The sequence below is a fragment of the Anabaena sp. FACHB-83 genome (genome assembly GCF_014697485.1).
Classification (GTDB): Bacteria; Cyanobacteriota; Cyanobacteriia; order Cyanobacteriales; family Nostocaceae; genus Nostoc_B.
In genome coordinates this window covers 1-57,671 of sequence record NZ_JACJRY010000015.1, presented here as the reverse complement: position 1 = coordinate 57,671, position 57,671 = coordinate 1, and the positions used below count along the sequence as shown (strand labels likewise).

Below are 57,671 nucleotides of genomic sequence, written 5' to 3'. Positions count from 1 at the left end.
AGTCTTATTTCTGTTTAACACTGTTAAACCACTCAACAATTCCCTCGCTTAAAGCTTTGGCTAATTTTTGCTGTTCTTGAGAATTTGTCACCCATTCAAATTCATTGGGATTACTCATAAAACCTAATTCCATGAGTATTGATGGTGCGGCGGCTGGTCGAGTTAAGGCCAAGTTGTTCCAAAAAACTCCGTAAGAAGGTCTATTGAGTTTTTTAACTAGATAGTTGTGCATGAATACTGCTAAGTTATGAGCTTGGGGATGATACCAAAACATCCCAACTCCTTTGGTATTTTCCGCATCGCCGTCATCGGGTAAAGAATTGTAATGAATAGAAAGTGCGATCGCAGGTTTTTCTTGCGTGATAATTGCTTGACGCGCTGGTAAAGACACATCTTTGTCAACATCTCTTGTCATCACCACTGTTGCACCAAGTTCGACCAAATTCCCGCGCAGCAACTTCGCCACTGCCAAATTCACATCTTTTTCTAAATATCCAGTCGGGCCAGCTGCACCAGATTCTTTACCACCATGCCCCGGATCAAGTAGAATCTTCATACCAGATAAAGGCTTACTTCGCCGATTTTCCAGGGCAGGCGGATGGCGTAAAGCTAAAACCAGGGTAGTTCCTTCATATCTCAGTTGATATCCCCACTGTTGCGATTGTTTGAGGTTAAAGGTGTACTGCACCTGTCCCGGAATCAGCTGCTGCCAATCAAGGCGAGAAATTACAGGGTCATCATCCAAACGAATAATATCTGTTTGGGCAGTGGTATTGTAAAGTATCAGAGTCAAAGTCTGATCACTTTGCTGCACACTCACAGGTACAGGAAATTGTAAGGGAAAAACTATCTCTGTAGCATCCATCAGCCTGCGATATCCGACACTCCGAATAATTGTGCGTGGCGGAATTGCCCCCGGTAAAATGCGAGTCTCCTTGCTATTAATCCAAGCACCGTAGTCCAAGCGCAACCACTCACCTTCTTTCCCTGTGACTGTAGCTTGTGTTCCTTTCGGTAGTGGTGTCAGCCGGGAATAATCGGTGCTGGGGCCAGTGCGGGCTACACCTGCATCTACTATCACTTCAGCAACAGGTAACTGCGTTGGGGAGAAAATTGCTATTTTGCCAGTTCCTGGTTGAGTAATTGTCTGACCATTCAACGTCAGTTTAAACTGAGGTTGACCTAAATCTATCTCTTGATTAGCATCTGGGACAATAGCAGCAGAAATGATGTTGTTACCGTAAAGTAGGCTTAAAGATTCAGAGTCAGGTTTCTGCACCGTTGTGCAACCCGCATACTTGCCAGCAATTGGCTGAGAAGTAGGTTGGTTTCTGCCCGTCAGGGCTGCCAAATTACTAGGTAGTTGTACTTGTTGGGGTTGTGGTGCTAGGGCAACAGTTTGATTAGCGAGGTTTACAGAGACGTTAGCATTAAATGGGGCGATCGCACTGAAACAAATTAGTTCCCCTGGTAGTCTAGCAATATCCCCTGCTGGAGTCAGAGAACCTGGAGCAAATTCTAAGCCTTGTGGGACAACAGGCGCAGTTGCCTGCCTTGTCACTTTAATCTGAACAGTTTGATTTTTGTGACGGACTGTAAAAAGATTTTCTCCCAATTGTAACGGGAAACTCGGAGCAAAATGCCCGGATTGACTGCGGTTAACGACCTTACCATTAATTAGTACTTGTCCATTATTTGGGGCTGTACCCAAAAAAAATATTTTTTCCGTACTGGTTTGGTGGTTAGGTGGTGGAAAAACAACAATAAGAGATGAATCTGCTAATGCAACAGAGGAGGTAGCAATTAAGCCGAATAAGACTAGTGCGAGAAATTTTTTCACAACAAATCACAGAAGATTTCATGACAGTGCCTATGGCACAATTACGGGATGTATTTTGAGAAGGCGCAAGAGAGAAATACAAAATTACTATGACTAAATTTATCTTCGTAACTGGAGGTGTAGTTTCCAGTATCGGCAAGGGAATTGTAGCAGCAAGTCTAGGACGTTTGCTCAAATCACGGGATTATTCGGTGTCAATTTTAAAATTAGACCCCTATATTAATATCGATCCCGGTACAATGAGTCCTTTTCAGCATGGGGAAGTTTTTGTTACCCAAGATGGGGCGGAAACCGATTTAGATTTGGGTCATTACGAACGCTTCACTGATACCTTAATGTCACGTTTTAACAGTGTGACGACAGGTTCAATTTACCAAGCTGTGATTAACAGAGAACGGCGCGGTGACTACAATGGCGGCACAGTCCAGGTAATTCCCCATATTACCAACGAAATTAAAGACAGAATTACTTTGGTTGCTAAAGACACCAACCCTGATGTATTAATTACGGAAATTGGTGGTACGGTAGGAGATATTGAATCTCTGCCGTTTATGGAAGCAATTCGCCAGTTGCGGAAGCAAGTGGGACGGCAGAATGTGTTGTATATGCACGTCACTTTATTGCCTTACATTGCTTCGGCTGGGGAAATGAAAACCAAGCCAACACAGCATTCTGTGAAGGAACTGAGATCCATTGGCATTCAACCAGATATTTTAGTTTGTCGGAGCGATCGCCCGATCCCCGCAGGATTAAAGCAAAAATTATCTGAATTCTGTGATGTACCCGAAAAATGTGTGATTACTTCTCAAGATGCCTTGAGTATCTATGAAGTACCACTGATTTTAGAACGGGAAGGCTTGGCAGAACAAGCACTAGCATTGCTGCAAATGGAACAACGCACACCTGATTTAACTCAGTGGCGCACAATGGTAGAACGGCTATACAGTCCGAAGCGGACTTTGGAAATTGCCATTGTCGGTAAATATGTGCGGTTAAGTGATGCTTATTTATCTGTGGTAGAAGCCTTACGCCATGCAGCCATCGCTACCCATGCTGATTTGCGCCTGCGATGGATCAACTCAGAAATCTTAGAAACAGAACCAGCCGAAAATTATTTAGAAGGCGTGGACGGTGTACTAGTGCCTGGTGGTTTTGGAACGCGGGGAGTAGATGGTAAAATTGCAGCTATCAAGTATGCCCGCGATCACCATATCCCATTTTTGGGTTTATGCTTAGGAATGCAATGTGCTGTCATTGAATGGGCTAGAAATATCGGCGGTTTTTCAGATGCTAACAGTGCTGAATTTGACCCTGATACGACTAATCCAGTCATTAACCTCTTGCCAGAACAGCAGGACGTAGTTGATTTAGGCGGGACAATGCGCTTGGGTTTATATCCTTGTCACATTCTGCCCAATACTTTAGCTGGGAAGCTTTATCAAGATGATGTGATTTATGAACGGCACCGACATAGATATGAATTCAACAATGCTTATCGTAAGCTATTGTTAGAATCTGGCTATGTGATTAGTGGTACTTCTCCCGATGGCCGCTTAGTGGAAATTGTCGAATTTCCCAATCATCCGTTCTTTATCGCTTGTCAATTTCACCCAGAGTTTCAATCGCGTCCTAGCAATCCTCATCCTTTATTTGAGGGATTTATGCAGGCTGCGATCGCTCTTAAATACCCAAAGACTAATCTACAAACACCTGTAGAAGTTTCTTAACCCACTCAAACTTGAGTTGTGAATTTACCCAAACCAACATTGACTTAGGACAGAGATATTTTGTTATACAGGGTTAGCATCATTTTTCCACATTGGACTTAAGGAGATGTTGTGCCGTACTGGATGAAAATCTTTTACGAGAGGAAAGAATATGTGATTAATTTTGACCGTGTAAATGCTTTTTGCTATGAACAGAACGGCCGAGTTACTTTTTGGTTGCCTGATAGCGCCATTCCAATTGTCATTAATCCTCAAAATAACTTAGAAGACTATCAAAAAGTTCTCAAATATCTCGAACAAGTCACCGATGTCGAAGTAGACAGTGGTCACTGGGTGAAAATTATCGACGGCAAAAATGAATATGTAGTTAACCTCCATTGCATTAGTTCTTTCTGTCAAGAACCCAATGGCAGGATAACTTTTTGGCTACCAGATGGCACTATCCCAATCGTGATCAACCCCTCCAATAATCCAGATTCTTATCTGAAAGTTTTGCAGTTTGTCAAAAATACCACAGGATATTCTTTGTCTTAATCCCAGAGTAATCGTCAGTATTCAGGATACAGCACTCATCCCAAATCGATATGAAGCAGCCAATAATTAGCCTGCGATCGCAGGCTTTGTTTGTATAGCCCCAGATTTCCAGTCTCTTGGGTTGATTATTTTGGTTTGTGTTGTGATGTCGTGGTAGCTTGATTACAGTTGCCCAGTAGTGTCAGTTTGCGGCTGACTACTACCGGGAAATCCTCCGTAATTGATAAGGCCAACTAAGGAGGCACAGCTGATCATGACAAATAATTACGAAGATTCACATCTCCAAGATGATGTAAAAAATGACCAATCTTTAGACGGTTTGCAAATTCTGGTAGTAGATGATAGTGAAGATAGTCTGCTGTTGACGAAGTTTATTCTAGAAACTTATGGTATGCAAATCACAACAGCAACATCAGCTTTAGAAGCACTGAAGTTAATCAAAAATTGCAAATTTGATGTTTTCATTTTTGATATTGCTATGCCAAAAGTAGATGGATATTCGTTAATTCGTAAAGCTAGACAAATGTTACTCTGGCAAAAACAGCATACACCTGCGATCGCTTTAACTTCTCTGACTGCGGAAGAAAGTTATCATCTGGCATTATTATCGGGTTTTCAAGGCTATGTTCATAAACCAGTGGAGACGGCTGTATTAATCACTGAAATTAAAAAAGTTTTAGGAATTTCGCCAGGAGAAAATGGTGAATAATTCCGAGCGATCGCTAAAATACATACAGACAACCCAGGTAAATCTAGCAGGCGATCGATGATAAACCCACTCCCAGACTATAATCCCAGTGGTGTCGGTGAAATTAACGGCAACCTCTTTGGTTTGCCCTTTGATTACGAGTCAGCCAACTTAATTGTCTTTGCTGTACCTTGGGAAGTCACCGTTTCCTATGGTGCAGGTACAGCCAACGGCCCCCAAAGAATCCTCGAAGCCTCAACACAACTAGATTTATTTGACTTTGACAACCCAGATGGCTGGAAACAGGGAATTTTCTTAGTGGAAATTCCTCAAGATATTTTAGAAAAAAATAATTACTACCGCACTCTAGCCGCCCAAATCATCGAAAGACTGGCACAAGCTAAACCCCTCACAGACACACCCGATTTAACTCCCATCCTCACAGAAATTAATCAGGCTTCCTTACAAGTAAATCACTGGTTATTTACCCAGTCTCAAGCAGCCATCAATCAAGGTAAGCAAGTTGCAGTTATTGGTGGAGATCATAGTTCTCCATTAGGTTATCTGCAAGCACTGGCAACTAAATATTCTAACTACGGCATTCTGCATATTGATGCACATGCAGACTTACGCGATGCCTATGAAGGATTTGAATTTTCTCATGCTTCCATCATGTTTAACGCTGTGAAACTACCGCAAATCTCTAAATTAGTCCAGGTAGGTTTACGTGATATCAGCCATGATGAAGTGCAAATGATTGATCAATCTCATAATCGCATTGTTGCCTATTATGACCCAGCCATCAAGCAAAAACTTTATGCTGGCATCACCTGGATAGAGATATGCCGCGAAATTATCAACCATTTGCCAGAATATGTCTACATTAGCTTTGATATCGATGGCTTAGATCCAAAACTTTGCCCCAATACAGGTACACCTGTGGCTGGCGGTTTGGAACTAGAACAAGCATTTTGTATACTTCGTGAACTAGTCAATAGCGGTAGAAAAATTATTGGCTTTGATGTTTGTGAAGTGGGTGATGCAGAGTGGGATGGCAACGTAGGTGCGAGAGTAGTCTATAAACTAGCCAATTTCATGGAATTATCTCAACGATAATGGATATTGCCATCAAACTTCAGCAAACATCATGATACTTTTGGTTGATACCACAGGGATAAATTCAACTGTGAGCAAAAGTAATTTCCCGCAACAATTTGCTGCTGATGGTCAACTATCCAATCATAAAGTTGTGCGGCTCTTGCTAGGGCGACCCGTTCAGAACGATACAGGCGTGGACTCGGACAGAAAACTTCGCCATTGATGTGTATCCCTGCAATCAACCAATAATCGCTGCATTCGCCCTCTGGTAAAATTTCTAGAAACCCGCTACTGTAAGGCTCGATTATTCCCATATTCATTTGCAAGCTTAACAAAAACCGTCCTATTTAATTTAGCGAGGGTTTCCCGAAATAAAAGTAGTGTAAGCTCTATTTGTTATGCTTCAGGTATTTGATCTATGATGAACCATATATGAAATATATCTAGTAGTGTAAATTCCATGACAGCTTGCAGAAAGTAACTTCTAAATTCACAAAACTAGGATGATTGCTGTCTAAGCCTAAATATCTAACTCATCTTAACTTTTATACCTATTCTCAAATTACGGCTCTAGTACTTTAGCTCCTTAAAATATCTTAACAAGAGGATAGATTAAATTGACAGTCAACACACTTCTCGGACGAATCAATCAACATCAATATCTGCGTGAATTGCGAAATAAATTACTCCATCTTCACCGGATGTTACTAGATACAGAACGCATCAACTATGAGCAAGTTCATGGCAGAGTATCGACTAATCAACTCTTTCGACTTGTAATTTCAGATGAGCAATTTGCTTGGCTACATAAAATTTCTGAATTAGTGGTGCAGATTGATGAAACTTTATCATCTGATCAACCCATATCTTTAGAAGATGTGCAGAATTTAATTGCCAATGCTCGCAGTTTAATTGTACCTTCTGAGGTTGGTAATGAGTTTGCGAGAAAATACTATGCTGCGCTTCAAAGTGAGCCGAGCGTTGTATTAGCACATGCAGTAGTCTCAGAACTTTTAGCTATTAAGTAAATAAAGTCAAGCAGAGGATATGTATAGTAAAGTAATTTTACGCTACATATCCTTTTTTATTGCTTATTTAAGATTATTGAAGATGTGAGTTAAATAACAACTTGATGATTAGTTGTGCTAAGACAGGAATGACCTAAAAATCGTCATTTCATGCAGCAGCAAAAAAATCAATTCAGTCATCTTACAGCCATAGAAAGAACATACCTGTCATTTCCAGCAAAATTTCTCTTAAATCAAAACCTACTGCGAGGTAAAATACTAGACTTTGGCTGTGGTTTTGGTAACGATGTGAAATTGTTACGCGAACAAGGTTTTGATATTACAGGATATGATCCTTATTATTTACCTGATTATCCTCATGGAAAATTTGATACAATAATTTGTTTTTATGTCTTAAATGTCTTGTTTGCGGAAGAACAAGCTAATGTGTTAATGGAAGTATCTCATCTGTTAAAACCAGGTGGTAAAGCTTATTATGTCGTCAGAAGAGATATTAAAAAACAAGGTTTTAGAGAACATTATGTTCATAAAAAACCAACTTATCAATGTATAGTTAAGCTACCGTTTCATTCTATTTATTTAGATGAAAGTCGAGAAATATATGAATATACTCACTATAACTACCAAAGAAATTCCTCGAATAATTGTATATTCTGCAATCCCTATAAAAATTTAAAGCTATTAACAGAATCAGCAACAGCTTATGCAATCTTCGATGGTTATCCTGTAAGCAAAGGTCATGTTTTAGTAATTCCTAAACGCCATGTAAGTAATTATTTTGAATTACCATTTAAAGAACAATCTGCTTGTTGGTGGATGGTGAATAAAGTTCAAGAGATGCTCAAAACAGAATTTACACCTGATGGTTTTAATGTAGGCATGAATATTAATCGAGAAGCTGGACAAAATATTATGCACGCCAGTATTCATATCATACCTCGTTATCAAGGTGATAATATGGGTGCTAAAAGTGGTATTAGGAATGTGATACCTAAAAAAAGTAATTTAAAATAGGTAATCTTGCCAAAATAGGCATTGTTTTTGTCGCATATTCAGGTTTTGTGAGAGTTGCATTAAATCTTGAGGTGGCAAAGTATTATTAATGTAAAATAGCTCTCGTTTTCTGCGAGAAGTGTAATCAAAGAATATTGTAAATCTGTCGGAAGTTTCTGGTGGCTTACCTCTATGGAAAATGCTACCTGTCCCTGCAAAAATGACTGTACCAGCACTTCCTATACAAGATTGGTAATTATCTGGTGAAATAATTTGTTGCATTGTTTGATTTGAAATATAGCCGTAGTTATATTTTAAAGATTGAACTATCTTTTCTGTAAAAGATAGAGGGATATATTGAAAAGGCCCCTGACTTTCAGAAACATCATTAACATAAATGATAATTTTTAATACTTTGCGGTCTTCGGGATCTAGATGCCAGCGTCGGGAACCTTGCTCTAATTTATTGGCGATATCTCGGCGAAAATATGTACCGTGATAGGCGACTGGTAAGCCAAGATAATGCTCAGTGATATTAAGTAAACGTTGTTCTAATCCCCATAAAAAAATTTCAGAATGTTGCATGATTTGTTGTGGACTGGCATGAATAACATATTGATTATGAATACTATTAATATCTGGTTCTATTTGAGAAGAAAGATGTTTGGCTGTTTGCAGGATTTGATTATTAGGTGTAATTCCTAAAGCATCTAAAGAAGTAATTGAAACCCCTTCATGATGAATTTTGTCAACTAGTTCTAAATCATCTTTTGAGATTGTAGGTAAATTGGGTTGATGTTGATTGACTGCCTCCTGATAAGCAACATCATTTTGATGTTTTATAAAAGGAAATTGATAAATTTTTTTAAAGATTCTTTTTTGGATTTTAGGTAATAGCAAGTGCATATATTTTCTAGTTAATTGATGGCATGACAATTACAGATAACTCATACCAATTCACGAAATTACTGATACAAATCACTTACTCTGCAACTCTGATTCCGGTCGCCGAGCGAAGTCGAGGCGCTGCTTTCATGTCTGTATCATTTTTAAAGTGAAATGGTATCAGATATAAGAATCAAATGTGATTGCTCAAAAATCTAATACGTAGGATGTGTTATCGGCGAGAGTACGACATCTACAGCAAAGTTTTCGGTGCGTTACGGCTTACGCCTAACACACCCTACACATACTAAAATTTTTTCAGAAATCAAATCGGATTGATATATATTCGAGATAAATACTGATTTTCCTGATAATACTTATCCTACACAAGCTCGAAAAATGTACAAATCTATAAAGTTATGATGATCTGAAATAAAGATATCTCAGAACCCAAAGCTGGATAAGACTCTTCATCAAGATATTTAATTAATGCTAAGAGGATGTATGACTTTAGTTATAAATAAGATGTAATCATGGACGAGACAGGTAAAATTAAATACATTATGGCTATTTAAGATGGTAAATAGCTAAATTTTAGATATATGCCGCTATACTAGCCCTGGAGAGTAGAATAACTAAAGATGGTGCGATTGTTTGTTGCAATGGTTTTGCTGGTGTTGTTAACGGCTTGTGGTACTATTGGACTGCTGCCTACAAGCGAGTTGGTAGAGAAAGCGATCGCACTTGAGCTAGAGCAAACCAAACAAGACCTCAGCCAGAAATTAGATATAGATTTTCAGGGATTTGAAATTAAGCAACTCAAAATTGCTGAAGAAAAGCCACTGACGATTAAAAATTTACCTGCTTTCCGCGTCAAAGGAAAATACGATTTAATTATCAACCTACCACAGCGACAGTTGAAGCAACTGCAACAGCCTTTTGAACTTTACTTGCAAATTCAACAAGAAGGTAAAACTTGGCGGTTACTGCTACCCGATAAAACCAGTAAAGAATCTAAACCCGTTTGGCGCAGTTATTTGATTAACTAGTACAAAAAACATGAAGTCTGAAGTGGATAAACCTTTATAATGAGAATTTATAATGGGTGCTTTATTTTCGCCGATTGTACTAGTTATGGTGTGCTGAAAAAGTATTTTGCTGGTAAAAACAGGGAACAGATTTGTTTGGCTCTCATTTGGGACTGCTATATAGAAGTTATATTTAATTAAAGAAATGCCATTAGAAAGAATTTAAGTTATTTTATGTTAAATCTGAGCAGAATTACATTTGACCGTAACATTATGGCCGGACAAGCTTGTATTCGTGGTATGCGGATTCCGGTTTCTCTTGTTGTTAATTTAGTAGCTAATGGCAAACCTTTAGAAGAAATCTTAGAAGAATACCCAGATTTAGAACCAGAGGATATCCGTGAATCTCTACTTTACGCAGCATGGTAGACTCAAGAGCAAGTTTATCCTTTCAAAAGTGCTTTTTATAGTATTGTGCGTTGAGGCGATCGCTTCTGAGCAATCCTTTCGCCTAAGCAATACTAAAATTCACTTTAACAATCACATCATTGAAATCTTGATCACCACCGTTTGGTAAGTCCTCAAAACCAAAGGTGTTATCTCCCAATAAACGAATGTGATCAAACCCGTCAGTGTTCGCACCCAAATAAGGGAAGTAAACCGCAGGATCATTACTTGTATTGCTATCCAGCAGAGCATCTGGTCTGCCATCTATGATAATAAAAGGTGCAAAGATCGCACCGCCTGATAATGTGCCAGTATAAGTTGCAGTTCCTTGGTTATTAACTGTTAAATCAATTCCCGCAACACGGTTTTGAATGGCGGCTTGAATATATCCAGCTTGTCCAGGGAGAATATCGGCAATACCATCACTGTTAGTATCAATACCGCCATTGGCGTTAGCGACTCTGTAGAAACCCACAAAGTTATCAAATGCTGCTTCCCGGTTGACTGTAAAATCGGCTCTGACATTAGCAGTGATATCGCGTAAATCAATGACTTCGCCTTGGGATTGTCCTTGTAAGCTTGTCCCCAAGGGTAAAGATTCATCAACGGCTTGAATCCTCACCACTAAATCTTGGAAGTTACTACTACTAGTATTTTGCCAAGCGAGGGTAAAGTCTTCTGCACCCAAGTTAGTAATTTGTTGGCTGGTGCTACTAGAGAAGATAATGTTGCTGGTGGAGATGCTTCCGGTGTTGAGTAAATCGGTGGAAGCGTTGCTCACGAGATAAAATCTCAGGTGACTGCTGCTGCTAAATTCTAGCAACCGCGATAAGCTGGCGGGATGAAAACCATTGGGATTGTTGGCGATCGCAGAAAAAATCACTCTTGCTCTCGCCAGTGCTTTGACTGTATACTCAGCAGAGCCAGGCGCAACACCATCAATTGTTCCTGCCGCATCATCAACAGTAAATACTCCCAACTCATTAACTTGCGAAGAATTACGTCCCGAAAGAGTAACTTTTAGTTGAGATTGGTTATTTCCAGTAATTTGAAAAACATCATCACCAACTAGGCTGAGTTGCACAGTTGATTCATCATCAGGTATAGATTGAATACCTGCACTCAAAGCCAGAATTTGGGTAAATTGAGACTGATTAAAGTTGTTGTCGCTTACCAAAACAATTGACTGTCTACCATCTGCCAATTTTGGCCCAAAAGTCAATCCTTCAATATTATCTAAACCAGTGGGGTGAAAACCATCACTATTAGGTAGATTCAATTCTGTTAAATCAAGTACCAAACGCTTTTTAACAGGTTGAATTGCTGCTAGTTCTTGAGTAGTCAAACTATTCAAAGAGTCAATAGCACTGATATCTGTAGCATTCTGCACGCTGATTTCGTAGATTTTGATTGTAACTCCTAAAGTTGGATCAAAGGTGCGTTCTAAAGCTAGTAGAGTACCTTGGTTATCAATAGCTAACAAATCTACTAAACCAGTGTTGTTGGTCTCTGTAGAGTATAAGTATTCTTTCTCTGGCTGACTGCTCTCTAAATTGTATTTTATGATGCGAGAATTAACAGTATTGTTAGCTGAAGCATCTTGGAATAAAGCATTTTCTGTGGCGGTGAATAAAGTTTTTTGGTCTAGTGTAATGGTGAGACTTTCAAAAGCTAATTGATTCCGAATACCTGAAGTTTGCTCACCAGGATCTAAAGTACCATTATTGTTTATGTCGTTAAAAACTGGGAGAAATTTAGCAGGAACAGGTAGAGATTTGATTTGTTGCCCTGTAGATAAAGAAAATTCTCGAATAAAAGGATCAAGAACGCGAATAGGAGTAACTTCCCCTTCTGAGGAGATGAAAACAGTACCATTATTTGTTAGGGCAATACCTTCTAAATCAATGGTATTGAGTGCAAAAAAGTTATTGTTGCTATCTGTGAGGGGAGTAACATTGGTAAAATTTACTCCTGTTGTGTTAATGGTAGCGGGATCAGTTGTAAAGGTGTAAAATCTCGCAGGGCCAAATTGAGAGCGATCATCGGAAATTGCGTAATAACGATTATTCACTGCGTCATAAGTTACGCCAGACAACCCGCCCAACTGGGTTGGCAGGTTATTGACTGTTCCTGCGGCACCAGAAGGAATAAAACTAGTATTTAATATACTTTGTCCTTGAAATGTTACATTGATAATAGTGTTGGTTGTCGCCATATTCTCGGCATGATTATTTAGAAGTAGATGGAAAAGAGTAAAGTATTACACAACTGTAATGTATAAATTTCCATCGTCAAGTTTTATGGCGATATTGCAACACTTATATTTAGCACTTGACACTCAGCACTTTTATTTCCGCATCTGGCTGACTAAATGAACGATTTCAGGTAATATCAATTTTTCCATACCTAATCGCACAGCGTTACTAGAACCAGGAAGAGAGAAGATTAATTTATTTTGGTAAACCCCAGCAACGGCGCGAGAAGCGATCGCACGAGAACCAATTTCTTGATAACTTAAAAATCTAAATACCTCTCCGAATCCCGGTAGAGTTTTTTCTAATAATTGTTCAATAGCATCATAAGTGGTATCTCTGGGTGCAATACCTGTACCACCATTGAAAATTATTGCGTCTAAATTAGCAGTTTTACCCAGCGATTCTATTTGTGCCTGAATCTGTGTTGGTTCATCTTTAATAATTGTGTAGGCGGCAATGCTATGATTTGCACCTAACAATAATTGCTTGATTAGTTGTCCACTTTTGTCTGTTTCTGGGGTGCGGGTGTCGCTGACGGTAACTATAGCGCAAGTTACTATCATTGCTGCTGTATCTGGATGGGGTTTTTGCATCATCCGAGTTGAAATTTTGAATGAGTTTCACTGACAAAAAAGATGAAGAATGAAGGCTAAAGCGTTTATTTCAGACTTCACACTTTACACTTCATACTTCAGTCGGTTGCTTAAGATTTATTCAATCCCAAACCATTTTCTTCAGCATATCGCTCCATAAAGCGCATAAAGCGATCCCACTCGTCAGAAGATTTCATAATGTAAATAGCTTCTAAGGCTTCTGCTCTACCATTGATGAATTTTACCTTAACTTCGCGGGTAACTATTTCGCCTTCTTCGTCCAGCATATACATTCCGGTGACTTCATCTGTATTGCCTTGCTCTAAAATTGTGGGATTTGTAAAAATAAAGGTTGCTGTACCAGTATCACCAGTACGCGATCGCGTTAAACGTACATCTGGTACTACTGCTTCGTTAACACCTCTAGAAAACTGGATTTTTGCCATGATAAAAGAATTTAAAGTTTTGTGATCGTCGATTTAATATTCTCTCATCATTTAGAACTCAGTAGTCTATGAAGTATGAAGTGTGAAGTATGAAGTGTGAAGTATGAAATTTTGTCCTTCTGCCTTTTGACTGTTGACCATTGACCAAGTTACCTTTCTAGTAATAAGGTTACAGGGCCGTCGTTTTCGATGGAAACTTGCATCATTGCGCCAAATTTGCCTGTTTCTACCCTTAAACCACTGGCGCGTAAATTGTTAACAAAGCTGTTGTATAAATCTTCTGCGGTTTGAGGCGGTGCGGAACGGTCAAAAGACGGACGGCGACCTTTGCGACAGTCACCATAAAGGGTAAATTGACTCACTACTAACAATTCACCGTTAATTTCTTGCACAGATTTTTGCCATCTGTCTCCACCTGCGTCATCGGGAAACAGACGCAATTCTAAGCATTTACGCGCCATCCAGTCGAGTTCTGCATCTGTGTCAGTATCAGCAATACCTACGAGTAAATTTAAGCCTCGGCCGATTTTGCCAATGATTTCACCGTTAACAGTGACTTGAGATGATTTCACTCGCTGGATGATAACGCGCATAAGTTAAAGTCAAAAGTTAAAAGTCAAAAGTCAAAAATATTCCTTTTTACTTTTTGAAGCCTTTACCACGACTGACGGAAGGTAGACAAATGCAGTTTTCTATTTGTGCTAGTAAAGTTTCGCGGTCGAGATTTTGACCAATTAGCACAAGCTGGTTTTTGGGTTCACCTTTCCACTCGTCATCATCTAAGGTGAAGCGTTTACCGCAGAGGTGGAAAATGTGGCGTTTGGGACTTTCATCAAACCACATTACACCCTTAGCACGGAAAATGTTTGTGGGTAGCTGGTTATCCAGGAAATATTGGAACTTTCTGATAGAAAATGGCTTGTCGCTTTGGAAGGATATGGAGGTGAAGCCATCATTTTCTAAGTGGTCGGAATGATGGTGGTGATGATGGTCGTGGTCGTGGTGGTCATGACCGCAGGTTGAATGGTCATGGTCATGGTGGTCATGACCGCAGGTTGAATGGTCGTGGTCGTGGTGGTCATGATCATGATGATCATGCTGATCATGCTCATCAACGGTGTCAAAATATTTGTCAGACTCAAATAATCCTACACTGAGAATTAAAGCCAATGGTATTTGCGATCGCTTGGTACGCAAAATTCTCGCACCTTCTTTGACTTCGTTGATTTTTCGCTCTAACTGGGTCAAAGTTGCTTCATCAACCAAATCTGTTTTATTCAACAAAATCACATCACCGTAAGCAATTTGGCTGTAAGCTGCTTGGGAGTTGAATAAATCTAAGCTGTAATTCGCTGCATCTACAACAGTAATAATCGAATCTAGGCGAGTTAAATCTCGCAGTTCTGTGCCTAAAAATGTTAATGCAACTGGTAGCGGATCTGCTAGTCCGGTGGTTTCTACGACTAGATAATCTAGTTTTTCTTCCCGTTCTAATACTTTATAAACGGCATCAACTAAATCATTATTAATTGTGCAGCAGATACAACCGTTACTTAATTCCACCATATTGTTATTATCATCGGTGGCAATAATTAACTCGTTGTCAATGCCAATTTCACCAAACTCATTCACCAACACGGCAGTTTTTAAACCTTGTTGGTTTGTGAGAATATGATTTAGTAAGGTCGTTTTGCCGCTACCAAGAAATCCAGTAATAATTGTGACTGGTAAACCTTGTTTTGGCGCATCCATTGATTGAGATTCAGAATTCACTGCTGATTGCATAACGCGGTTATCAAACAAATCAAAAAAATAAAAAACTTCTCTAAGTTGCGGCTACCCGTTGGGATCGGGTGTAAGGAAATCAGGGTGTAGGGGTGTGGGTGTTTTAAGTGATAAATGGCTTAACTGTTGGCTTCTTCACCCGCCTAGAACTAAAGTTCTAGGCTAACAGCTAAAGTCTACTAAAGTAGACTCAGAAATTTTGGGTATATTGAGTCATCTTGAGATGACTTTTGCTATGAGCAAGAAACTTCAGTTCCTTGCGAGATATTGGTTTGACCTTAAGTTGAAACCAATAAAAAACATTACACCCTACACCCTCACACCCTTATACCCCTTATCCAAATTCTTTTCACTCATAATTTCTATTACATTTACAAAGGGTAGCGCAGATAGTCCAGAAAACACTAGCATAGGGATGCTGGATAAACTTTCCAGTTGTTTTACCCTATTATTGCGTATCCCTCTATTGCAGCATTACTCTGTTATGACCCTAACTGTTTACAATACCCTCACCCGTCGTCAAGAACCGTTTAAAACAGTCGAACCAGGCAAGGTTAAGATGTATTACTGCGGCGTGACGGTCTATGACTACTGTCATTTGGGTCATGCTAGAGCTTGCATTGTTTGGGATGTTGTGCGCCGCTATCTCCAGTTTATCGGTTATGAAGTGCGCTATGTGCAGAATTTTACTGATGTTGATGACAAAATTCTCAATCGCGCCCGACAAGAACATTCATCAATGGAAGTTGTAGCGGAACGGTTCATCAAAGCTTATTTTGAAGATATGGCACGCTTAGGAATTAAAGAAGCTGATGAATATCCCCGCGCGACACATACAATGAACGGGATTCAGCGATTAATTCATGAATTAGAAAATAAAGGCTTTGCTTACCCTTCTGATGGTGATGTTTACTATGCTGTGCGCCAGTTTGGTGAGTATGGTAAGCTTTCTGGTCGCAAGTTGGAAGATATGCAGGCTGGAGCCAGCGAGCGCGTTAATATAGAAGACCCAGAATATCAAAAGAAAAAAGACCCCTTTGATTTTGCTTTGTGGAAAGCCGCCAAACCCGGTGAACCTGCGTGGGAATCACCTTGGGGTGCTGGCCGTCCGGGATGGCATATTGAATGCTCGGCGATGGTGCGCGATCGCTTGGGTGAGACAATAGATATTCATGCTGGTGGTGCTGACTTAATTTTCCCCCATCACGAAAACGAAATTGCTCAATCGGAAGCCGTCACAGGTAAGCCTTTAGCAACTTACTGGCTACACAACGGCATGGTCAAGGTGGACGGCGAGAAAATGTCCAAGTCTTTGGGCAACTTTACCACCATCCGCGACTTGCTTGATCGCAATGTAGATCCAATGGCAGTACGCTTGTTTGTCCTAATGGCGCAATATCGTAAGCCTATTGATTTTACCGATGATGCGATCGCTGCCGCTACCAACGGTTGGCACACCCTCAAAGAAGGTTTACTGTTTGGTCATCAATACGGCAAACAACTCGGCTGGGAAGATATTTCTATTAATCAACTCAGCACTCAACACTCGACACTCAGCACTCAGCACTCAGCACTCAGCACTCAATACATCGAACGTTTCAAAGAAACTGTCAACGATGACTTTAACTTCCCTGGTGGGGTATCGGTGTTGTTTGAATTAGCCAAAGAACTCCGCCGTGAAGGAAATATCCTGGTTCATGAAGGCAAAACTGACACACCCGCCGATGAACTGCAAAAACAATGGCAAACACTCGTTACTTTAGCAGAGGTTTTAGGTTTAACCGCCCAGCCAGAAGCTGAAACTACTGTAAATGATGGTTTAAGTGATGCGGAAATTGAAGATTTAATTCAACAACGCCAAGCCGCGAGGAAAGCGCGGAATTTTGCCGAAGGCGATCGCATTCGCAATGAATTACAAGCCAAAGGTGTTACCTTAATTGATAGTCCTGAAGGTACGCGCTGGCATAGGAGTTAATTTGAGTGCTGAGTGCTGAGTAGGAACTAGTGATCATCGATGCTTAGATTGCTATACCAAGCCAAAAAAGTAGAGACGTTGTATACAACGTCTCTAATGACAATAGTTTTCATGATTAAGGTTTTTAATGGGAAAAACCCTTACACCCAGTCTCAACCAACAATTAATCAGCGCAACGAACTAATTAGATAGTAATCTATCTAGTAATTGTCACACATAATTCAATTCTCAATTCTGACTCCTGAATTCTGTTTGATAAATCAAATATTATTACCATATTTCAGCTTTTGTAAACTTCACATTGCAATTTTTTGAGGAAAAAAACTCAAATACAAAAGCTGTTCTTTTGGTAAACTTTCATCACCAAAAACTTAAGTTCCTGCGTAATGTTATGTTTCCATGACATTACTTAGCAAGCAATTTTCTCTTGAATTTCCCAATTTCTTGATTAATTGCTGGTTTCTGGATTATTGCACTAAATTTAACTTTGAGACTGTGTGGTCAGAACAGTCTTGAAAAAGCTGGTCAGGTCTGATAGTTTACATCGATTAGGGTAAAAGTTACAGGATATAAATTAGTATCAAATACAACCAATTTTGTTAAAAAACATAAAATTTCTCTGGCTGGCGAGAAAAGCAGAGTATATTACATAACTTGCCTAATATCTGGTTAGTTGATAGCTAATATAGAAGAAAAAACATTCATAAAAAAACGCAATTGTCAATTACAAAGTCAGGAAATTTACCTTTCAATTATTATGTGGTCTGAATTAAAAAAAGCGATCGCTAGTTTTCATATTCCGGCTGATTGGATTGGGATCAGAGCCGTCAGAGAAACAGCTGCAAACCGTTATGTCCGGGATGGTATACCCCAAGCTAACGGTAAATCTACCACCGAGGGAGCCATGATCGAAGTTTTGGTGAATGGCTGTCTGGGTTATGCGGCTACCAACTCATTAGAGCTAGAATCTTTAGAATCGGCGGCACAAATCGCCTATAAACAAGCACTCGCCGCTAGTAAATGGTGGATATATCCGTTTAAAGAAACCGAACGTCCCAAGGTTGTTGGTGAATACAATTCGCCATTGTTGGAACCCTTAGACACGCTGAGTCCCGGAGAAATTAATGATTTATTGGTGCGGATGTGCCGGACGCTAAAAGTACACGACAAAATTGTGCAAACCACAGCCAGCATTAGCACAAGCGAGCGAGAAAGCTGGTTTGTCAGCAGCAATGGTTCAGAAGTATATCAAAAGTTTATCTCCTTGGGAACCCATTATGGTGCGATCGCTCAAGACGGCGCAATTGTCCAACAGCGTACAAACAACGGTTGGCAGGCACACTGTTATCAAGGTGGATGGGAAGTTTTAAGACAGGAACATTTATGGCAACGGGTACAGCAAGTAGGAGAACAAGCCCTAGAACTGTTAACCGCCGAAGAATGTCCCAATACCTGCACCAACTTGGTTTTAGCCCCAGACCAAATGATGCTGCAAATTCATGAAAGTGTCGGACATCCCCTAGAAATCGACCGAATTTTAGGCGATGAGCGCAACTATGCTGGCGGTAGCTTTGTCTCCACCCAAGATTTTGGTCAGCTAGTCTACGGTTCGCCATTAATGAACATTACCTTTGACCCCACAGTGCCGGGTGAGTATGCCAGCTATGGTTTTGATGATACTGGCGCAGTCGCCACAAGGGAATTTTTGATTAAAGAAGGCGTATTACAAAGGGGTTTAGGCAGTTTAGAAAGTCAAGCGAGAGCCGGAGTTCCTGGGGTGGCTTGCGCCCGTGCTTGTTCCTGGAATCGACCAGCAATTGACCGCATGGCAAACTTAAACCTAGAACCAGGAAACGCCACCTTTCCAGAAATCATCAGCGACATAGAACATGGCGTTTACATGGAATCAAATCGTTCTTGGTCAATTGACGATCGCCGTTATAAATTCCAATTTGGCTGCGAATATGCCAAATTAATTGAAAATGGCCAACTCACCAAAACCCTCCGCAACCCCAACTATCGCGCCACAACCCCAGAATTTTGGCACAGCTTAATCAAAATCGGCAATCAAGATAGCTGGCAAATGTACGGCACTCCATACTGTGGTAAAGGCGAACCAAATCAAGCAATTTGGGTAGGACATGGTTCACCCGTTTGTGTATTTGCTAATGTTGAAGTCTTTGGGGGAGGGAGTTGAAGAAAGTGCTGAGTGCTGAGTGCTGAGTTATTTATTATCGCCCTTGCTTCCATCTCATTTTCCTTGTCAAGTGTGTCATACCAATGAAACAAGAATTAACTGCTTTAGAATCTAGCTTTAATCAGTTGTTAGAAACTCTGCTCATCAAAAAATTAGAGCATGAGGAATTTACCCTGAAACTCAGCAGTGAACAAAGTCAATTTACGCGGTTTAATCATGCGAAAGTTAGACAAACTGGCTGTGTAGCTGATGGGTCAATTGAACTAACTTTAATGGCAGAACAACGCAGTAGTTCTAGACAGTTTCCCTTTACCGGAAATTCGGAAAAAGATTGGCAAAAAGCACATCAAGCCTTACAAGAATTACGCGATGAAATAACTATCTTACCAATTGACCCTTATTTAGTTTTGCCTTCAGGTAATAATACAAGTCGGGAAGTTCATCATAGTAATGTATTAGCGCAAGAAGATGTAGTTTCTAGCATCTTAGCAGAAGTCACAGAACTCGATTTTACAGGCATTTATGCGGGTGGAATAGTAATTAAAGCCTATGGTGATTCTAGCGGGCAAAAACATTGGTTTGCGACTGATACTTTCACACTAGATTATTCATTGTTTATCAGTTCGGGTAAAGCTGTTAAAGGTACATTTGCTGGTAATAATTGGGATGTAGCAAGTTACGCCGCAAAAATCAACGAAGCCAAAAAACAACTTAATTTGCTGTCGCATCCAGCCAAAGAATTACCTAGAGGTCAGTATAAAACTTATTTTGCACCTGCGGCTGTGGCTGATTTATTGCAGATGCTATCTTGGGGTGCTGTCAGTGAAGCAGATATCCAACAAGGGAATAGTGCTTTAGCCGCTTTATCTCGTAAAGAAAAACAGTTATCTGCCAAATTTAGCTTAAAAGAAAACTTTCAATTAGGCTTAGTACCGCGCTTTAATGAACTAGGTGAAATGGCAGCACCAGAGTTAGCGATAATTGAAAATGGCTTATTAGTAAATAGCTTAGTTAACTCGCGGACTGCCAAAGAATATCAAAAAACTGCTAATGGTGCTAACAGTTCCGAAACCTTACGCACGCCAGAAATCAGTCCAGGAAATTTAAGATTTGAGCAGATTTTATCTAGCTTAGATACAGGGTTATACGTCTCGAATTTGCATTATTTAAATTGGAGCGATCGCCCCACAGGTAGAATTACAGGTATGACTCGTTACGCCTGTTTTTGGGTGGAAAATGGCGAAATCATTGCACCCATCGAAAATCTCCGCTTTGACGACAGCCTCTATAGGTTTTGGGGAGAAAATTTAGTTGATTTCACTAATTTTCAAGAATTTATTCCCGAAGTTGACACTTATGAAAACCGTAAATTAGGCGGTAGTTTAGTACCTGGGATGTTAGTCAATGATTTTACCTACACTTTGTAGATTAATCATTTGTGAATCTCTCAGCGTTTAGGGCTTATCGCCTTTCTTAGTCTGCTGAGGTACAAATTTATCTGCATCTATCTTCGTCCATCTGCGGTTAATTATTCTTGCTTGTACTTCACTAGAATAAGAAACGCTATATGTATCAACTCTCTCAAACTCTTATAAATTCTTGTCTTCACCTTTATTCACATATTAAACATGACTACTATCGTGGACAAAATTTAGCCCAAAAGCTGTTTAACTGATACTTGAATGTCAGGAAATGCTAATGGCGTAATTGTTCCTTCCGCAATAGTTTCTACTGAAGTATACTGACCGTTTTGGGGATAGCGAAAAACAATTATTTCCTTGGTTGACAAGCTTAAAATCCAATATTCTGGAATATTAGCATCTGCATAAAGTGATGTTTTCAGTTCCAAGTCTTTCTTTAAACTAGTATGAGCGACTTCTATAATAAAAAAAATATCATCCGGTGCAGGATGGCGATCGCTATAGTTAGACTCTGGTAATCGCACAATTGCAATATCCGGTTCAGGTTCTGAGTTAGATAAGGTAATTGGGCCGTTGAAACGGATATCAGCTTGACCTGTCAATAAGTTTTCTAAGTATTTCGCCCCTCTTTTGGCAGTACTATAATGAATTGGTGTTTCTGGACTCATTTCAACAATTTCACCCGCCAGTAACTCCACATGGCGATCGCGCAGAATTCCTGCTTGAATCATACAATGGTAATCATCAACAGACCATTTAGCCAGCGTCTTCATTTCAGAATTTTACTCTGTTGTCATACTTGAGTCTATTGTAGATTTTATCAACAAACATATCCCCGACTTCTTCAATAAATCAGGGATATGAGCCTTTTGATAGCTGGAATCATACAACAAAATTAAATTTTTAAAATCAGCGTTAAACTATGAAATTATTCATTGACAAAATAAATTCAGAAATCGGCACAATTTTAATTGTGACTGATGGTGAAAAACTCTGCGCTTTGGACTTTGCAGATTATGAATCAAGAATGCTGAAGTTGCTGCAAAAGCGTTATGGGAACTTTAAGTTTGAATATATCAAAAATCCCCAAGGTATTAGTAATAAAATTCAAGCATATTTTACAGGACAGCGCACCAGTTTAAATAATATTCCCCTCAACACTGGTGGGACTTTGTTTCAGCAGCAAGTGTGGCTTGCATTGCTAACGATTCCTTGGGGTACAACTATTGCTTATGCGGAGTTAGCCGCAAGAATTGGTAAGCCGACAGCCTATCGCGCTGTTGGGATGGCAAATTCACTTAATCCCATTGCCATTGTGCTTCCTTGTCATCGAGTTGTGGGTGCGAATGCTGCACTTACTGGTTATGCAGGAGGTTTAGAACGCAAGCGTTGGTTGCTGCATCATGAAGGCGTGAAATTGATTTAGCGTAACCTAAGATAGATGCGGAGAATCTCTAGTTTATGAGAAATATGACAACACATATAAATCTGACAACAAAATAATTAGGTAAGTATTAGTAGTGGGAAAAAAGCAGTATAAAAATGCCTGGAAACGAGAAATAAACGATATTGTCCGTGGTATTTGTGGAGGTTTTTTATTTGGGATTCCACTAATATATACAATGGAAGTATGGTGGATTGGTTCATTAGCAAAACCAAGATTAATTGCAATAGCGATCGCCTTAATGTTTGTTGTGGTTTTTTTACTCAACTATACAGAGGGATTTCGGAAACGCCGAAATACTTGGCGACTGGATGAAGCCGCAATAGATACTGTAGAAGCAATGGCGATTGGATTTGTGTGTGCGGCATTTATGTTGTGGTTATTGCAAGAAATTACCCCAGCAACATCCTTAAAAGAATCATTGGGAAAAGTGGTCTATGAAGGATTACCATTTACTCTCGGTGTAGCTTTAGCTAACCAATTTCTCCAAGAAGGTAATCAAAATAATTCAACATCAGCCACTCATAAAAATAATTTACACGCCACATTCGCTGACTTAGGTGCAACTGTGATTGGTGCAACTGTGATTGCTTTTAACATTGCACCAACCGACGAAGTTCCTATGTTAGCGGCGGCTATTTCTCCGCCTTGGTTATGGGTGTTAATGGCTGCGTCTTTAGTAATTTCCTACGCTATTGTCTTTCAAGCTGGTTTTTCCGACCAAAAAAAACGTAGACAGCAAAAAGGAATTTTTCAACGCCCATTGAGTGAAACTACCATATCTTATTTAGTATCTTTGCTGGCTAGTGGCGCAATGTTATTTTTCTTTCAAAAGCTCACTTTATCAGACACTTGGATGATGTGGCTAGAACATACTTTAGTTTTGGGATTACCTGCGACTATTGGCGGCGCGGCAGGTAGGTTAGCAATATGGTGACGACTCTCACCGCTAATTGCAAGCAATGTAGCGGGAGCATCCTATCCTCGCGGAATAGGCTTACTGCTTCACAGGACTGGTATTCCAGTATCCTCCACAGTCTGCAACGATGCGTCCACACCGTCGTTTGTACAAGAAACCAAAAGTTTTGTACAACCCAAGGCAACTGATTTTACGCAACCAACCTAACAGATAAAATCTGTATTTCTGGATGCAACCCCCTATCAGTTTTCAAGGTTCAGGTTTAGCAGTGCGAATTACCGCTACTCTGCTACTACTAATTTTACCTCAAATGCTTACTACGCAAAGGTTACTGCTTATGAAGATTGTCAAAAGATTAGTAATTAATAGGGTTCAATGCCCTATTAATTACTCTCCTATCCCCCATCCCGCCGCACCGCAGGTTGGCGGGAGTACCTCGGAGGTTTAGATGGAAACAGAATCACAATCAGAACGCTCTTTAGCTGAGTGGATCACATTTGGAATAGCTTTATCTATTCTGGGAGTTGTAATTAGTTTAGTCGGGTATATATGGCTGAATGAAAAAAATCAGCCTCCTATTTTGTCAGTAAATCAAAAATCAGCAATTAGAAAAATTGATGGGAAATTTTATGTTCCCTTTGAAATAGTTAATACAGGTGGTGAAACTGCTGAATCAGTGCAGATTATTGCTGAGTTAAAATTTGCTGATCAAGTGGTGGAAAATGGAGAGCAACAAATTGATTTTTTATCTGATGGCGAGAAGGAAGAAGGTGCATTTATTTTTAGCAAAAATCCCAGTCAAGGACAATTAAATGTCCGGGTTGCCAGCTATAAATTACCATAATTTAGGTGTAATACCATTTCACGAAATTACTGATAGAAATCGCTTCCTCTGCAACTCTGCTTCTGGTCGCCGAGCGAAGTCGAGGCGCTACTTGCATATCCGTATCATTTTTAAAGTGAAATGGTATAAGGCTTTAGGAGTCAGAATATTTTAGGAATTACGGATGAAAACAAAAAAGCAACAGTTTAGGAAAGGGTGTAAGGGTATAGGGGTGTATGTATCCAAAACCCTTATATCCCTTCACTCAATTTCTTCATACTAAGTTGCTGTCAGAAATAGTATTTCCTAATCCCCACTGCCTACTCCCTACTCCCACTCAAGATTATTATCTTTGATTTGCAATTTGCGGTGGTGGTAAGATGACTTTTTTCGCTAAACCCAAACTTTTTAAAGCTTTAATACTCCACCAAGTGATGTCAATTTCCCACCACTGGAATCCAGATTTGGCAACATGGGGAAAAGTATGATGGTTGTTGTGCCAGCCTTCGCCATAAGTTAGGATTGATACCCACCACAAGTTACGCGCACCATCATTCGCGTCAAAGGTGCGATAACCCCACAAATGTGATGCAGAATTAACAAACCAAGTGGAGTGCCACAATAATACTGCTCGCACAAACATTCCGTAGATTACGAAAGACCAGCCGCCTAGAGCATATAAGAATAATCCCAAGGGAATTTGCAACAATAAAAAGTAGCGATCTAGCCAACGATAGAAAGGTTGTCTTTCTAAATCTGGGGCATATTTTTTATAAGTTTCATAGTCAAAAAACTCTGGGCGGGGATACATAATCCATAGTATGTGGCTCCACCAAAATCCTCGCTGGGCAGAGTAGGGATCTAAGTTAATATCTTCTGTATGGGCATGGTGCTGGCGGTGTCCACCAATCCAAAAAATTGGCCCGCCTTGAAGTGCTAAGGCTCCGATAATGGCGATCGCATATTCTAACCATTTGGGTACTTGGAAACTCCGATGGCTTAATAGTCGATGATATCCTAAACAGATGCCAATACTCCCGAACAGCCAATGGAGAAACACTAGCAATCCTAGCGCCGACCAAGAAAAAAACCAAGGAGCCAACATAGCTAAGGCGTGAATAGTTGCAAAAAAAGCCACATTCACCCATCTGAGGCGAGGTGAATTTCGTGTCTCAGAAGCAACCGCCAGATATTTTGCAGTCATAAACATTTCCGTTGATGGATCATGAAGTGATTTGCTGGAATTTGGGTAAACTTTCCCAAGAAATTTCCCCCTTCTGTAAACTAGTTCGTTACAGTGAACTTAAGCAAGTACCACTTACATTAGGCATCGTAACAACTATTGGTTTTTTATGCAAGTGCCACTTGCATTATTTCTTATGGCATCTCAATCAATCTCAGCCCGTCAACGTTTGATCCAAGCAGCACTAGAATTATTTACTACACAAGGAGTTAGTAGTACTACTACTCGCCAAATTGCCGAAAAAGCTGGAGTCAATGAAGTGACGTTGTTTCGCCATTTTGGTAATAAACACGGGCTGCTTTTAGCAGTATTAGAAGAATCAGCAGCATTTAAGGATTTGGGAGAGTCTTTAGTCAAACGGGCTACTCCTCCGGGTAACGTTTATCAAGCCCTGAAAGATTATGCAAGTGATAGCTTACATACATTAGAACGAGTCCCAGAGTTTGTGCGGTCAGTGGTGGGTGAAGCCGACCAATTTCCTGCTGAAAATCGCCGTGCTTTGGGGAGAGGATTAACAGAAGCTAACCGCTATGTAGCGCAGTATTTAGCTACTGTCATCCAACAGGGAGACATAAACACCTATCTGCCGGCAGAAAAATTAGCCAGCTTGCTGAATGGCATGATTTTAGGATATGCGGTGATTGAATTCACAAGCGAATTTCATGAATTATGGGAAGATCGAAATGATTTTTTAGAGAATTTAGTGGAGTTGTTTTTACATGGAGCGATGTCTACTGTTCCCCAATTAACAAAAGAAGCGGTAATTATCAAAGAAGTGGCTGATTTGCCTGCGATTTTAGTGCATAAAATTCTGCAAAACTCCAGAAAATCGGGAATACAAGATTATGCTTTAGCATACCTGTTATTTGGTGCTGGTTTATCTGCTGCTGAGATAATTTACTTGCAGCGATCGCACCAAATTTCCGATACTCAAGGACTAATATTGCAAATCACCACCCCAACCTTACCCCGCCAAGTTCCTGTGAACCAGTGGATTTTGGGTAAACACTACGGTTCCTATACCAACAATCCTTTAATTAAATGGCTGAAAAGTCGCAAAGATCATCATCCAGCAATCTTTATTGACAATGTAGGTAATTCTCTTTCTGAGTCAGAATTACTGCAACGTTGGGAGATTTGGACTCAAGGATTGTTAACACCCCAAGGTAAACCACCAGAAATTGCTCAAGCACAACAAACATGGTGTGTAGAAATGTTAATGCGAGGTGTGAGTTTAGATGATTTGACTATTCTAACAGGCTGCGATCGCTCTCAATTACAGCCTTACGCCCGCCGCGCTAAAGAAAAAGCAGCCTTAGAAGCAGCAATTCGTTTAGATCATAAGCCAGCATAATGAAAGTGCTGAGTGCTGAGTGCTGAGTGCTGAGTAAAAAGACTAGTACAAATTCATGAATCAGAAAATCAGCAAAATCTTCCAGCAGTCGGGGGTCATTCCTTATAGAGTGCAGAACGGCACCATTGAAATCTTACTAATTACAACCCGCGATCGCAATAACTGGGTAATTCCCAAGGGCGGAATTGCCAAAGGTATGAGTCCGCCTGCATCCGCCGCCAAAGAAGCTTGGGAAGAAGCCGGGATCATTGGACAAGTAGATGTCAACGCCGTAGGTAGTTACAGATACCGCAAACGCGGCAAAATCTACCGAGTGCAGATGTATTTATTGTTAGTTGAAATGCTGAGTGAAGATTATCCCGAAGCTGGGCAGAGACAGCGAGAATGGTTAGATGTGAACATCGCCATTCAAATGGTGAAACAAAATTCCCTCAAAAAAATTTTGCATCAATTTCTCCAATTTCAATCCAACTCTTGTCTAGCATTTGTCAACACACAAACTTCAGCCTAAAGGCAAGACATAAAGCAATGATTCCATCAAGGTAAAATTCCGAATTTATCTGTGAAATCAATCCAAAATCCAAAATCTAAAATCTAAAATTGTCCGACGCTTTTTTGATACGATAAAAATTCTGACTCGTTATACAACGATTGAAATATGAGCAAAGGCACCCTGTTTGATAAAGTTTGGGACTTACACACCGTTGGTACACTTCCTTCAGGGCTGACACAACTATTTATCGGCCTGCATCTAATTCATGAAGTCACTAGTCCCCAAGCCTTTGCGATGTTGCGCGAACGAGGTCTGGAGGTACTGTTTCCCCAGCGCACAGTAGCGACAGTAGATCACATCGTACCTACGGATAATCAGGCGCGTCCTTTTGCTGACAGTGTAGCAGAAGCAATGATTCAAGCCTTAGAACAGAACTGTCAAGAAAATAATTTAACTTTTTATAATATTGGTTCCGGCAATCAAGGTATAGTCCATGTGATTGCCCCAGAGTTAGGATTAACCCAGCCAGGAATGACGATCGCTTGTGGAGATAGCCACACATCGAGTCATGGTGCTTTCGGTGCGATCGCTTTTGGGATTGGGACAAGTCAAGTCCGCGATGTTCTCGCCTCCCAAACCCTAGCCCTCGCTAAACTCAAAGTCCGCAAAATAGAAGTGAACGGCACTCTCAACCCCGGTGTCTACGCCAAAGATGTAATTTTGCATATTATCCGTACCCTGGGCGTGAAAGGTGGTGTTGGTTACGCTTATGAATTTGCCGGGACTACCTTTGCAGCCATGAACATGGAAGAACGGATGACCGTCTGTAATATGGCTATTGAAGGTGGGGCGAGATGCGGTTACGTCAATCCCGATCAAGTCACCTACGATTATCTCCAAGATAGAGACTTTGCCCCCAAAGGCGCAGACTGGGATCAAGCAGTAACTTGGTGGGAATCCATCAAGAGTGATGCCGATGCCGAATATGATGATGTCGTGGTGTTTGATGCAGCCGAGATTTCACCGACAGTTACTTGGGGAATCACCCCCGGTCAAGGAATCGGCATTAATCAATTCATCCCCAAACCCGAAGAACTGGCGGAAGAAGACCGTTTTATTGCCGAAGAAGCTTATCGCTACATGGATTTATTACCCGGTCAAGCAATCAAAGGCACAAAAATCGATGTCTGCTTTATTGGTAGCTGCACCAACGGTAGACTCACCGATTTGCGAGAAGCTGCCAAAATTGCCCAAGGTCGTCGCGTGGCTGAAGGAGTCAAAGCCTTTGTTGTCCCCGGTTCCGAACGAGTCAAGCAAGCCGCCGAAGCCGAAGGGTTAGACAAAATCTTTGCCGCCGCAGGTTTTGAATGGCGGGAACCAGGATGTTCGATGTGTCTGGCGATGAACCCCGACAAACTCCAAGGTAGACAAATCAGTGCTTCTTCTTCTAACCGCAACTTTAAAGGTAGGCAAGGTTCTGCTTCTGGGCGCACATTACTGATGAGTCCGGCGATGGTAGCGACTGCGGCTATTAAGGGCGAAGTTGCTGACGTGCGCGACTTGCTGTAGGAGAAGGCAGAAGGCAGGAGGTAAAATGTTCATACTTCGCGTTTACCTCTGCGTTTACAAACCAAATCTTTTTTATCTCGCGCAAAGGCGCAAAGGCGCAAAGAAAATTATGGGAAGTGAAATTAAACAAGTCTCTGGGCAGGCTGTACCTTTAGTTGGTAATGACATTGATACAGACCGGATTATTCCTGCCCGTTTTTTAAAGGCGATTACCTTTGATGGTTTGAGTGAAAATGCGTTTATTGATGACCGCACCGCTTTAAAGGGTGAACATCCCTTTGACCAGCCCCAGTATCAAGGCGCAAATGTGTTGATTGTGAATCGTAACTTTGGCTGTGGTTCATCGCGGGAACATGCGCCACAAGCGATCGCTAAATGGGGTATTAAAGTTTTAATTGGTGAAAGTTTTGCCGAAATTTTCTTGGGTAATTGTGTGGCGATTGGTGTACCTTGTGTAACTGCGGATGGGTCAACAGTCAAACAATTACAAGAACTAGTCACAGAAAATCCCCAAGCAACGGTAACGGTAAATCTAGAAACTTTACAAGTGCAGATTGGTGACTTTACAGCCCCAGTTTTCATCGGTGAAGGTTCTAGAAATATGTTCGTTTCTGGTAGTTGGGATGCTTGCGGTCAGTTAGTTGCTAACGCTGATAAAATTCGCTCTACTGCTGCGAAATTGCCTTATGTCGGTTGGGGTAAGTTGGCTGTATAACAGAAGAGATAAGGGAGACAAGGAAGAAATAGTATTCCTACTCCCCACCTCACAACCGTCTTGGTTTATGACTTTAGTCACCTTATAATCACGACTTTTTTCACATCCGAATTTCTGCGGAGTTTTCTAAACTGAAGATGAAAGTTCATCAGCAATCTTATTGAGGAGTCAAAAATAATTTATACCTAAGTAGCTGGTATAAATACTTCACTCATGGGTGTAATTTACAAATTCTTCAATCAGGCTGTAGATAACTCAACAAAAAGAAACTTCAGGAGATATCAAGATGATGATGAAACGTATTCTTGCTGGAGCTTTACTAGCTTTACCACTTTCAATATTTGCTGTCGAAAACCAAGCATCAGCAGCACCGGTGATTATCAAACGTGATAACTACCGAACTGTTGTTGTACGTAAACCTGCTGCACGTAAACCTGTTGTTGTCCGCAAAGTTGTTCGCCAGCGATGGGTTCCAGCACACTGGGAAAGAACACCACGCGGTCGGCGTTGGGTGACTGGCCGCTACGAAAGATATTAATTCAGGACTTACGCAAAATCATGAAAAAACGAACCACAAAGGGCGCAAAGGACACGAAGTGAAGAGGATTTAAGAGGGTTCTTGCGTAAGTCCTATAATTAATTGTTTGTGATTACAGCTGTAATAAAGTTGGATAATAGCAAATATAAACTGGGTGCAAATACCATAATTAGATAGAACAATAAGCAATTGCTGAAATAGTTGGTTTTTAAAGATTTAGACTAACAAATCCTGGGGATATGTTGGTCTAATTTCTTGCATATATTAATCCAAAAAATAAATTATCTAATTTGTTTACCTAAGCAGAGTACTATCCCCTTTGTCCCCCTTGTCCCTAAATAATGGAATGTTTTTAATTGAAAATCACTTGCTAGTAGTGGGTAGGATGTGGTAATTAGTCTTGTGGGACTGAAAAAACTCGCTATCTGACAACCAAACACCTGACTCATTTTATGGCTCGATGGATATTACCAGTGTCAGGACTTAAAAATAGATAGAGCGATCGCTTAACTGAGACTTGATACCAAAAATTCACAATCCACTAATGCTATACAGAAGATTTGGACGCACAGAATTACAGATGCCGGTTTTTTCTTGCGGCGGCATGAGATATCAGTTCAAATGGCAAGATGTTGCTTGGTCAGATATTCCTTCAGATAACCAGAAAAATCTTGAAGCCACAATTCACAGAGCCATCGAACTCGGTATTAATCACATTGAAACTGCTCGTGGTTATGGTAGCTCAGAAATGCAATTGGGTAAAATTCTGCCCAAGTTTCCGCGCGAACAATTAATTGTCCAAACCAAAGTTTCACCCGTTGCTGATGCCAAAGAATTCCGCAAAACATTTGAACAATCACTCAAGTATCTTCAGTTAGATTATGTAGACTTATTTAGTTTGCATGGTATTAATGATGCGGAATTACTAGAATATAGCGTCCGTCCTGGCGGTTGTTTGGATGTAGCCAGACAATTACAAGCTGAAGGCAAAGTCAGATTTATTGGCTTTTCTACCCACGGTGCTACAGATTTAATTGTGCAGGCAATTAATACCAATCAATTTGATTATATAAATCTGCATTGGTACTACATTAATCAATGGAATTGGCCTGCTATTTTAGCTGCTACTCGCCTGGATATGGGTGTGTTTATTATTAGTCCTTCGGATAAAGGAGGGAAGTTATATAACCCACCAAAAAAATTAGTGAATCTTTGTGCGCCGTTGAGTCCGATGGTGTTTAATGATTTATTTTGTTTGAGTCATTCCCAGGTGCATACATTGAGTATTGGCGCAGCCAAACCCCAAGATTTTGATGAACACCTGAAGACATTAGCGTTATTAGATGAATCTTCCGAAATTTTACCGCCAATTTTAGCAAGACTGGAAGAAGAAGCGATCGCCACTCTCGGCGAAGATTGGGTAAAAAATTGGCATCTCAACTTACCCACTTGGGAACACACTCCCGGCGGTATCAATATCCCGGTAATTTTGTGGTTGTGGAATTTAGCCCGTGCTTACGACTTAGTAGACTATGCCAAAACTCGTTACAATCTCATGGGTAATGCTAGTCATTGGTTTCCTGGGAACAAAGCAGATAAACTCAACGAAGTAGATTTACGCCAATGTCTTGTCCTGAGTCCCCAAGCCCAGAAAATTCCCCAAATTTTGGCAAAAGCCCATGAAATGTTGGGTGGAGAAGAAGTGAAGCGATTGTCTCAATCGTAAATACTAGGGAGTAGGGAGTAGGGAGTAGGGAGTGGCTGACTGGTGTAGGGTTTTTTACGTTATGCCCCAAAAACCTTGATTTAGGGTGTAGGGGTGTAAGGGTGTGAGGGGGTGGAACTCTGATTAAATCGTGATTTTTAGAGTCGCTACTCATCACTCTGTTAAAAACCTACACTTGTGAGGTAGGGAGTGGGGAGTGCGAAGTAGAGGCTAGGGATTAATGCAACAACTTAACCTGTAACCTGTAACCTGTAACCTGTAACCTGTAACCTGTCACCTCTAGCCACTAACCTCTACTCAGATTCTTTCTTCGCCTCTGCTTTATCAATCATTGGCACAACTAACACTTTATCTACCCGATTACCGTCCATATCCATCACCTCAACCCGCATTCCTTCCCATTCAAAATGATCGGCGGCGGAGGGGATGCGGCCTAAATGGGTGATGACAAAGCCTCCCAAGGTTTGATAGCTACCGCGTTCGTCATCCCATTCTTCCATCTCGAATAGTTCAAAAAACTTTTCTACGGGTAACATACCGTCCAACAGCCAAGAACCATCTTCTCTCTGTACATATTGGGGTTCGTCTTCGTCGAGATCGGCGGGAACATCACCGACAATTTCGCTCATAATGTCGTTAAGGGTGACTAATCCTTGAATTACGCCGTATTCATCCACCACAATGGCCATGTGGGTGATAGTTTGCTTGAATAATTCCAACACTTTCAAGCCACGGGTGCTTTCGGGGACAAATACAGGTTGACGCAAACCCACTGTCAAATCTAAAGCTTCATTCCGAAAACTGCGAGCGAGTAAATCGGTGACAGGGATGATCCCCAAGACATTATCAAGCCCTCCCTGACAAACTGGATACCGGGAATAACCATTTTCAGTCATTTTCTGGCGGTTTTCTTCGGCGGTGTCTTCTAAGTCTAGCCAGATGATATCAGGGCGGGGTGTCATAAAAGAACTGACAGGGCGATCGCCTAAACGAAACACCCGTTCTACCATATCTTGTTCTGCTTCTTCAAAGGTTCCGGCTTCTGTACCTTGCTCAATCAAGATTTTAATTTCTTCTTCAGTTACCTGCGGTTCTTCTGAAGGGGTGATTCCTAAAATTCGCAACACCAATTCTGTAGAAGCACTCAATAAATGGACTGCTGGGGAAGCGATCGCTGCTAAAGCCCGCATTGGGATCGCCACAAACGCTGCTATTCTTTCTGGGTTATTTAATGCCAAACGCTTCGGCACTAATTCCCCGATGATCAAAGATAAATACGTAATAATTAAAACGACTATCCCAAAAGATACTGGTTCGCTGTAAGGAGCTAACAAGGGGATCAGTTTTACATATACTGCCAAGCGGTTAGCAATTGTCGCTCCCCCAAAAGCACCAGTCAGAATACCGATGAGGGAAATTCCGACTTGAACGGTAGATAAGAAATTATTGGGAGATTCTGCTAGTTTCAATGCTGCTCTGGCGTTAGCATCTCCTTGATTAGCAAGCTGCTGAAGCCTGACCTTCCGCGCTGAGACAACAGCCATCTCCGACATCGAGAAGATCCCGTTGGCAATAATTAGTACCAAAATGATTAAAATTTCAGAAGTGATGGAGGACATGTTTGGATTTGCCGCAATAGGGAGCGAACTATGCTTAACCCCTAGTATCTAGTATTAAACGTTATTCAAGTTCTGAGATGTGTGCTTTTACCAAAAAAGGCAAAAGACTCCAGAATAAAATCTAGACTCGGAGGTAGAAGGTTAAAGTACTACTAATCGCAGAATTTAACCTTGGAAAATGTCTAAATTCTCTGACTATAGGCATATACTTCATACTTTATACTTCATATTTCATACTTCCCCATTCTTCCATAGAAGTAATGAGTGGAGTGTCAACCCATTTAAAATAGTGAACATAAACTACCTATAGATTTTCTTATCACTGAAGACTTCCACCTCTAGTAGAACTTATGGCATTTTCTTCGATTGTGCGTGCCTTGGCGCGATCGCCACTCACCACAGAACTACTTTCTAAGCTCAATCGTCAACAAGATTTACGCTTAAATGGTATTCCCCGTCTACCCAAGGGCTTGGTAGCATCGGCATTAGCACAAAATTCAGGAAGGAATTTATTTGTCGTCTGTGCGACCCTAGAAGAAGCCGGACGCGCCTACGCTCAATTAGAGGCGATGGGCTGGTCAACAGTACATTTTTATCCAACTTCCGAAGCCTCTCCTTACGAGCCTTTTGACCCCGAAACGGAAATGACCTGGGGACAAATGCAGGTTTTGGCGGATTTGGTGAAGGGTCAGTCATCAGTTATCAGTCAACAGTTATCAGTTAACAGTCAACAGTCATCAGTTAATGGTCAAAATAAGACGATCGCGGTGGTTGCGACTACGGGGGCGTTACAGCCGCATTTACCACCGCCAGAGGCTTTTACACCTCTAAGCCTGACCTTGACTAAAGGCATGGAATTTGACCTGAATACTTTCAGTACAAAAATTACTACCTTGGGTTACGAGCGAGTACCTTTGGTAGAAACAGAAGGTCAATGGAGTCGGCGCGGTGATATTGTCGATGTTTTCCCGGTTTCTTCAGAATTGCCAGTGCGCTTGGAATGGTTTGGCGACGAAATTGAGCAAATCAGAGAATTTGACCCGTCAACCCAGCGTTCTGCACTTGACAAAATAGCTCAGGTTGTGCTAACTCCTACCAGCTTTACGCCGATTATCTTAGATGCACTTAAAGATAGTGTTGAGTTCCAAGCTTTTCTTAAAGAAGAACCAAACTCAGACTCAGCACTCAGCACTCACACTTCGACTTCGCTCAGTGAACAGCACTCAGCACTCCTAGAAGGTAGTCGGCGGTTTTTGGGGTTAGCTTTTGATAAACCAGCGTCGGTTTTAGATTATCTGCCTGAAAATACTTTAATTGCCATTGACGAACCAGAACAGTGTCACGCCCATAGCGATCGCTGGGTGGAAAATGCTGAGGAACAATGGTCGCTAGGGACTGGGGAATTAGATTTAGGTTCTCTGCAATTGCCGAAAATCCATCGGTCGTTTGATGATTGTCTAACTGAACTTACCCAATTTCCCACTGTTTATTTATCGGAAATCGCCGAGGAAAACAACGGGATTAATTTAGCCAGCCGTTCTGTACCTGTGACACCCCATCAGTTTGGCAAGCTGGCGGAGACGCTAAGACAAGAACGCGATCGCAATTTCTCAATTTGGCTAATTTCTGCCCAACCTTCCCGTTCTGTCTCTCTATTACAAGAACACGACTGTCCGGCGCAATTTATCCCCAACCCGCGCGACTACCAAGCCATTGAAAAGCTGCAAATCAACCATACCCCAGTCGCCTTAAAATACTCTGGTTTGGCGGAACTGGAAGGATTTATTCTGCCAACTTTCCGTTTAGTCGTGGTCACAGACCGGGAATTTTACGGTCAGCATTCCCTCGCCACGCCAGGATATATCCGCAAACGTCGGAAGGCGGCTTCCAAGCAAGTTGACCCGAATAAATTACGTCCGGGAGATTATGTAGTTCACAGAAGCCACGGGATAGGTAAGTTTGTCAAGCTGGAAAGTTTGACGATTAACGACGAAACCCGTGATTACATAGTTGTACAATACGCCGATGGACTTTTGCGGGTGGCGGCTGACCAAGTTGGTTCTTTGTCAAGGTTCCGCGCCACAGGCGATAAAGCCCCAGAACTGCACAAAATGACTGGGAAGGCTTGGGACAATACCAAGAACCGCGTCCGTAAAGCCATCAAGAAATTAGCGGTAGATTTGCTGAAATTATATGCCGCGCGATCGCAACAACAAGGTTACGCCTATCCTCACGATATGCCTTGGCAAGAGGAAATGGAAGATTCTTTCCCTTATCAACCGACAACAGACCAGTTAAAAGCCGTCCAAGATGTCAAACGCGACATGGAAAGCGATCGGCCAATGGATCGGTTAGTATGTGGTGACGTTGGTTTCGGTAAAACGGAAGTCGCAATCCGCGCCATTTTCAAAGCCGTGACTTCTGGTAAACAAGTCGCACTCCTCGCACCAACTACCATTCTTACCCAGCAACACTACCACACCTTGAAAGAACGCTTTGCCCCCTACCCTGTGAATGTCGGCTTACTCAACCGCTTCCGCAGTGCTGAAGAACGTCGTAATATTCAAAAACGATTAGCGACAGGCGAGTTAGATATCGTTGTGGGTACGCACCAACTGTTAGGAAAAGGCGTATCTTTCCGCGACTTGGGTTTATTGGTGGTGGATGAAGAACAAAGATTTGGGGTGAACCAAAAAGAGAAAATCAAATCCTTGAAAACTCAAGTTGATGTACTAACACTTTCCGCCACACCCATTCCCCGTACCTTGTATATGTCCTTGTCGGGGATTCGGGAAATGAGTTTGATTACCACACCACCTCCAACCCGCCGACCAATTCAAACTCACCTTTCACCCCTGAATCCCGAAACAGTCCGCAGTGCAATTCGCCAAGAACTAGACCGAGGCGGACAGGTGTTTTATGTAGTTCCGCGCGTGGAAGGAATTGAAGAGACGACAGCCAAATTGCGCGAGATGATACCGGGGGGAAGATTTGCGATCGCTCACGGGCAAATGGACGAAAGCGAGTTAGAATCAACCATGCTCACCTTTAGTAATGGTGACGCAGATATTTTAGTATGTACAACAATTATTGAATCTGGTTTAGATATTCCCCGCGTTAACACCATCTTAATTGAAGACGCACACCGTTTTGGATTAGCGCAACTATACCAATTACGCGGTCGTGTCGGTCGTGCAGGTATTCAAGCCCATGCTTGGTTATTTTATCCTAAGCAACGTACCTTATCTGATGCAGCACGGCAGAGATTACGGGCGATACAAGAATTTACTCAACTCGGTTCCGGGTATCAACTAGCGATGCGCGACATGGAAATTCGCGGCGTGGGTAACTTGCTTGGTGCAGAACAATCTGGTCAAATGGATGCGATCGGTTTTGATTTGTACATGGAAATGTTAGAAGAAGCGATTCGAGAAATTCGCGGTCAAGAAATACCCCAAGTTGACGATACGCAAATTGACCTCAACCTCACCGCATTTATACCCGCCGATTACATTCCCGATATTGATCAAAAGATGAGTGCGTACCGTGCAGTAGCGGCGGCGAAATCTAAAGAAGAACTCACGCAGATTGCAGCAGAATGGAGCGATCGCTATGGTACTTTACCCGTTCCCGCCAATCAACTTTTGCGCGTTATGGAACTCAAACAAATAGCCAAAAAATTAGGATTTAGCCGGATTAAACCAGAAAACAAACAACACGTAATTTTAGAAACACCAATGGAAGAACCTGCATGGAATTTACTTGCAGCCAACTTACCAGAACATTTAAAAACGCGCTTTGTTTACTCCCCTGGTAAAGTCACAGTCCGAGGTTTAGCGGTGATGAAAGCCGACCAACAATTGCAAAGCTTAATTGATGCAATGGGGAGAATGCAAGGTGCGATCGCCGAAGCGGCTGTTGTTTAATACTACTAATTATGTAGGAATTTAAATTTTGTTGCATAAACATGGGATGATTTCTTGTAAAATCGAATTTCATCCCACAATTCGGCAGCAACAATTAAATAGTGGTGATAAAACTCCCTATTTCTGGCAATGACCACATTCTTATTTTGGAATATAAACAAAAAGCCATTAATCAAAGAAATTACTAATCTTTGCAGAATATATGATGTTGACATTTTAATATTGGCAGAATCAAATATTTCTGATGTAGAAATTTTATTAAGCATAAATTCAGACGAGCAAAGAGTTTATTTAGCATTGTTTAATACTTTATCTACAAGAATTAAATTTTACTTTAGATATCCGCCAGAATGTGTAGAACCCGTAACAGATGAAGGATACATATCTATTAGAAGGCTATCACCACCTATTGGCAATGATATTCTGATAGCAGGGATTCATCTTTCTAGCAAACTTCGTATGACAGAAGATGATCAAAAATTCCAAGCAACAAGAATGGCTGAAGTCATTAGAGAAGCTGAGGAAAGAGTTGGACATGAGAGAACTATAGTTATCGGTGACTTAAATATGAATCCCTTTGAAGTAGGTGTTGTTGCAGCAGACGGTTTTCATGCGGTAATGGATCAAAATATTGCCCGTAAGCGTAGCCGAACCGTACAGGGAAAAGAGAGATTATTTTTTTATAATCCAATGTGGGGGAAAATGGGTGATACAACTCCTGAACCTCCAGGTACGTATTTCTATCCAAGTTCCGGTTATGTCAGCTATTTTTGGAACACTTTTGACCAAGTTTTATTAAGACCTGATTTGTTAGACTTTTTTAGTCCAGAAAATTTAAAAATTATCTCTGATATTGATGGCAAAAGTTTATTAACATCTAATACTAAAATTTCTCCTGATTATTCTGATCATCTACCAATAGTTATTCAACTTGATAATGAGAGGATTTATGATGTCTCCCAATAATAAGAATTTATGGGGCGAACTGCCAAAAAATGTAGAGGTGCGTACACCATATTTGATTTTAAAAGAGCAAGCCTCTATTCTCACACAAATGACAAAGGGATTGCTCATAGGTGAAGTGGATAGAAAGTCTCTCGGACAAAACATTTTTTTTGTTAGCCTGAGAATAAGAGTCCCAGCACTCAATAGCTATACCTACTCGGTAGTGGACGTTCGATATCCCCTGAAACTTTATCCTTTGGCAATTAAAGATTACACTAGCTCTGAGCAAGAAGTCCAATGTTCTTCTGAACAAGAATTTGAATTAGCACTCGGTAAAATACTGTCATCAGAGCAAGTTAAAAGAGTTATATCAACATTATTAGCTGAGATTCAGTCAGGCGATGAACTACAAGAGGATGCTTTTTAGTGCGATTACTAACGTGTTTTGTTTACTCCCCTGGTAAAGTCACAATACGCGGTTTAGCGGAGATGAAAGCCGACCAACAATTGCAAAGTTTGATTGATGCAATGGGGAGAATGTAAGGTGCGATGCCTACGGCAAGCCTCTGAACATCTAAGCAGAAGCAGCTATTGTTTAAATAGCGTGTAGTTCAGTTTATAATCCTGCTTTCTGCCAGTACTTACTCTTGGTTAACGATAAAATTTAGAAGTGACTATACATAGCTTGTAAACATGAGCCAAAATATCAGGCAAGTAATCATGTATCGGGACGAAGATGGCTACTGGATTGTGGAGTGTCCCAGCCTCAAAGGTTGCGTTAGCCAAGGTAAAACGAAAGAGGAAGCTCTTTTGAATATCAAAGAGGCGATCGCCGGCTATGTTGCTGCACTTAAAGAAGATGGCTTACCCATCCCAGAAGAAAACTTTGAAACATTTCTGGTGGTTGTGTGAGTAAGCTACCCAGCATTTCAGGGCAAGAATGTGTCAAAGCTTTAGAAAAAATTGGTTTCTACCAAAAGCGAAGAGAAAGCAGTCACATTATTATGCGTCGAGATGAGCCATTTGCTCAAGTTGTTGTTCCTGATCATCAAGAGTTAGCTAAAGGAACTTTGAGGGCGATTATTCGAGATATTGATTTAAGTGTAGAGGAGTTTATCGCATTACTTTAGGATATAGTTCCCAATGGTACAGACACCATCCAAAAATTTGACATTAGAGGAGTTTCTCAAACTACCAGAAACTAAACCTGCTAGTGAATACATTGATGCTCAAATTATTCAGAAACCCATGCCACAAGGTGAACACAGTACAATTCAAGGTGAACTGATTATTACCATTAATGGAGTCACTAAGCCGCAGAAAATTGCGCGTGCATTTCCAGAGTTGCCCTGCATTTTTGCTGGACGTGCTATTGTTCCAGATGTATCTGTGTTTCTTTGGGAGAGAATTCCGCGAAATGAAAATGGGGGTGTGGCAAATGTTTTTGCACTAGCACCCGATTGGATAATTGAAATCCTTTCTCCTGACCAAAGTCAAAGTAAAGTTATTGCTAAAATATTGCACGCTTTGAAGCACGGAACTCAAATGGGTTGGTTGATTGACCCAAGTGAAAAAGTAGTATTTGTTTATTTCTCAAATCAGCCACCAGAGTTATTTGATGAAGCAGATAAGTTACTTCCTGTTCCATCTTTTGCAAGTGAGTTACAGCTTACTGTAGGTGATTTATTCGGTTGGCTATTAGAGTAATTACAGTGTTAGAGTACTTAGTAAATATGCGTAAAAATTTATATAATACTTTAATTAGCATTTGTAGCTAGGAATTTCTTGCTTATAAATCTATAGGTAAAACCATGTCAAAGCCGTTTGTTGAAAGATTTCGCCAATATTTAATAGATATTACCCAAGTTATGCGAGGTGAAGCTTCGGTTTCCAGTATTTTTCCAAACACAACTGATAATGGGCAAAGTAAAGAACGCATCTTTCTTGAGGTACTCAAGCACCATATACCAAGCTCATGTAATATATTTTTGGGTGGTTTTTTATTTAACTTGGATGGAGATGAATCCAAGCAAATGGATATTATTATATCCGACTATCAAAGTTTAAAGTTTGATCTTCTTAATAAGGAAGGAGAAGGAAAATCTTTTGCTTGTATAGACGGTACAATTGGAATTGTTTCAGTGAAGTCATTTTTAGATAAACACAAAATGTTTGAGGCACTAGATAACATTGCGTCCATTCCAATAGGTACTGCTCTAAACCCAAACAATGCAGATCCTTACGTTGACATGGCAGGTATGAGCGATGGCTTGTTAAAGGTTATCTTTGCATTAGATGGTGCCAGTTCTGATAGTACTCGTGGGTACATTGAAGAGTTTTACACACAGCATCCAGAAATACCACTGGATAGAAGACCGAATTATATACATATATTAGGCAAGTATTCGTTGGTAAGGTTAATAAGACCTTTAAATACTGATGAAGGTATAACTATGCCCAAAGGTACTTTTTGTTTACGTGAGCACGATGCGGATCTATTCTTTATTTCTTCGCTAATAACTAGTATAGAAAAAATAGGAAGGTTGCATCGACATATTTTTTACGACTATACAAAGATATTTGAACGAGCAGTTCCTCCTGCTAATGCTAAACAGGACTTACGCAAAAGTATCAAAAGTAAGAAAAAACGAACCGCAAAGGACACGAAGTTATAAGAGTTTGAGAGAGTTATTGCGTAAGTCCTACTAAAATCTAGCTCTACTTACTTGGTTATTTACACTTCATTTTAAACAGTGGTAAATACATCAATTTTCTTCGATAAGTTAGTTTGATACATTTACAATAATTTAGTGAAATACCAATAAATAAGACTAAAATTCTTTGTGTTGATAAGCTAAATAAACAGCTTCTAAAAAAATATCAGGCGCAACTGCTGGCAAGTTATCTAAGTTAACAATGGCTGCGACTTGTTGAGTTAACTTAGAAGCAAGTGCTACTCTTGATTTAGTTGCCATTGCGCCACGTCGCTGCAAGTATTCTCGAATTACGGCAAAATCATCTGGTAATAATTGCGATAAATCAGCAATATCTAGCAATTCTGTATAGAGTGATTTTGCTTGTTCTGAGATTGTGAAAGTTGCCGATTGTGTGGCTATTTCAGCTTCAATCACAATTGTACCAGCGACCCAATCACCCAGGCGTTTTTCACGGCTGCTAAACATAATAAAAAAAGCACCCAGAAAGAAAAATTCGTCTAAAGGTCGCAGTAAGGCGCGTAAAGTTGTCTGTGCTAACCCAACGGGTCTACCATCATCTCGCACGACCCGAATTTTGGCCAAGCGTTTTCCTGGGGTTTGCCCTTGCCATAGAGTTTCAAAAAATACAAAATAACCAACGTAAATTCCGAAGAGAAGTAAAAAGGTAATGGCAACTAGCCAAAGTCCTACTTGTGAACCAATAGCCTCTTGTTGTTCCAAAATATCAGCTAACTGACCAGATACATAAATCCAGGCATAGATGCACACTAAGATAATTACAGCTAATGCCAGATAGTCAATTACCAAAGCCCAAGCACGGTTTCCTATCCCAGCAAGGGTAAATTCTAGTTCGACGCTTTCGGGGGTGCGGAATTTAACGCGGTTAAAAAAGTGCATAAATAATATTTTTACTTTAGATTTCGCGATCGCGTAACTGTAAGCCTAACCCTTCCCGGCGGCTACGGAGGTCATAATAAACCACGGCTTTAATTGCTTGCCACAATGGTACAATTGCCGCACCACTAGTAAAACTTAAAGCCAGAACTAAGACAAAATAAAGCAGCGCAAACAATCCAGAATCTTCTCCACTAATTGCAAAAAAAGCCACCTGAAGAATACTAGTAATAATCTGCACGAGAATTTGAATTGGGATGGTAATTAAAAAAGTAATAAAAGAAATTAATACAATCCGCCACACATAACCTTCGGTTAACTCCCAGCTACGACTAATAGATGATGTCGCGTCAATATTTTCCTCAATAGCTAAAGGCACATCAACCAAGAAAAATCGAGTTAAAAACCAAAAAACTCCCAGAAAAATTCCAATACCTGCAATAACTGCGATCGCAACCAATAAAATCACACTAGCAGGATTTGCCTGTTGACCAGATCCCCCAATTAAGACTGCTGACAAAAAACCAAACAGCCCAAATACAATAGCCATTCCCAACACAATACCTAAGCCTAAAAAACCCATTAACAGCGTCATCAGTAAAAATTGCCACATTCTAGAATTGACAAAGCGTTCGCCTGATGAGATGCTTTCTGGTTGATTAACTAGTTCGCCAAAAGCCAAGCGCGAAATTAGCGCAATGAGGGCGTAACATTTTCCCCAGCCATATATAGGTACCAATATCCAGACATAAGCTTTTAATGCCAATAAAAAATAATCCTTCAAATGAGAGCGATATAGCCTTATACCTGCACTGACAACATTTCCCACACTGAGTGGTTGTATAGGACTTGGAGAACCAATATTTCCCGACATGATGCCAAATTTCCTTGAAAGTACAGTTGTGAATTTGTGGCTATCTTAAGGTAGGTTATAGCAATTCGTAATTCGTAATTTGTAATTCGTAATTAACAAATGTAGACATAATTGAGGTTTTAGGCTGCGTTAGGGAATAAATTTTAGAAAATGAATCCTAATTGCTCATATCATTTCTTGATGAAGATGTAATTTATAGTTTTTTCTTGTGTCTTCCGTGTCTCCCTTGTCTTCCTTGTCCCCCTTCTACCAAGCTACTCCTTACTCCCCGACTCTATGAATATTCAACGATGGATTACCCGCAGAGAACCAAATTGGCAGCGTTTGGATGCTTTATTAAAGCAAGTAGAAAAAAAAGGACTGAAATCAGCACGCGCTGGGGAAATTAGGGAATTAGCCAGTTTATATCGTTCCGTGGCGGCGGATTTAGCCCGCGCCCGTACACAACAAATTGGTCAGACTTTAATCCAAAGTTTGCAAATTTTAACAACTCGCGGTTACACCCAAATCTACCAAGGTTCGCGGCGACAAGAATGGCGGGCGGCGCTGGAATTTTACCGTTGGGGTTTACCGTTAGTTGTACAGCAGACATTTCCTTATATTGCTTTGGCTACAGGTTTGTTTTTGCTGGGGGGAGTGGTTGGTTGGTGGTATGCTTGGCAAGACCCAACATTTATGTCGTTGGTAGTGCCACAACACTTAATTTCTCAGGTACGGGATGAGCATAAATTATGGATGGGGTCGATTGTGGGAGTTGAACCGTTAGCATCCAGCAGCATCATGATTAATAATCTTTCGGTGTCTTTTGGTGCGGTTGCTGGGGGAATTACGGCGGGATTATACACAACTTATTTAATGGTATTTAATGGTTTATTAATTGGTGCTGTTGGTACTTTAGTCGGTCAAAATAATTTAGCTTATCCATTTTGGGCGTTTGTTTTTCCCCACGGGGCTTTGGAATTACCTGCGATATTTTTTGCGGGTGGTGCAGGTTTATTATTAGCTAGAGCAATTTTATTTCCTGGTAAATATCGCCGTGGTGATGCGTTAAAGTTCTATAGTTTTCAAGCGGCACAATTAGTTTTTGGGATTGTACCTATGTTAATTATTGCTGGTACAATAGAAGGCTTTTTTTCGCCTAATCCCAATGTCCCAGACCCAATTAAATATCTTGCGGGACTAGGATTATTTGTATTTTTAGTGTTGTATTGTAACCGCAAACGTGGTTAGTCAATTTTATCTCTAGTCCTTCTTAGTAGAACTATAGGAATCCGGTTTGATTTCTGAATTTATTTGTGTAGGTAGGGAATAGGGAATGGGGAGTCGGGAGTAGGAAAGAAGCCTGATCTGGGTGTACTGATTTTTTTCAAAAATCAAATATGATTTCTATGGTACAACATTTTTTCTTTTTCCTTTTGACTTTTTTACCCTGAGTCCAGCGTCTCGGACAGGAGACCCGCATTTCTCACAAGCTTCAGGCGTTTGATGGGGCAGAGGGGCAGAGGTGCGGAGGGGCAGGGGAGAGAGTACCTTCATTCTCCCCTGCTCCCCTGCTCCCCTGCTCCCCTGCACAGGCTTTGAAAGGTGTGGTGAGAAATCCGGGTAGAGCGATGCGTCAGTCCTGACTATGAGTCATCAAGTCGTGATCAATTCTGACTTCTATAGTCTGAGTTCCATTCGATATTAGTCTCGATGTTGAAAGCAAGTGCTATTATTACCTCTGCATACTAAAAGTAAATATTTGGTAGAGAAGCAATTGATTGCATCTTGACACCACAACGCACGTATTTATGCCTACTACCACCTGGAATCGTCATCACGTCATTTCTTTAGCTGACTTTACTACTGCTGAATACAATACTGTTTTGCAAACGGCTGCAAGTTTTCAAGAAGTCCTATCACGGCGGACAAAGAAAGTACCAACTTTGCAAGGACAGGTGGTGGCAAATTTATTTTTTGAACCTTCTACCCGTACACGCAGCAGTTTTGAACTAGCAGCAAAACGTTTAAGTGCAGATACCTTAAATTTTGCGGCTTCCACTTCTTCGATGACCAAAGGTGAGACAATCCTCGATACAGCTAAGACTTATTTGGCGATGGGGACTGATATTATGGTCATCCGTCATAAGGAAGCAGGTGTCCCAGATGCGATCGCTCAAGAAATGGATCGTTTGGGCGTGCGAGTTAGTATACTCAATGCTGGGGATGGTCAACATGAACATCCTTCCCAAGCATTGCTGGATTTATTTACGATCTGCACTTTAGTTGACCGAGATCATCCCAATATTGAAATGTTGGCAGGGAAAAAAATTGCGATCGTTGGGGATATCTTACATTCTCGTGTAGCGCGATCGAATATTTGGAGTTTAATTGCCAGTGGCGCACAAGTACATTTAGCTGCACCGCCGACTTTGTTACCAAAATTATTTGCTGAGTATATATATAGTGGGAGAAAAGATACACTCAATGGTCAACTATTTTTACATTGGCAATTAGAACCAGCCTTGCAAGACGCAGATTTTGTGATGACTCTGCGATTGCAAAAAGAACGGATGACAGCACATTTACTTCCTAGTTTGCGGGAATATCATCAGTTATTTGGCATTACCCGACAAAAATTGCAACTGTGCAAACCTGATGTGAAAGTTCTGCACCCAGGCCCTGTAAACCGTGGTGTAGAAATTAGTTCTGATTTAATGGATGACCCAGAATTTAGCTTGATTCAATCGCAAGTTACTAGTGGTGTGGCTGTCAGAATGGCGTTGTTGTATTTGATTGGTAGTGGGAAGACTTAATTGTTAATTTAGGAAACTTTGTTGGTTCTTCGGTTGTTTTTATGGTGGAGCATTAAAATTACAGTTTCATAGAAAGGATCAAAAACTTAAAACCCATTTACAGCAAAATAAATACAGGCTCTATTTAGGTTTTATTTATTATTCTGTTCCATAAAAGTTCCTGAAGAGCCACTTTGTTTAAGTAGAAAGACAGAATTAAACCTAATTAGAGATTGACTGGTTTCGACACTTCGACATCTGATTATTTAAAAATCCCCTAGCTAAGATTCTTGGTAGTGTAGCAATTTGCCAAACAATTAGATTCCATAAATAGCCATACTGAGGATAACACTTAACTAGCAAAATTTCTGCCATTAAATATAATCTAGTTTCCTTTAAATAACTATCCCGAACAATAAATCTAATTTGTTCTGGCTTAGGCATAGCATGACCAATTATCGTATCTTTTTGATAAAACTTGGCTTGGATAAACAAGCCTAGCAATCTATCCAGACTCCACATAGGTATCCACTTTAACGCACTGGAAACTTGCATGGCTTGTGATAATTCATTCAGTGCTGCTTTAACTCGTTGCGTTTGCCAAATTTTATTATTAAAATTTTCAAAATGAATGCCGTTTTGATCAGTTCTTTTTCTCCAAGGAAAAATTACATAGCGAAAATCAAAGGCTTTACATAAAGGAGCAATTGGTACTTCTAGTAAACCTTTGTAGTTTCCCTGTTTAAATGGAAATGGGTTTTCTGCTGTTTTTTTATCAATTTCCAATTCCTCCAAATTTGGAAGAGATTCCCAGTCTTGTTGAATACGTGATTTATCAGAATGATTAATATTTTCAATTTTTAGTCTTAAAACCCAACTTTCAGGAAACCTTTGAAAGTACTGTGTGGATAATTCTATAATATCAGGATGTACAAAATCATCATCGTCTAATGCCATCACATAATCACTTTCGGCATTAATTAAACCTATGAATCTTTGGATGACTTCCCCTTTGTAAGGACTGATTAAAACCTTCACCCTAGCATCATCTATTTCCTTAATATTTAAATCAGGTGGATAAACTAAAATGAATTTAACTTCACCTTTTACTTGTAATAGCTGATTTAACCAATAATCTGAATAATTGCCGCGTGTAGCTGTAACAATAGTCAAGAATTGTTTGTTGTTCATATTATTATTATATTCTTGATATTTGTACCTGTAAAAAAGCTCAATTAAAATTAGCTTTATTTACTAATATCACTTTTCAATAAAGCCATGTTTAATCATAACTGATTTGCCGGATATGATATTACAAGTTACAATAATTGTAGATACTTATAAAAAATAAATATGTATCAATACAAAGTTTACTAGTCTGCTGAAGTACAAATTTATCTGCCTTTAGCTGTGTTAATTAGGGCTTGCTGATTAAGTGGATAATTTTTGTCTCACGCAAAGGCGCTTGACGATTAACCATCTTCGTTGAGAATCTCTTGCAAACTGAGTAGCAATTCATTCACAGTGTAGGGTTTAGCCAAGAATTTCTTGACACCCATTTTCGTAATTTCCCCTAGTTTCTCTTTTGGTATGAGTCCACTGGTGGCAATAATTTTGACTTGGGGGTTAATTTTTTGTAAGGTACGGATGGCTGTGACCCCATCTAATGAAGGCAACATAATATCCATCAGCACGACACTAATTTTATTGGCATTTTTGGCGTATTGAGCGATCGCTTCAATGCCATCACTGGCAATTAAAGTTTCATAATGATGAGTTTCTAGGGATGTTCTGGTAATTTCTTGAATTGAGGGTTCATCATCTACAATCAGAATCAATTCTCCATGACCAACTTGCAGTGTGATTTCGTCTTGGCTAAAAATTTCCTGTTCACCCACACTCGGCAAATAAACCCGAAAGCAAGTTCCGTTACCGATTTGGCTTTCTACACTCACAAAACCGCCGTGACTTTTCACAATTCCCAAAACGGTAGAAAGTCCTAAACCTGTGCCTTGTCCTACAGGTTTAGTCGTGAAAAATGGCTCAAAAATTCGATCTAAAATTTCCTCTGGAATGCCAATCCCAGTATCACAGACACTCATCACTGTGTAGGGGCCGATTTTGGCATCTAAATTCATCCGGGCGTAATTTTCATCAATTAACAAGTTTGCCGCAGTGATTGTTAAAGTACCACCATCAGGCATCGCATCACGGGCGTTGACGCAGAGATTCATTAACACTTGATGGAGTTGGGTACTATCTCCTGAAACTAACCATAACTCTGGTGATAAGTCAAGGCGCACATCAATCGATTTGGGTAGGGTTTCTTTCAAAATCTTGGCAACTTCGACAATTAAGTGTCGAGGTTGCAAATTGATGCGTTGCCCTTCCACACCCCGCGCAAACGATAATACTTGTTTAACTAAGTCTGCACCTCGTTTGGCATTAATTTCTAAAATCTCTAATAAATGCTGGGTTCGTTCATCAGCATCAGGGAATTTTAAAGGTAATAATTGCGCTCCGGCTAAAATTGGTGTGAGGATATTGTTGAGGTCGTGGGCAATGCCACTGGCTAAAGTGCCGATACTTTCCATGCGTTGGGCGCGAAACAGTTGCGATTCTAGGCGTTTTTTTTCGGTAATATCCGTATCTACTGTTAAAATTGATTGGGGTCTACCTTGGCGATCGCACACCAAACTCCAACGACTCGCTACTAATACCTCTTTACGTGCTTTCGTTCTTTTAGTTAATTCACCTTGCCACTTACCTTTACTGACGACGTTTAACCAAGCTGCTTCAAATTCTGGGTAAGATTCATCAAATAATAACTCACTAACATTTTTTCCCCAAGCTTCTGATGCTTGCCAGCCATAAAGTTTTTCCGCACCTTTGTTCCAAAACAAAATTTTATTCTCTAAATCGCGCACAAAAATTGCATCTGTGGTGATGTCTAATAATGCTGCTTGTTCGCGGATTTTTGCTTCGGTTTGTTTGTTTTCACTGATATCGATACTGGCGCAAGTTATCCCCACAATATCTTGCGACTCATTCCGTAATGGCTCAACAGTCAAATCATAATAGCGAATCCCTTGGGGCGTAGTCAGCAATACTTCGGCTCTTGTGCCTATTCCTGTGGTCAGGACACCTTGTTTAATGGTAGTTAAATTTTGAGCATCTGCATCTGGGAGCAGTTCTGAGTCATGCTTACCCAGCATATCTTCATTTGTCCAGCCAGAAATTGAATTATAAACCCAGGTGTAACGTAACTCTCTATCTTGATTAAATACAAAAATCGGCGAATTTTTCAATGCTACGCGAAACCGTTCCTCGCTCTGGCGCAGTGCATCTTCAATCCGTTGACGCTCAATAGCATAACGCATGGAACGCACAAGCAAATCTCCAGTTACTTGCCCCTTGACTAAATAATCTTGCGCTCCTTCTTGCATAGCGCGGAGTGCTAAAGTTTCGTCATCTAAACCTGTTAGCACAATAATTGGTGTAGTTCTTGCTTGACAAGTTGCCCTTAAAAAAGTGCTAATCCCTTGACTATCAGGTAGAGAAAGGTCTAGTAACATCACATCAAAACTATCTTGCGCTAATAAGTTGAGTGCTGCCGACAATTCCTCAACCGGACGCAAATCTACCTGTGCTGTCTTGACTTCTTTTAATAACTCCTGTAAAAGAAAAACATCGCCAGGGTTATCTTCAACTAATAAGACTTTTATTAATTCTCCTGCCATTTCGATTACTCCGGCGGCAGTTTTACGATCGCAAACCAGAAATTTTCTATGGATTGTACAATTTTAACGAATTGATCAAAATCTACCGGCTTGGTGATATAACAATTAGCCGCTAAATTATAGGCTTTAAGAATATCTTCTTCCGATTGGGAAGTAGTCAGGACAACGACGGGAATACGTTTAAGTTTATCGTCAGATTTAATTTCTGCCAGTACCTCCCGTCCATCTTTGCGCGGTAAATTTAAATCTAACAATACAATATCAGGATGAGGTTTTCGGGCATAGTTGTCTTGCCTACGTAAAAACGCCATCGCCTCTACACCATCTTCCACAACATTGAGGTTAATTGAGATTTTGCTATCTTGTAAGGCAATGCGTGTCAGTTCCGCATCACCAGGATTATCTTCAACTAACAAAACCTCAATTGGCATAATTGATTGTGGATGATTCACGATGGTTGACCTGCTTGATCTGGAATTGTGAAATAGAAGTTCGAGCCTTGGCCCGGTTCTGACTCAACCCAGATACGTCCGCTATGACGTTCTATGATTTTCTTACAAATTGCCAAACCAATACCAGTACCCGGATACTTACTTCTACCATGTAAACGCTGAAAGATTACAAAAATACGTTCAGCATACTGTGTCTCTAAACCAATTCCATTATCACTCACGGAGAATAACCATTCTTGGGGAGTGGGGAGTGGGGAGTGGGGAGTGGGGAGTGGGGAGTGGGGAGTGGGGAGGGGTGAGGGGGATGATGAGGGTGATGAGGGTGAGGGGGGTGATGAGGGTGAGGGGGGTGAGGGGGGTGAGGGGGGAGACAAGGGAGAAGAAACATCTTTGTCTACGTTTCCACCTTGTCTACCTTGTCTCCCTTGTCCCCCTTGTCCCCCTTGTCCCCCTTGTCCCCCTTGTCCCCCTAGCCCCCCATCCCCTTCATCTGCTCGAAATGCACCAATATGAATGCGTGGTGGGATGTTTCGGCGGAATTTGATGGCGTTGGCAATGAGGTTTTGAAAGACTTGTGTGAGTTGTATGGGATCGGCGGTAATTGTGGGGAGATGGTCGTAGGTAATTTCTGCGCCACTATCTTCTATAGCAAATTTTAGGTTAGCGATCGCCTGCTCTACAATTTCTCCACAATCAACTTCTACAAAAGGTTGTCCGCGTGTTGTTACCCGTGAATAATTCAACAAGTCATTGATCAGATTTTGCATTCGCCGCGCCCCATCTACGGCATAGTTGATAAACTGATCGGCAGTGGCATCAAGTTGGCTGCTATATTTCCTCTCTAGTAACTGCAAGTAACTTGTCACCATTCGCAACGGTTCTTGCAAGTCATGGGAAGCTACATAAGCAAACTGTTCCAATTCTGAATTAGAACGGGCTAACTCTTGAACATGGCGAATTTCTTGTTCTAAAAGCTGCGCTTGAGATAAAGCGATACCAATTTGGTTAGCTAACTGGAGTAATAATTCTGTTTCAAAGTTGTTCCAGTGGCGGGGGTGGGCGCACTGATGGGCAATTAATAAGCCCCAAATCCCATCGCGGATGAGAATTGGGACTACGAGGTTAGCTTTGACACCAAACTGCTGCAAAAATTCTCGGTGACAGTCTTGAATATCAGCCGTTGCAATATCAAAAATTGCGCTGATGCGTCCTTGACGATATTTTTCTACATATCTTTCTTGGAAACATGGGTCAAGAATATTTTGTCCTAACACCACAGGCCAACCAGGTAACACAGATTCTTGTACTACTGTACCGGAACCATCTGCCCACAGCCGAAAAATCAACACCCGGTCAGCTTGCAAGAGTTTTTGGACTTCTTGAACTGTGGTTTGCAGAATTTCTTCTAATTGTAGAGATTCTCGAATTTTGAGGGTGATTTCGGCGAATAATTGCGATCGCAAGTTCTGTTTTTTGAGTTCTTCTTCGGCTTGTTTGCGGTCAGTCACATCTAAGGTGACACCAATCATCCGCATAGGTTGATTATCCCCATCATAAATAACAGTACCTCTGGCTAATATCCAATGAATACTGTTATCTGACCAAATACAGCGATATTCTGCCTCGTAATCGCTATGATTTTCTATAGCTTGTCTGACACGCTCTTGCATATCAGAGCGATCGTCAGGATGAATACATTCCAACAGCTTACTATAAGTAAACTCAACTTCTGGCGGTAAACCAAAGTTGACATAGCACTGACTAGAAGCAGCTAATTCCCTTGTTTTCAAGTCAAGTTGCCAAGAACCCAGTTTAGCCGCCTGTAATGCTAACTTCAATCTTTGGTCACTTTCACGCAAAAACTCTTCAGTTTGCTGTTTTTCGACTAAATGCCGCCTGAGTTCTAATTGACTAATTACCTGACTACCTAAAGCTGATAGTGCCTCTATTTGTTGTTGGTTCAACTCTCTTGGTTCTGGGTCAATTGCACAAAGAGTTCCTAATATTTGTCCGTCAGGAGAAACTAAAGGAACGCCAGCATAAAACCGGATATATGGATAACCCGTCACTACCGGATTGACTGCATATTGCTCGTTTTGCAAGGTATCATTAATAACTACAATATCCTGGCGTTCTAAGCAAAGATACGATAAACCAACATTCCGGGGCATTTCTGCCACATCTATACCAAGTTTTGCTTTAAACCACTGACGATTTTCATCAATGAAATTAACCAAAGCAATGGAAGTACCACAAATAAAAGCCGCTAACTGAGCAAGATGATCGTAGGCTGGTTCTGGTTCAGTATCTAAAATCTGATATCGGCGTAAAGCTTCTAGCCTCGCCTGTTCTTGATGATAAGATTCAGGTTGCATTAATTTTTGGGAAAAAACTTAAAAAAAGGTTTGATTAAAAGTCGGGAAAAATTTGATTTTTAATTAATATTTTTTTACTTTAGTTAATAATTTAACTAGCTTTGAGTTTTCAGAGGAGTTTTTTTAGATTTGAAATTAAGCGATCGCCATAAACTTGAATCAAGACTAACGCACAAAGATTGTCTGTAGAGATTGGGTTTAAGGGTGAGAGGGTATGGGGGTGTATGTATTTGTTCAAAACCCTTACACCCTTACACCCTTACACCCTATACATTCACCAAAACCGCCTCGCGCAACTTAGCACTCAACTCGCACATATTACCTGTATTAATTCGATAACTTAACGGGTGTCCAATTAGCCGCGCTGTGCTGTGATACAAAGTCTCTAATTCAATTAAGCCATTTTCGCGCAAAGTCCGCCCCGTAGAAACCAAATCCACAATCGCTTCTGACATTCCTGTAATTGGGCCAAGTTCCACAGAACCAGACAACGGTACGATTTCCACTGGTAAATCTAAACTTTGAAAATATTCCCTAGCACAATTGACATACTTAGAAGCAATGCGGCTGTGGGGCGGAAAATCTAAAGGTGATTTGTAAGGACTGGATGCTTTAACTGCCACTGACATGCGACAATAGCCAAATTGTAAATCAACTAAATGGGCTACCTGTGGCTGTTTTTCTCGCAACACATCATAACCAACAATTCCCAATTGTGCCTGACCATATTCTACATAGACAGGTACATCCTGTGCGCGTACCAACAAACCCTTAGCTTGTCCACTCGCATCAAGAATCTGAAGTTGGCGATTTCCAGAATCTAAAAAAGCACTAAAATCTAATCCTACAGATTGCAACAGGCGGATGCTATTTTTTAGTAGTTCCCCTTTCGGTAGTGCGACAGTCAACATTCTTTTTCTTGATATCCTTAGCGTGTAGACAGTTCATTTATTATTGAGAATATCTCGATTGCTTACCATAAGCAGCATGAGAATTTTATTAGTTGACGATGAAGTAGAATTAACAGACCCCTTAAGTCGCGTGTTAACTCGTGAAGGTTACACCGTAGATGCGGCTTATGATGGGGCTAATGGTAGTCATCTGGCCGCAGCCAGTCATTATGACTTACTAATTTTAGATTGGATGTTGCCAGGAAAAACCGGATTAGAAATTTGCCAAGAATTGCGACGACAAGGCAAAAATACACCTGTGTTGTTTCTTACCGCCAAAGATACCTTAGACGATCGCGTGCAAGGTTTAGACGCTGGTGCAGATGATTATTTAGTTAAACCTTTTGAGTTACGGGAATTGTTAGCCAGAGTCCGCGCTTTATTGCGTCGTGGAGGTTCCCAAATTTATGAAACCACTCCCGAAAGATTAGTTGTTGCTGATTTAGAACTTGATTGCGACAACCAAGTAGCTTACCGCCAAGGACGCATTATTGAACTATCGCAAAAAGAAAGTCAATTGTTGCAATACTTTATGGAACACACAGGACAGTTGCTAACTCACGCTCAAATTATGGAGCATCTCTGGCAAGATGAAGAACAACCAAGTAGCAACGTTATTGCAGCATTAATTCGTCTGTTGCGCCGCAAGATTGAGATGGGGAAAGAAGCTACTTTGATTCACACAGTGTATGGTAAAGGCTATCGCTTCGGTAGTGCTTTTGTTGAGTAAGGCCGCACTTTGAAATTTGGGAGTGCAATATATTATGGTTGAAGTTTTACTGGTTGATATGAGGCGATCGCATTTGGGAATGAAGGGTGTGTTCTCATTCATTTTATCTAAAAATAGCCAATTCTATAGGACGTTCAACAGCCAATTTTTTACGATTAGTTGTGCAATTTTAATAGTTTATTTATTTAGCTAAATTATATAAATTTAAATGCAAATGTATAATTTAATTCATGTGTAATTTGATTAATTTTATCTGTACTGAACTATGGCTAACGTTTTCATAAGCCATCGCAAGGTTGATGGTGAATTAGCAGAAAAGCTGGCTTTGGAAGTTAGTGAAGCTGGGCATCAAGCTTGGTTTGATGAGTGGAAAATCGATGTCGGAGATTCTATTGTTGAGCGCATCAATGAAGGGCTGGAAGGGCTAAGTTACTTAGTTTTGTGTTACTCTTCTTCAGATATGTCGCCTTGGGTAAACCGTGAATGGATGCCAACTTTAGCACGGCAACTCAGTGGATATAGAGTTAAGATTTTACCAGTTTTGCTGACTGGAGGTGAACCACCTGCGATTTTGGCTGATATTAAATATGCTGACTTAACTCAAGATTGGTCTAAAGGTATAGTTGATTTGCTGAGAGCTATCAAATGAACAAAATATTTCAGCAGGTTCTCATAGCCCATGCTAAGGGAGAAGAGGAGTTAGCGGAAAAATTAGCAGAACCTATTCGCAATGCTGGCTATGAAGTTGCTCATCGCGGGACAGTAATGGTGGGAGAATCTTTCGTTGTCGAAGTTTCCAAGGCGTTGAGTAGTAGTAGTCCAGTAGTGCTTTGTGGAACCATGACAGCATTGGGAAGCAAATGGGCGCGTAGAATTGTCTATGCAGCAAGACATGACTATCGAGTGCGTGTTTTTTGCGTACAAATGGATGAAGAAGCTGATGTAGAGGCATTAGCATTTGATGAATGTATTGCTCAATATTGGCAAGCTCCTACAAAAGCAACACAAGATTTAATTACTGCTCTGAAGAAATATTATCCCTTGGAAGTATCTCCAGACTATATAAAAGGCGGAAATGATGCAGAGCAGCGTTACCGCGAACTTGCTTTAGAGAATTGTGACATTATTGACTTAATTAACCTACCAGAATCAGATCGGCACATAGCAACAAAGAAACTTTTACTACGTCGGCTTTACGTTGCACTCCGGGTTAAAGTAGAAATTGCCTCTGACACGGAAGTTGATGAAGCAGAATTGGAGGCAATTGAAAAGCGTCGCATTACCAAACAGCGCATAAGAGCAGGTTGGAGTATTGGAGACACAGACGAAGACGAAGATACAAGTAAGCGGGTTTCAATTGGAGAGAGGCTGGCTAAGGCTAAACGTCTGGTTGTATTGGGAGATCCTGGTGCAGGCAAGACTACGATGGTGCGTTGGATTACTACAGCTTATCTGCTGCGGCTCAAACAAGATTCAGACTGGAAGGATTTGCCGGACGTATCTACACTTCCAGATGAAGATTGGCTACCGATTATTATACGTTGTCGAGACCTTGATGAAACCAGACTTCGTGGTTCACTAGACGATATCCTGGGTTACACCTTGCGTAAAGAGGAGATGAGCGAGGCTGAATGTATTGCTTTACGTGGTATTTTAAAACAAAAACTTCAGCAGGGTACAGCATTATTACTGATAGATGGCTTGGATGAAATCACCGATCCTCGTTTACGCGCTAAATTATGCCAACAGATTGAAAAAATTTCTGATGCTTACAAACAAGCTCCGATTATTGTGACTTCTCGTATTGTTGGCTATCGGGAAATGCGCTACCGTATAGGGCGACAGTTTGAACACGTTACGGTAGCGGAACTAACTAAAGAAGATAAAGACGATTTTGCAAGTCGCTGGTGTGATATTACCGAATTACCAGTGCGACGAGAAAATGCAAAAATAGAATTAATTAAAGACATTCACAGCGCGGAAAGGATTGAGCGTCTCACTGGTAATCCTATGCTGCTAACCACAATGGCACTGGTGAAGCGTAAAGTTGGGAAATTACCGACTCGTCGGCATAAATTATATGCACAAGCTGTAGGTGTACTACTTAACTGGCGCTCTGAAGTAGACGAACCCATAGATGATGATGAGGCGTTACCACAATTAGAGTATATTGCTTATGCCATGTGTCATAGGGGAGTACAGCAACTTCGCCAAGATGAAATAATCGAGTTATTTACACAATTTCGAGAAGAGTATCCCAATCTTCATGAAGTAAAAAAGCACACACCTAAAGAATTTTTGAATTTGTTAGAAAGTCGCACAGGGATTTTAGTGGAAGCGGGTGTTATTCCACATAATGGCCGAGACATTTCCGTATTTGAGTTTCGTCATCTCACTTTTCAAGAATACTTGGCAGGACTGGCACTTGTGCAAGGCCATTTTCCAAACCGCGATCGCACTCTTAACCTTGCTGATTATGTAGCCCCACTTGCTGCCCAAATCCATGAAATAGAATCTTCTCATCCTTTCCGACATAAGGAAGTTGTGGTAACTGAAAACTGGCGGGAAGCATTACGTCTTTGTGTAGCATCTTGTAATGATGATGATGTGGATGATGTTTTACGAGCCATCCTCAAATCGCTTGATGTAGAAGATTCTCTGACTACAGCTCGTCCTCGTGCAGTTTTGGCAACTCTTTGTTTAGCTGATGAGCCTAATGTTAGTGAACAAATAGCTGTGGAAATATTGCAAGAGTTTGTGAAAAATGTTGGTGAGTCGGACGGCAATACACCATTTTCGGAAACTAGTGTAGATACAGCTGTTAAGGAATTAGCTGACTCTCAATGGGCAGCAACACTACGTTTGCTCCTTCTCCAAGAATTTCAACAGAGAGAAGCAAAATATCGAGGCTGTTGTGGTGAACTTTTGGGAATAATTGCCACAGCATCAATGTCAAATGATTCAGAAATTATTCATCAATATTATTTGAAACAAGTATCTCGTCTTAAGTTAAGTCTGGAAGAGTCGATAGAAGCATCTTTTGTCATTAAGCAAATATGTTGGAGGCGAATTATCTTCTCTCAAAGTCATAAATTGCTTTTTGAGGATGTACCTGGAATGGTAGATGCGTTGCTAGAAATGCTTATGGGTAGTACCTCTACCTCTCATGCTGCTGCTGAAGCACTTCGACTCTTAAATTTCAATTTCTCTCCTTTTAGAAAAGGTTGGCAACCATCCCAAAAAGAAAAAGAGCAGTTAATTTCTTTTATTAGTAATCAAGCATCAGATACACAAGCATTGGCTTTAGTATCCAATATTCTAGGTAAAGAACGTGAAAAACAAGCTGTAAAACCCTTAATTGCCAAACTGAATGATGCTGATAATGATGTGCAGCAAGCAGTCGCAAGGGCATTAGGCGAAATTAAGGATAAACAAGCAGTAGAACCCTTAATTGCCAAGCTGAATGATGCTGATAACGATGTGCAGCGAGTAGTAGCAACTGCATTGGGTGAAATTAAGGATACACAAGCAGTAGAACCATTAATTGCCAAGCTGAATGATGCTGATAACGATGTGCGGCAAGCAGTCGCAAGGGCATTGGGTGAAATTAAAGATACACAAGCAGTAGAACCATTAATTGCCAAGCTGAATGATGCTGATAACGATGTGCGGCAAGCAGTCGCAAGGGCATTGGGTGAAATTAAAGATACACAAGCAGTAGAACCATTAATTGCCAAGCTGAATGATGCTGATAACGATGTGCGGCAAGCAGTCGCAAGGGCATTGGGTAAAATTAAGGATACACGAGCAGTAGAACCATTAATTGCCAAACTGAATGATGCTGATAACGATGTGCGACAAGCAGTCGCAAGGGCATTGGGTGAAATTAAAGATACACAAGCAGTAGAACC

49 protein-coding genes and 1 pseudogene are annotated in these 57,671 nt (G+C 40.7%); 32 read left to right on the top strand and 18 right to left on the bottom strand.

From position 1 onward, the window contains the following. Positions 1 to 4 precede the first annotated feature (4 nt). Positions 5 to 1,840 carry an N-acetylmuramoyl-L-alanine amidase gene (locus H6G79_RS18605; protein ID WP_190592788.1) on the bottom strand — a complete coding sequence of 612 codons (1,836 nt, stop codon included), beginning with the start codon at positions 1,838 to 1,840 and terminating at the stop codon, positions 5 to 7. A gap of 89 nt (positions 1,841 to 1,929) precedes the next feature. Here H6G79_RS18605 and H6G79_RS18600 point away from each other — a divergent pair, with 89 nt between their 5' ends. The 4 genes from H6G79_RS18600 (at position 1,930) to speB (ending at position 5,905) form a co-directional block, all read left to right on the top strand. Continuing rightward, positions 1,930 to 3,567: a CTP synthase gene (locus tag H6G79_RS18600; RefSeq protein ID WP_190592789.1), complete on the top strand. Its 1,638-nt coding sequence runs from the start codon at positions 1,930 to 1,932 to the stop codon at positions 3,565 to 3,567. A 111-nt stretch (positions 3,568 to 3,678) separates the two neighbouring features. Then, positions 3,679 to 4,101 (top strand): hypothetical protein, encoded by a 423-nt coding sequence (locus H6G79_RS18595; protein WP_190592790.1) that lies wholly within the window; start codon positions 3,679 to 3,681, stop codon positions 4,099 to 4,101. A 253-nt stretch (positions 4,102 to 4,354) separates the two neighbouring features. Continuing rightward, the gene (locus H6G79_RS18590) at positions 4,355 to 4,810 is read left to right on the top strand and encodes a response regulator (RefSeq protein ID WP_190592791.1); all 456 of its coding nucleotides are present in this window, start codon (positions 4,355 to 4,357) and stop codon (positions 4,808 to 4,810) included. A 57-nt stretch (positions 4,811 to 4,867) separates the two neighbouring features. Continuing rightward, positions 4,868 to 5,905, top strand: a complete 1,038-nt coding sequence (speB, locus tag H6G79_RS18585) for an agmatinase SpeB (protein WP_190592792.1) — start codon at positions 4,868 to 4,870, stop codon at positions 5,903 to 5,905. Between the two features lie 29 nt (positions 5,906 to 5,934). Here speB and H6G79_RS18580 read toward each other — a convergent pair whose 3' ends face one another. Further along, positions 5,935 to 6,207, bottom strand: coding sequence for a hypothetical protein (locus tag H6G79_RS18580; protein WP_190592828.1), 273 nt, complete (start codon positions 6,205 to 6,207; stop codon positions 5,935 to 5,937). Positions 6,208 to 6,504: 297 nt separating this feature from the next. On the opposite strand from H6G79_RS18580, the gene H6G79_RS18575 reads away from it, so the two are divergent. Both H6G79_RS18575 and H6G79_RS18570 read left to right on the top strand, forming a co-directional pair. Next, entirely contained in the window at positions 6,505 to 6,915 is a 411-nt protein-coding gene (locus H6G79_RS18575; protein ID WP_242048450.1) for a hypothetical protein, read from the top strand. A 150-nt stretch (positions 6,916 to 7,065) separates the two neighbouring features. Next, positions 7,066 to 7,929 carry an HIT family protein gene (locus H6G79_RS18570; protein ID WP_190592793.1) on the top strand — a complete coding sequence of 288 codons (864 nt, stop codon included), beginning with the start codon at positions 7,066 to 7,068 and terminating at the stop codon, positions 7,927 to 7,929. Here the strand turns inward: H6G79_RS18570 and H6G79_RS18565 are convergent. Continuing rightward, entirely contained in the window at positions 7,921 to 8,814 is an 894-nt protein-coding gene (locus tag H6G79_RS18565; RefSeq protein ID WP_190592794.1) for a 2OG-Fe(II) oxygenase, read from the bottom strand. The genes H6G79_RS18570 and H6G79_RS18565 overlap by 9 nt on opposite strands. A gap of 620 nt (positions 8,815 to 9,434) precedes the next feature. On the opposite strand from H6G79_RS18565, the gene H6G79_RS18560 reads away from it, so the two are divergent. After that, a complete protein-coding gene (locus H6G79_RS18560; RefSeq protein ID WP_190592795.1) occupies positions 9,435 to 9,842 on the top strand; it encodes a hypothetical protein in 408 nt (135 codons plus the stop codon). Positions 9,843 to 10,055: 213 nt separating this feature from the next. Further along, positions 10,056 to 10,250, top strand: a complete 195-nt coding sequence (locus tag H6G79_RS18555) for a DUF433 domain-containing protein (protein ID WP_190592796.1) — start codon at positions 10,056 to 10,058, stop codon at positions 10,248 to 10,250. Between the two features lie 82 nt (positions 10,251 to 10,332). Here H6G79_RS18555 and H6G79_RS18550 read toward each other — a convergent pair. The 5 genes and pseudogenes from H6G79_RS18550 to H6G79_RS18530 form a co-directional block, all read right to left on the bottom strand. After that, a pseudogene (locus H6G79_RS18550) lies at positions 10,333 to 12,468 on the bottom strand (esterase-like activity of phytase family protein); the annotation flags it as partial. Between the two features lie 147 nt (positions 12,469 to 12,615). Further along, positions 12,616 to 13,119: a molybdenum cofactor biosynthesis protein B gene (locus H6G79_RS18545; protein ID WP_190592798.1), complete on the bottom strand. Its 504-nt coding sequence runs from the start codon at positions 13,117 to 13,119 to the stop codon at positions 12,616 to 12,618. 107 nt (positions 13,120 to 13,226) lie between these two features. Next, a complete protein-coding gene (gene psb28, locus H6G79_RS18540) occupies positions 13,227 to 13,562 on the bottom strand; it encodes a photosystem II reaction center protein Psb28 (RefSeq protein ID WP_190592799.1) in 336 nt (111 codons plus the stop codon). A gap of 149 nt (positions 13,563 to 13,711) precedes the next feature. Next, positions 13,712 to 14,155: a D-aminoacyl-tRNA deacylase gene (gene dtd / locus H6G79_RS18535; RefSeq protein ID WP_190592800.1), complete on the bottom strand. Its 444-nt coding sequence runs from the start codon at positions 14,153 to 14,155 to the stop codon at positions 13,712 to 13,714. 46 nt (positions 14,156 to 14,201) lie between these two features. Then, on the bottom strand, positions 14,202 to 15,347 hold the full coding sequence (locus H6G79_RS18530) for a GTP-binding protein (RefSeq protein ID WP_190592801.1): 1,146 nt from the start codon (positions 15,345 to 15,347) through the stop codon (positions 14,202 to 14,204). A 484-nt stretch (positions 15,348 to 15,831) separates the two neighbouring features. On the opposite strand from H6G79_RS18530, the gene cysS reads away from it, so the two are divergent. The 3 genes from cysS (at position 15,832) to H6G79_RS18515 (ending at position 20,946) form a co-directional block, all read left to right on the top strand. Next, the gene (cysS, locus tag H6G79_RS18525; protein WP_190592802.1) at positions 15,832 to 17,322 is read left to right on the top strand and encodes a cysteine--tRNA ligase; all 1,491 of its coding nucleotides are present in this window, start codon (positions 15,832 to 15,834) and stop codon (positions 17,320 to 17,322) included. Positions 17,323 to 18,079: 757 nt separating this feature from the next. Beyond that, on the top strand, positions 18,080 to 19,519 hold the full coding sequence (locus tag H6G79_RS18520) for a TldD/PmbA family protein (RefSeq protein ID WP_190592803.1): 1,440 nt from the start codon (positions 18,080 to 18,082) through the stop codon (positions 19,517 to 19,519). Between the two features lie 83 nt (positions 19,520 to 19,602). Then, entirely contained in the window at positions 19,603 to 20,946 is a 1,344-nt protein-coding gene (locus H6G79_RS18515; protein ID WP_190592804.1) for a TldD/PmbA family protein, read from the top strand. Positions 20,947 to 21,170: 224 nt separating this feature from the next. Here the strand turns inward: H6G79_RS18515 and H6G79_RS18510 are convergent, their stop codons facing one another. Beyond that, on the bottom strand, positions 21,171 to 21,713 hold the full coding sequence (locus tag H6G79_RS18510; protein WP_190592805.1) for a Uma2 family endonuclease: 543 nt from the start codon (positions 21,711 to 21,713) through the stop codon (positions 21,171 to 21,173). 149 nt (positions 21,714 to 21,862) lie between these two features. Between H6G79_RS18510 and H6G79_RS18505 the strand changes: the two genes are divergently transcribed. From H6G79_RS18505 to H6G79_RS18495, 3 genes are all read left to right on the top strand, one after another. After that, the gene (locus H6G79_RS18505; RefSeq protein ID WP_190592806.1) at positions 21,863 to 22,366 is read left to right on the top strand and encodes a methylated-DNA--[protein]-cysteine S-methyltransferase; all 504 of its coding nucleotides are present in this window, start codon (positions 21,863 to 21,865) and stop codon (positions 22,364 to 22,366) included. 94 nt (positions 22,367 to 22,460) lie between these two features. Further along, positions 22,461 to 23,321 carry a TIGR02587 family membrane protein gene (locus H6G79_RS18500; protein WP_190592807.1) on the top strand — a complete coding sequence of 287 codons (861 nt, stop codon included), beginning with the start codon at positions 22,461 to 22,463 and terminating at the stop codon, positions 23,319 to 23,321. 430 nt (positions 23,322 to 23,751) lie between these two features. Further along, positions 23,752 to 24,147: a TIGR02588 family protein gene (locus H6G79_RS18495; RefSeq protein WP_190592808.1), complete on the top strand. Its 396-nt coding sequence runs from the start codon at positions 23,752 to 23,754 to the stop codon at positions 24,145 to 24,147. A 325-nt stretch (positions 24,148 to 24,472) separates the two neighbouring features. On the opposite strand, the gene H6G79_RS18490 is transcribed toward H6G79_RS18495, so the two are convergent. Next, a complete protein-coding gene (locus tag H6G79_RS18490) occupies positions 24,473 to 25,330 on the bottom strand; it encodes an acyl-CoA desaturase (RefSeq protein ID WP_190592809.1) in 858 nt (285 codons plus the stop codon). Between the two features lie 175 nt (positions 25,331 to 25,505). Here H6G79_RS18490 and H6G79_RS18485 point away from each other — a divergent pair, with 175 nt between their 5' ends. From H6G79_RS18485 to H6G79_RS18460, 6 genes are all read left to right on the top strand, one after another. Beyond that, positions 25,506 to 26,723 carry a TetR/AcrR family transcriptional regulator gene (locus H6G79_RS18485; RefSeq protein WP_190592810.1) on the top strand — a complete coding sequence of 406 codons (1,218 nt, stop codon included), beginning with the start codon at positions 25,506 to 25,508 and terminating at the stop codon, positions 26,721 to 26,723. Positions 26,724 to 26,778: 55 nt separating this feature from the next. Then, entirely contained in the window at positions 26,779 to 27,234 is a 456-nt protein-coding gene (locus tag H6G79_RS18480; protein ID WP_190592811.1) for an NUDIX hydrolase, read from the top strand. A gap of 147 nt (positions 27,235 to 27,381) precedes the next feature. After that, positions 27,382 to 28,785, top strand: a complete 1,404-nt coding sequence (gene leuC, locus H6G79_RS18475; RefSeq protein WP_190592812.1) for a 3-isopropylmalate dehydratase large subunit — start codon at positions 27,382 to 27,384, stop codon at positions 28,783 to 28,785. Positions 28,786 to 28,894: 109 nt separating this feature from the next. After that, on the top strand, positions 28,895 to 29,500 hold the full coding sequence (leuD, locus tag H6G79_RS18470) for a 3-isopropylmalate dehydratase small subunit (RefSeq protein WP_190592830.1): 606 nt from the start codon (positions 28,895 to 28,897) through the stop codon (positions 29,498 to 29,500). Positions 29,501 to 29,786: 286 nt separating this feature from the next. Next, the gene (locus tag H6G79_RS18465; RefSeq protein ID WP_242048449.1) at positions 29,787 to 30,038 is read left to right on the top strand and encodes a hypothetical protein; all 252 of its coding nucleotides are present in this window, start codon (positions 29,787 to 29,789) and stop codon (positions 30,036 to 30,038) included. Between the two features lie 544 nt (positions 30,039 to 30,582). Next, a complete protein-coding gene (locus H6G79_RS18460; RefSeq protein WP_190592813.1) occupies positions 30,583 to 31,764 on the top strand; it encodes an aldo/keto reductase in 1,182 nt (393 codons plus the stop codon). Positions 31,765 to 32,057: 293 nt separating this feature from the next. Here H6G79_RS18460 and H6G79_RS18455 read toward each other — a convergent pair whose 3' ends face one another. Continuing rightward, a complete protein-coding gene (locus tag H6G79_RS18455; RefSeq protein ID WP_190592814.1) occupies positions 32,058 to 33,383 on the bottom strand; it encodes a hemolysin family protein in 1,326 nt (441 codons plus the stop codon). A 350-nt stretch (positions 33,384 to 33,733) separates the two neighbouring features. Here H6G79_RS18455 and mfd point away from each other — a divergent pair, with 350 nt between their 5' ends. From mfd to H6G79_RS18420, 7 genes are all read left to right on the top strand, one after another. After that, positions 33,734 to 37,309 carry a transcription-repair coupling factor gene (gene mfd, locus H6G79_RS18450; RefSeq protein WP_190592815.1) on the top strand — a complete coding sequence of 1,192 codons (3,576 nt, stop codon included), beginning with the start codon at positions 33,734 to 33,736 and terminating at the stop codon, positions 37,307 to 37,309. A 129-nt stretch (positions 37,310 to 37,438) separates the two neighbouring features. Further along, positions 37,439 to 38,275, top strand: coding sequence for an endonuclease/exonuclease/phosphatase family protein (locus H6G79_RS18445; RefSeq protein ID WP_190592816.1), 837 nt, complete (start codon positions 37,439 to 37,441; stop codon positions 38,273 to 38,275). After that, positions 38,259 to 38,681 carry a hypothetical protein gene (locus H6G79_RS18440; protein ID WP_190592817.1) on the top strand — a complete coding sequence of 141 codons (423 nt, stop codon included), beginning with the start codon at positions 38,259 to 38,261 and terminating at the stop codon, positions 38,679 to 38,681. Before H6G79_RS18445 ends, H6G79_RS18440 begins: the two co-directional genes overlap by 17 nt. 266 nt (positions 38,682 to 38,947) lie before the next feature. Continuing rightward, entirely contained in the window at positions 38,948 to 39,166 is a 219-nt protein-coding gene (locus tag H6G79_RS18435; RefSeq protein WP_199334063.1) for a type II toxin-antitoxin system HicB family antitoxin, read from the top strand. Beyond that, positions 39,163 to 39,384 carry a type II toxin-antitoxin system HicA family toxin gene (locus H6G79_RS36840; RefSeq protein WP_190592818.1) on the top strand — a complete coding sequence of 74 codons (222 nt, stop codon included), beginning with the start codon at positions 39,163 to 39,165 and terminating at the stop codon, positions 39,382 to 39,384. The genes H6G79_RS18435 and H6G79_RS36840 overlap by 4 nt, the downstream gene beginning before the upstream one ends. 13 nt (positions 39,385 to 39,397) lie before the next feature. Next, positions 39,398 to 39,961, top strand: coding sequence for a Uma2 family endonuclease (locus H6G79_RS18425; RefSeq protein ID WP_190592819.1), 564 nt, complete (start codon positions 39,398 to 39,400; stop codon positions 39,959 to 39,961). Positions 39,962 to 40,065: 104 nt separating this feature from the next. Then, positions 40,066 to 40,929: a DUF6602 domain-containing protein gene (locus H6G79_RS18420; RefSeq protein ID WP_190592820.1), complete on the top strand. Its 864-nt coding sequence runs from the start codon at positions 40,066 to 40,068 to the stop codon at positions 40,927 to 40,929. 156 nt (positions 40,930 to 41,085) lie between these two features. Here H6G79_RS18420 and H6G79_RS18415 read toward each other — a convergent pair whose 3' ends face one another. Continuing rightward, positions 41,086 to 41,868, bottom strand: a complete 783-nt coding sequence (locus H6G79_RS18415) for an RDD family protein (RefSeq protein WP_190592821.1) — start codon at positions 41,866 to 41,868, stop codon at positions 41,086 to 41,088. Positions 41,869 to 41,884: 16 nt separating this feature from the next. After that, positions 41,885 to 42,739 (bottom strand): DUF975 domain-containing protein, encoded by an 855-nt coding sequence (locus H6G79_RS18410; protein WP_190592822.1) that lies wholly within the window; start codon positions 42,737 to 42,739, stop codon positions 41,885 to 41,887. Positions 42,740 to 43,015: 276 nt separating this feature from the next. On the opposite strand from H6G79_RS18410, the gene H6G79_RS18405 reads away from it, so the two are divergent. Beyond that, complete coding sequence (locus H6G79_RS18405) at positions 43,016 to 43,969, top strand: stage II sporulation protein M (RefSeq protein WP_190592823.1); 954 nt, start codon at positions 43,016 to 43,018, stop codon at positions 43,967 to 43,969. 560 nt (positions 43,970 to 44,529) lie between these two features. Then, positions 44,530 to 45,534: an aspartate carbamoyltransferase catalytic subunit gene (locus tag H6G79_RS18400; protein ID WP_190592824.1), complete on the top strand. Its 1,005-nt coding sequence runs from the start codon at positions 44,530 to 44,532 to the stop codon at positions 45,532 to 45,534. A 201-nt stretch (positions 45,535 to 45,735) separates the two neighbouring features. Here the strand turns inward: H6G79_RS18400 and H6G79_RS18395 are convergent, their stop codons facing one another. From H6G79_RS18395 to hisG, 5 genes are all read right to left on the bottom strand, one after another. Next, a complete protein-coding gene (locus tag H6G79_RS18395; protein WP_190592825.1) occupies positions 45,736 to 46,704 on the bottom strand; it encodes a glycosyltransferase family A protein in 969 nt (322 codons plus the stop codon). A 281-nt stretch (positions 46,705 to 46,985) separates the two neighbouring features. Next, positions 46,986 to 49,253 (bottom strand): response regulator, encoded by a 2,268-nt coding sequence (locus H6G79_RS18390; RefSeq protein WP_190592826.1) that lies wholly within the window; start codon positions 49,251 to 49,253, stop codon positions 46,986 to 46,988. A gap of 5 nt (positions 49,254 to 49,258) precedes the next feature. Further along, positions 49,259 to 49,684 (bottom strand): response regulator, encoded by a 426-nt coding sequence (locus H6G79_RS18385; protein WP_190592833.1) that lies wholly within the window; start codon positions 49,682 to 49,684, stop codon positions 49,259 to 49,261. 17 nt (positions 49,685 to 49,701) lie between these two features. Continuing rightward, positions 49,702 to 52,080 carry a GAF domain-containing protein gene (locus H6G79_RS18380; RefSeq protein WP_191049366.1) on the bottom strand — a complete coding sequence of 793 codons (2,379 nt, stop codon included), beginning with the start codon at positions 52,078 to 52,080 and terminating at the stop codon, positions 49,702 to 49,704. A gap of 266 nt (positions 52,081 to 52,346) precedes the next feature. After that, complete coding sequence (gene hisG / locus H6G79_RS18375) at positions 52,347 to 52,991, bottom strand: ATP phosphoribosyltransferase (protein WP_190594939.1); 645 nt, start codon at positions 52,989 to 52,991, stop codon at positions 52,347 to 52,349. Between the two features lie 76 nt (positions 52,992 to 53,067). On the opposite strand from hisG, the gene rppA reads away from it, so the two are divergent. The 3 genes from rppA to H6G79_RS18360 all read left to right on the top strand — a co-directional run. Continuing rightward, positions 53,068 to 53,760, top strand: a complete 693-nt coding sequence (rppA, locus tag H6G79_RS18370; RefSeq protein WP_190594938.1) for a two-component system response regulator RppA — start codon at positions 53,068 to 53,070, stop codon at positions 53,758 to 53,760. 265 nt (positions 53,761 to 54,025) lie between these two features. Further along, positions 54,026 to 54,409: a toll/interleukin-1 receptor domain-containing protein gene (locus tag H6G79_RS18365; RefSeq protein ID WP_190594937.1), complete on the top strand. Its 384-nt coding sequence runs from the start codon at positions 54,026 to 54,028 to the stop codon at positions 54,407 to 54,409. Next, the coding region (locus H6G79_RS18360) for a HEAT repeat domain-containing protein (protein WP_191049365.1) at positions 54,406 to 57,671 on the top strand (3,266 nt) is incomplete at its 3' end. The genes H6G79_RS18365 and H6G79_RS18360, both read left to right, overlap by 4 nt.

Coding starts and splice junctions, on each gene's coding strand:
- H6G79_RS18380 (WP_191049366.1), bottom strand. CDS start 52,080: ATGCAACCTGAATCTTATCATCAAGAACAGGCGAGGCTAGAAGCTTTA.
- H6G79_RS18530 (WP_190592801.1), bottom strand. CDS start 15,347: ATGCAATCAGCAGTGAATTCTGAATCTCAATCAATGGATGCGCCAAAA.
- H6G79_RS18570 (WP_190592793.1), top strand. CDS start 7,066: ATGCAGCAGCAAAAAAATCAATTCAGTCATCTTACAGCCATAGAAAGA.
- H6G79_RS18425 (WP_190592819.1), top strand. CDS start 39,398: ATGGTACAGACACCATCCAAAAATTTGACATTAGAGGAGTTTCTCAAA.
- cysS (WP_190592802.1), top strand. CDS start 15,832: ATGACCCTAACTGTTTACAATACCCTCACCCGTCGTCAAGAACCGTTT.
- H6G79_RS18545 (WP_190592798.1), bottom strand. CDS start 13,119: ATGATGCAAAAACCCCATCCAGATACAGCAGCAATGATAGTAACTTGC.
- H6G79_RS18600 (WP_190592789.1), top strand. CDS start 1,930: ATGACTAAATTTATCTTCGTAACTGGAGGTGTAGTTTCCAGTATCGGC.
- psb28 (WP_190592799.1), bottom strand. CDS start 13,562: ATGGCAAAAATCCAGTTTTCTAGAGGTGTTAACGAAGCAGTAGTACCA.
- rppA (WP_190594938.1), top strand. CDS start 53,068: ATGAGAATTTTATTAGTTGACGATGAAGTAGAATTAACAGACCCCTTA.
- mfd (WP_190592815.1), top strand. CDS start 33,734: ATGGCATTTTCTTCGATTGTGCGTGCCTTGGCGCGATCGCCACTCACC.
- H6G79_RS18560 (WP_190592795.1), top strand. CDS start 9,435: ATGGTGCGATTGTTTGTTGCAATGGTTTTGCTGGTGTTGTTAACGGCT.
- H6G79_RS18440 (WP_190592817.1), top strand. CDS start 38,259: ATGATGTCTCCCAATAATAAGAATTTATGGGGCGAACTGCCAAAAAAT.
- leuC (WP_190592812.1), top strand. CDS start 27,382: ATGAGCAAAGGCACCCTGTTTGATAAAGTTTGGGACTTACACACCGTT.
- H6G79_RS18480 (WP_190592811.1), top strand. CDS start 26,779: ATGAATCAGAAAATCAGCAAAATCTTCCAGCAGTCGGGGGTCATTCCT.
- H6G79_RS18365 (WP_190594937.1), top strand. CDS start 54,026: ATGGCTAACGTTTTCATAAGCCATCGCAAGGTTGATGGTGAATTAGCA.
- H6G79_RS18590 (WP_190592791.1), top strand. CDS start 4,355: ATGACAAATAATTACGAAGATTCACATCTCCAAGATGATGTAAAAAAT.
- H6G79_RS18395 (WP_190592825.1), bottom strand. CDS start 46,704: ATGAACAACAAACAATTCTTGACTATTGTTACAGCTACACGCGGCAAT.
- H6G79_RS18435 (WP_199334063.1), top strand. CDS start 38,948: ATGAGCCAAAATATCAGGCAAGTAATCATGTATCGGGACGAAGATGGC.
- dtd (WP_190592800.1), bottom strand. CDS start 14,155: ATGCGCGTTATCATCCAGCGAGTGAAATCATCTCAAGTCACTGTTAAC.
- H6G79_RS18465 (WP_242048449.1), top strand. CDS start 29,787: ATGATGATGAAACGTATTCTTGCTGGAGCTTTACTAGCTTTACCACTT.
- H6G79_RS18555 (WP_190592796.1), top strand. CDS start 10,056: ATGTTAAATCTGAGCAGAATTACATTTGACCGTAACATTATGGCCGGA.
- hisG (WP_190594939.1), bottom strand. CDS start 52,991: ATGTTGACTGTCGCACTACCGAAAGGGGAACTACTAAAAAATAGCATC.
- H6G79_RS18565 (WP_190592794.1), bottom strand. CDS start 8,814: ATGCACTTGCTATTACCTAAAATCCAAAAAAGAATCTTTAAAAAAATT.
- H6G79_RS18385 (WP_190592833.1), bottom strand. CDS start 49,684: ATGCCAATTGAGGTTTTGTTAGTTGAAGATAATCCTGGTGATGCGGAA.
- H6G79_RS18415 (WP_190592821.1), bottom strand. CDS start 41,868: ATGCACTTTTTTAACCGCGTTAAATTCCGCACCCCCGAAAGCGTCGAA.
- leuD (WP_190592830.1), top strand. CDS start 28,895: ATGGGAAGTGAAATTAAACAAGTCTCTGGGCAGGCTGTACCTTTAGTT.
- H6G79_RS18445 (WP_190592816.1), top strand. CDS start 37,439: ATGACCACATTCTTATTTTGGAATATAAACAAAAAGCCATTAATCAAA.
- H6G79_RS18405 (WP_190592823.1), top strand. CDS start 43,016: ATGAATATTCAACGATGGATTACCCGCAGAGAACCAAATTGGCAGCGT.
- H6G79_RS18495 (WP_190592808.1), top strand. CDS start 23,752: ATGGAAACAGAATCACAATCAGAACGCTCTTTAGCTGAGTGGATCACA.
- H6G79_RS18390 (WP_190592826.1), bottom strand. CDS start 49,253: ATGGCAGGAGAATTAATAAAAGTCTTATTAGTTGAAGATAACCCTGGC.
- H6G79_RS18520 (WP_190592803.1), top strand. CDS start 18,080: ATGTGGTCTGAATTAAAAAAAGCGATCGCTAGTTTTCATATTCCGGCT.
- H6G79_RS18455 (WP_190592814.1), bottom strand. CDS start 33,383: ATGTCCTCCATCACTTCTGAAATTTTAATCATTTTGGTACTAATTATT.
- speB (WP_190592792.1), top strand. CDS start 4,868: ATGATAAACCCACTCCCAGACTATAATCCCAGTGGTGTCGGTGAAATT.
- H6G79_RS18490 (WP_190592809.1), bottom strand. CDS start 25,330: ATGACTGCAAAATATCTGGCGGTTGCTTCTGAGACACGAAATTCACCT.
- H6G79_RS18515 (WP_190592804.1), top strand. CDS start 19,603: ATGAAACAAGAATTAACTGCTTTAGAATCTAGCTTTAATCAGTTGTTA.
- H6G79_RS18580 (WP_190592828.1), bottom strand. CDS start 6,207: ATGAATATGGGAATAATCGAGCCTTACAGTAGCGGGTTTCTAGAAATT.
- H6G79_RS18505 (WP_190592806.1), top strand. CDS start 21,863: ATGAAATTATTCATTGACAAAATAAATTCAGAAATCGGCACAATTTTA.
- H6G79_RS18400 (WP_190592824.1), top strand. CDS start 44,530: ATGCCTACTACCACCTGGAATCGTCATCACGTCATTTCTTTAGCTGAC.
- H6G79_RS18485 (WP_190592810.1), top strand. CDS start 25,506: ATGGCATCTCAATCAATCTCAGCCCGTCAACGTTTGATCCAAGCAGCA.
- H6G79_RS18410 (WP_190592822.1), bottom strand. CDS start 42,739: ATGTCGGGAAATATTGGTTCTCCAAGTCCTATACAACCACTCAGTGTG.
- H6G79_RS18510 (WP_190592805.1), bottom strand. CDS start 21,713: ATGAAGACGCTGGCTAAATGGTCTGTTGATGATTACCATTGTATGATT.
- H6G79_RS18420 (WP_190592820.1), top strand. CDS start 40,066: ATGTCAAAGCCGTTTGTTGAAAGATTTCGCCAATATTTAATAGATATT.
- H6G79_RS18460 (WP_190592813.1), top strand. CDS start 30,583: ATGCTATACAGAAGATTTGGACGCACAGAATTACAGATGCCGGTTTTT.